Origin of the sequence: Teichococcus wenyumeiae (assembly GCF_003696345.1) — a bacterium.
GTDB lineage: Bacteria > Pseudomonadota > Alphaproteobacteria > Acetobacterales > Acetobacteraceae > Pseudoroseomonas > Pseudoroseomonas wenyumeiae.
Map to the genome: position 1 here is coordinate 1 of NZ_RFLX01000002.1, position 56,445 is coordinate 56,445.

The following is a 56,445-nucleotide window of genomic DNA, read 5'->3' on the forward strand; positions in this document are numbered from 1 at the left end:
CTGCGCCCACACCTTCATGTCCGCCATCTGCCTCGCCGCCACCGTCCTCTTCTGGATCAAGGAGTCCTGAGCCTAGGTCCGCTCTCCACCCGGAGCAGCGACGGCCCCGGCCTAGCGGCTATCGCCGCACCCGACCCAAAGCGGACCTTGCCGACGACAATCTGGATAGCGTGGTATGGCCGACAGCGGACAGGCCGCTTCAGGGCCCGTAACGGAGAGGCAGACTCTATGGCCGCCCGAAGCGATGAAGGTAGTTACAGAAACCTTCCTGGGCTTGGAGTGCCTGCGGTAGCACTTGATCTGGCTTCTCGTGAAGATGACGATGCACGCCAGAGCGTCACCCGGTTTCATGAAGCAAGCGCCAGCGAGTGCTGGCGCTCCTTCGTGTGGAAGGTCTGCTAACTCAGTCAGCGCGCGGTCATCATCGTGGATACCGGAGCTTCCGGCAGGTAGACCAGCGGGCTTTCGCCGCCCATGTCCCTGGCGATGCCCGCCCGCCGCTGCGCGAAGGACGGATCCTGGTACAGGATCAGCCCATCCTGGGCCCCGCCGGTCAGCGTGACGGGACCGCCGCCAACGATGTTGCCGACATGACCCGGCCCGTAATGCATGGCGAAGCTCTCGCCGTTGCCGGTGGTGGTCAGCATCTGCGCCTGCGCCATCCCTGCCGAGATGGTCAGGGCCAGGGCGCCGAAAAGGCTCCGGATCTTGGTCATGGTCGTTTCCTCTTGGTTCGGTGTCACAGGGTCACTTTGGTTGTTTCGCGAAGCGGACTTTGGTTGGGCGGCATGTGAGCCGCCGTGCAGGGGCGCCGAGAAGCAGTTTTGCAGGGTGGTTACAGGCTCGGCGTGGCCAAGAGGTACCCGGCTGGGGTTGTCATGTACTGAGATCGGAACGAAATGCGGGCGAAACTTGTCTCCAGTTTCGGCTATAGTCCCGCGAGTGCCTGTGCCATGGCTGGCACCGCAGGCGAGGAGCTTGAGCGATGCGAGGCGAACGGCCTTCCCTGCTCTCGTTCGCGGATTTTCAAATGGACCTGGACCGCGGCTGCCTCCGACAGCAGAGCGGTAGTATCCTGGTGCTGCGCCCGAAGTCCTTCGATGTGCTGCGCTACCTGCTGGAGAACGCCGGGCGCCTGGTTTCCCGCGACGAGCTGATGCAGGCGGTCTGGTCCGACGTGATCGTGACGGAAGACAACATCACCCAGTGCATCATGGAGGTCCGTCGCGCCCTTGGGGAACAGGGTGCGAAGATCCTGCAGACCATGCCGAGGCGCGGCTACCTGCTGGAAGCGGAGGTCACCCGCGGGCCCGCGCCACCTGCGGCGCCGTGGGCAGACCATCCCGGTGTCCCGGCCGCCGCTGCGGCGTTCTTCGAGGGAAGGTCCGCTCCGGCGTTGCCGAACTGGCCATCCCTTGTGGTGCTGCCTTTTGCCAACCTGAGCGGGGAGGCGGAGCAGGACTACTTCGCCGATGGCATGACCGAGGAGCTGACCACGGCGCTGACCCAGATCCGCTGGTTCTTCGTGATCGCCCGCAATTCGGCCTTCACCTACAAGGGGAGAACGGTGGACCTGCGGCAGGTCGGGCGTGAGCTCGGCGTACGCTATGTGCTACAGGGTAGCGTTCGCAAGGCTGGTAGCCGCGTGCGCATCAGTGCCCAACTCGCGGAGGCACGGACGGCGCATAACCTCTGGGTCGAGCGATTCGATGGCGCCCTGGAGAATATCTTCGAACTGCAGGACCGGGTGGCGGAGGCGGTCGCCGGGGCAATCGAGCCGAACCTGAAGGCAGCGGAGATCGGGCACTCGGCCACGAAGCCGACCGACAGCCTTGATGCTTACGACCTCTACCTGCGGGCTTTGCCGCACTTCTACAGCAACGAGCGTGCCGGGAGCGATGCCGCACTTGCCCTGCTTCACCAAGCCATCGCGCTGGACCCGAATTTCGCTCTGGCAAAAGGTCAACTCGGGCTGGCCCATATCCACCGGAAGGTCCAAGGCTGGTCCGGCCCCGATGAGTGGGCGGAAGGAATACGCATGGCGCGCGAGGCGCTTGCCGAGGCTAGGGACGACCCGAGCACCCTACGGCTGTCCGGCAATGCGATTGGCTATCTCGCGCATGATTTCGAGGCTGGGCTGGCCGCGGTCCGACGCGCCCTGGTACTGAATCCGAACTCCGCCCAGGTCCTCAACAGCGCGGCTTGGGCTCACAATCATGCCTGCCTGCCGGAGAGCGCAATCCCGCTCTTCGAGCGGGCTATGCGCCTCAGCCCGCTCGATCCCGAAATGCCCTACATGATGTCCGGCATCGGCATGGCGCACCTGATTGCAGACAATCTGGCAGCGGCTATCCCGTGGGGTGAACGTTCTGTGCAACGGGGACCCACCTGGGGGGCAGGGCATCGTGTGCTGATCGCCAGTCTGATGCTGGCCGGACGGGTGGCAGACGCACAGGCGGCAGTCTCGGCTTTCCAAAGCATCATACCGCAGACCCGCAAGCTCGACACCATTCTGACGACTTGGCGCAGTCGTGAGTTCGCAGAGCGCTATGTTGCGGCCCTGCGTGCGGCGGGTCTTCCTGGCTGAGCTGTCTTCACAGCAGCCGCCTTCCGGATGAAAGGAATTGGTCGAAGGCAGGAACTTGAGCGTCACCTTTACAACGCTTGTACGAAGGTCAGCAGTGCGCTGTATAGTTTTGGCCGTCTGCGAAAATCCGCCGTGTGAGAATCTGCCGATCTGGGCGGAATGGCTGATCAATGGCGGCCAGCTCGGCTTAGCCCACCCACCCTACATCAGAGATGTAGCCCACGTCTGGTCGTCCTCAGCCATTAACGCACATCTTCATAGGACCTACACCTCTCCCAAACTACCGTGAGATCTAGGCGCATGTTCGCTTTGTGGGCAGATGCAGCGCCAACCGGGTAGCCGCTATGGGCGCACAGCGGCAGTTGCTGTGCTGCGCGTCTATGTCTGCTGTCCACCCTATCCAGCGGTTGCCCCAACAGGTCTACCGCCGGAGGCGACCGAGGTTGTGGGAAAGCGTGTTAGCGATCGAAGGTCTGCGGAACCATGTCCGAAGCAGCGTTGTGGGGGGACACCTTGGCTTGAAGTTGGGATGTGGGAGGCAGTGGAAAACCTCACTCTCCGATATACTTTATACAAATCAAAGGTTTATAGATCTAAATAGAGCAATGTTATTGCGGTACCGGAATTATGCTTCAGCCTTCCCGGAAGCGGGCGGGGTCCTCGATGCCGAGTTCGGCGGCCTTGGCATCGAAGGCAGCCTCATAGATCTGCGCCAGCCGGCTCTTCCCCGCCTCGCTGGCTTCTTGTTCATCCACCAGCTCCGACAGCGCGGGCACACCGGCCTCCATGGCAACCGCCATCATGTGGGAGGCCTGCGCCGCCAGGCCGGCGGCATGCATCATCTCCACCGCCAGCCTCGCTTCCGTGACGGCGAGTTGCAGCTCAAGATCCGCCGCCTGCTGCTGCATGGCGTCAGCCCGCTGGGTCTGCTCGGCGATCGCGGCCTGCAGCGCCTTCATCTTTGCTGCCACGTCAAGCACGGCCCGGTCCAGACGGTCCCCAAGACCATCGAGGGCATCGTGCGGAAGCTGGGACGCGGCGGCTTGATCTGCAGACATCGGAACTCGCGGGGCCAGAGAAGGCGTCATCCATAGTTCCGTTGGGCCAGGGATGGAATGCCGCATGGTCCGCACCTTTTGGTGCGGAGCCTGCTGCACGCCCGAGTTGAAGCTGGCGCCGGATCGGCTTTGCGGCGGCGAATCAATGTGGCACTTTGCAACCCATGGCTCCACGCAACATCAAGGCACTGGGCAAGGCGGCACGGCACGCCGCCATCCTAGAGGCCCTTTCCACCGACCCCACCGTCCGCATCAGCACCCTGGCCGAGGATTTCGGCGTCTCCACCGAGACGGTGCGGCGCGACATCGAGGATCTGTCCGCCCGCGGCATGGTGCGGCGGACCTATGGCGGCGCCTCGGTCTCGCACCCCGCCAGCCAGCCCCGGCTGTCGGAACGCGAGCAGGTGCTGGTGGCCGAGCGCGCCCGCATCGGTCAGGCCGGCGCCGCGCTGGTGGAGGAAGGCATGGTGATCATGCTGGATGCCGGCAGCACCACCACCCATTTCGCACGGGCCCTGGCGGCACGCGGCGTGCGCGCCACGCTGCTGACCAACAGCCTTGATGCGGCCTTGATCGCCGGCTCCAGCGAGGCGCTGCGGGTGCTGGTGGCGCCGGGCGAGCTGAGCGCGGTGGAACGCGGCCTCTACGGGCCGGAGACGGCGGCCTTCCTGCGCCGCTTCCATGTTGACATGACTGTGATCGGCGCCTCCGGCCTCACCGAGGAAGGCCCCTGCGAGGCGGAAAGCCGCGCCGCCTGGGTCAAGCGCGCCATGCTGGAGCGGGCGCCGCGCCGGCTCCTGCTGGTGGATTCTTCCAAATTCGGCCGGGTCTTCCTGGAACAGATCTGCCCGCCCGAGCAGATCACCGACCTTGTGACGGAGGCCCATCCGCCCGTTCCGTTGGCCGCCGCGCTGGGCCGGCATGGGCTGCGGCTGATTGTGTCAGATTTGTAAAAACATGTTTGACCTGCCACACAGCTAAGTGGCAAGTGCAACATGTATATGACACAAGATTCGCTACGGCCTCGTCCGCTCGCCACCGCCCCCGCATCCCAGCTCGCCGCGCTGCGCTGGGTGCTGACCGATATCGACGACACCCTGACGCTGGATGGCCGCCTGCCCGCCGCCGCCTATGCCGCGCTGGAAGCGCTGCACGATGCCGGCATCGCGGTGGTGCCCGTCACCGGCCGCCCGGCCGGCTGGTGCGACGCCATCGCGCGCCACTGGCCGGTGGCCGCCGTGGTGGGCGAGAACGGGGCGCTCTGGTACGCGCTGGACCATGGCGCCCGCCGCATGCTGCGCTGGCAGGCGCAGCCGGAGGCCGAGCGGCTGGCCAACCAGGCCCGGCTGCATGCCCTGGCCGCCGAGGCGCTGCGCGTTGTTCCCGGCAGTGCCATCGCCGCCGACCAGCCCTTCCGCCTCTTCGACGTGGCGGTGGATTTCTGCGAGGACGCCGGCCCGCTCGGCCTCGACGCGGCGGAACGGATTGCCGAGGTGTTCCGCGCCGGCGGGGCGGAGGCCAAGGTCTCCTCCATCCACGTCAATGCCTGGATCGGCGGCTGGGACAAGCGCGCTGGCATTGAGGCGCTGTTCGCCGCCCGCTTCCAGCCCTTCGCCGATGTGCGGGACACGGTCGCCTTCGCCGGCGACAGCGCCAATGACGCGCCGCTCTTCGCCGCCGTCGCCTGCTCGGTCGGCGTGGCCAATGTCGCGCCCTTCCTGGCCGACATGGCGACGCCGCCCGCCTACATCACCCGCGCCGAGGGCGGCGCGGGCTTCGCCGAATTCGCCCAAGCGCTGCTGAAGGCGCGGGGCGCCACTGCAGAGGAAAACGCCGCATGAAGACCCTGTTTCTCGCTGGCACCGCGCTGGCCCTGAGCCTGGGCGCCATGGCCACCCAGCCCGCCGCCGCCCAGGCGGCGGCCTGCGCCTTCCGTGGCGCGCTGGACGAAGCCTATTGCGACGCCAACCGCGACATGGTGGCCGATGCGCCGACCGACCCGTCCAAGCTGCGCGACCCCTCCACCATCGTCTTCACCTATACCCCGGTGGAAGACCCGGCGCTCTATGCCAGCCAGTTCAAGCCCTTCCTGGATTACCTGTCGCAATGCACCGGCAAGCGCGCCGTGTATTTCCAGGTGACCTCCAACGCGGCGCAGGTCGAGGCGATGCGCTCCGGCCGCCTGCATGTGGCGGGCTTCTCCACCGGCCCGACGGCCTTCGCCGTCAACCTCGCCGGCGCCGTGCCCTTCGCCGTGAAGGGCGATGCGCAGGGCTACGAGAGCTACAAGGTCGTCATGCTCGTGCGGGCCGACAGCCCCTACAAGACGCTGGCGGACCTGCGCGGCAAGCAGGTGGCGCATACCTCGGCCACCTCCAATTCCGGCAACCTGGCGCCGCGCGCCTTCTTCCCCGCCCTGGGCCTGAAGCCTGACGAGGACTACAAGGTTGTCTATTCCGGTGGCCATGACCGCAGCGTGATGGGCGTCAATGCCGGCGACTACGATGCCGCGCCGGTGGCCTCCGACGTCTGGACCCGCATGGTCGCGCGCGGCCAGGTGAAGCGCGAGAACTTCCGCGTCATCTGGGAAAGCGAGCCCTTCCCCACCAGCGGCTTCGCCGTCGCCAGCGACCTGAAGCCGGAACTGTCCCAGAAGATCCGCCAGTGCTTCCTGGACTATCGCTTCCCGGAGCAGATGGCCAAGGACCTGGGCGGCAACGACCGCTTCTGGCCCGCGACCTATGCTGAGCAGTGGGCCCCCGTGCGCGCCGTCGCCGATGCGGTGAACGCCCCCTACAACCGCGCCGCCTTCGACGCCGAAAGCCGCAAGGAGCTGGAAGCCGAGGCCCGCAAGCGGGCGCAGGCGCAGCAGCCCGCCGCCCCCACCCATGTCGCACCCACCGGCGCCACGCCGGCCCCGGCGCGCTAAACGGAAAAAGCCAGGATGTCTGCCACCATGACCGCTGCGCCCCGCGCCGCTGCGCCGGCCTCCGGCACCGTGCTCCAGATCAAGGGGCTGGTGAAGGAATATGCCGCTGGCAAGCCGGTGCTGAAGGGCATCGACGTCGCCGTGCCGGCCGAGGGGATCACCGCCATCATCGGTCCCTCCGGCACCGGCAAGTCGACGCTGATCCGCTGCATCAACCGCCTGGTGGAGCCGACAAGCGGCTCCATCACCCTGCATGGCGCGGAGCTGACCGGCCTGCGCGGGCGGGAACTGCGGCTGGCGCGCCGGCGCATCGGCATGGTGTTCCAGGAATACAACCTGGTGGAGCGCCTGACGGTGATGGAGAACGTGCTGAGCGGAAGGCTCGGCTACGTTCCCCTGTGGCGCGCCTGGCTGCGCAAGTACCCCGAGGAGGACATTCAGCGCGCCTTCATGCTGCTGGATGCCGTCGGCCTGCCGGAGCACGCGACGCGGCGCGCCGATGCGCTCTCCGGCGGCCAGCGCCAGCGCGTGGGCATCGCCCGCGCGCTGATGCAGCGCCCCGAGATCCTGCTGGCCGACGAGCCCACCTCCTCCCTCGACCCCCGCACGGCGGTCGAGGTGCTGGAGCTGCTCACCCGCCTGACGGCGGCGGAGGGCGTGCCGGTCATCATCAACATCCACAACGTGGATCTCGCCAAGCGCTATGCGCGCCGCATCATCGGCATGTCCGGCGGCAGCGTGATCTTCGACGGCCCGCCGGAGGAGCTGGAGCAGCACCACCTGCGCGCCATCTATGGCGGCGAGGACTGGCTGTGAGCGCCACCACCTCCCAGACCCGCCGCCTCGCCTTCGCCCCCAACTGGGCGATGCGCGCGGCGCTGCTGGTGCTGGCGGCCTATACCATCTGGGCCAGCAGCCGCCTGGGCCTGACCTGGGACCGCGTGGCCCATGGCATGGGCGAAGGCGGCCGCCTGCTCGCCCGCATGGTGCCGCCGAATTTCGAGCGCTGGCAGCTGCTGCTGGAAGGCATGCTGGAGAGCCTGCAGATCGCGGTGCTGGCCTCGGCCATCGGCATCCTGATCTCGCTGCCGCTCGGCGTGCTGGCGGCGCGCAACCTCTCCCCGATCTGGGTCGCCGGGCCGGTTCGCGCGGTGATCGCGGTCTGCCGTTCGCTGCACTACGTCATCGTCGCCATCCTCTTCGTGAAGGCCATCGGCTTCGGCGCGCTGGCGGGCACGGCGGCGCTGGTGGTGGCCTCGGTCGGCTTCATCGCCAAGCTTTTCGCCGAAGCCATCGAGGAAATCTCGATGAAGCAGGTGGAAGCCATCCGCGCCACCGGCGCCAATGTGATGAAGGTGCTGGCCTATGCGGTGGTGCCGCAGGTCTCCTCCCGCTTCATCGGCTTCTGCCTCTACCAGCTCGACAGCAACCTGCGGAATTCCACGCTGGTCGGCATCGTCGGCGCCGGCGGCATCGGCGGCACGCTTTTCGCGGCCTTCAAGCGCTTCGACTATGACTTCGTGGCGGCCATCCTGCTCGCCATCATCGCCCTCATCTTCCTGGCCGAGATCATCTCCGGCCGTGTCCGGGCCGCCCTGCGATGAACAGCATCACTCATGACCCCGTGGCGCCGCTGCGGCGCGAATGGCAGCGCCACACGCCGGCCCAGCGCATCTCGCGCTGGCTGGTCTGGCTGGTCTGCGTCGCGGCCGTGGTCTGGGCCATCCGCAGCATCGACATCATCCCGGAATTCCTGGCCGATGCGCCGGAACAGATGGGCGACATGCTGCTGCGGATGTGGCCGCCCGACCTGTCGCACTACTACCCCGAAGTGCACAATGCGCTGATCGAGACGCTGCATATCGCGACGCTGGGCACCGTCTTCTGCTTCGTGCTGGCCGTGCCGCTGGCGCTGCTGGCGGCGCGCAACATCTGCACCATCCGGCCGCTCAACGCGCTGGCGCAGCTCGGGCTGGTGGCCTCGCGCTCGGTCAACTCGCTGGTCTGGGCGCTGCTCTTCGTGGCCATCTTCGGCCCTGGCGCGGCGGCGGGCGTCTTCGCCATCGCCTTCCGCTCCGTGGGCTTCGTCGGCAAGCTGCTGGCCGAGGCGCTGGAGGAAACCAACCCCGGCCCGCGGGAGGCGCTGCGCGCCGCCGGCGCCCCCTGGGGCGCGGAGATGCTGAAGGGCGTCTGGCCGCAGGTGCAGCCGGCCTTCTGGGGCATCGCCCTGTTCCGCTGGGACATCAACGTGCGTGAAAGCGCCGTGCTGGGGCTGGTCGGCGCCGGCGGCATCGGCCTCGTGCTCGACGACGCCATCAACTTCTTCCAGTGGGAGCGCGTTTCCACCGTGCTGCTGGCCATCCTGGCGGTGGTGCTGTTGGCGGAGATCGTGGTGACCCGCATCCGGGCGAGGCTGATCTGATGCGCGACAGCGTGGATCTGCTGGTCATCGGTGGCGGCGCCAACGGCGCCGGCATCGCGCGCGACGCGGCGGGGCGCGGCCTCTCCGTGCTGCTGGTGGAGCGGGGCGACCTCGGCGGCGCCACCTCCTCCGCCTCCTCCAAGCTGGTGCATGGCGGGCTGCGCTACCTGGAGCATTACGAGTTCCGGCTGGTGCGGGAAGCCCTGGCGGAGCGCGAGGTGCTGCTGCGCCTGGCGCCGCATATCGTCTGGCCCATGCGCTTCGTGCTGCCGCATGTGCCGGACATGCGGCCGCGCTGGATGCTGCGCGCCGGCCTCTTCCTCTACGACCATCTGGCCAAGCGCGTGACCCTGCCGGGCAGCGAGTCGCTGGACTTCCGCCGCCACCCCTGGGGCGCGCCGCTGAACGGCGCCGCCACCCATGGCTTCGCCTATTCCGATGCCTGGGTGGAGGATGCGCGGCTGGTGGTGCTGAACGCGCGGGATGCCGCCGCGCGCGGTGCCGAGATCCGCGTCCGCACCGCCTTCACCAGTGCCAAGCGCGCCGCCGATGGCTGGACCGTGACGCTGACGGGTGAGGACGGCCGGGTGGAGACGGTGCGCGCCCGCGCCATCGCCAATGCCGCCGGCCCCTGGGTGATGCAGGCGCTGGAAGACACCGGCGTGCAGGCGCCGGACCGCATCCGGCTGGTGCGCGGCAGCCATATCGTGGTGCCGGCGCTCTACGAGGGCAGCCAGGCCTATATCCTGCAGAACGACGACCGCCGTGTGGTCTTCGTGATTCCCTATGAGGGCCGCTTCACGCTGATCGGCACCACCGACGTGCCGCACGACCCCGCCAGCGGCCCGCCGCGCTGCACGCCGGAGGAAGCGGCCTATCTCTGCCGCGCCGTCTCCCGCCAGTTCCGCAAGCCGGTGACGCCGGAGGACATTGTCTGGACCTATTCCGGCGTCCGCCCGCTGCATGACGACGGCGCCGAGAACCCCTCGGCCGTGACGCGCGACTATGTGCTGAAGATGGACCGCTCGGCGGCGCCGCTGCTCTCGGTCTTCGGCGGCAAGATCACCACCTTCCGCCGGCTGGCGGAGGATGCGGCGACGCAGCTCTGCGAGGCGCTGGGCCAGCCGCGCCCGGCCTGGACCGCCGGCGCCGCGCTGCCCGGCGGCGACCTGGGTGGCCGGACGGTGGAAGCCTTCCTGGCCGATGCCACGAGCCGCTATCCCTTCCTGGAGCCGGCGCGGCTGCGCCGCCTGTTCCATTGCTATGGCGGGGAGCTGGATGCCGTGCTGGGCCATGCCCGGAGCGCCGCCGACCTCGGCGCGGAACTAGGCGGCGGCATCACCGAGCGCGAGCTGGAATGGATGGTGCGGCAGGAATGGGTGCGCACGCCGGACGACGCGCTGTGGCGCCGCACCAAGCGCGGTCTGCACATGACGCAGGCCGAGCGGGACCACTTCGCCCAGGCCTTCCAACAGGTGCGGCAGGCCGCCTGAACCGGAACGCGCCGCCGGAACACGGGTTCCGGCGGCGCCCCCTCGACCTCAGGCCACTGCTTCCGCCCCATAGGCCACCGGCGGCGTCCACCCCTGCCCCGGCACCGCCGCGAAGAGCGCGCGGGTATATTCGTGCCGCGGGTCAGCAAAAATCTCGGCGGTGGCGCCATGTTCCACCACCTCGCCCTGCCGCATCACCGCGATCCGGTCGCAAAGCTGCGCCGCCACGCGCAGGTCATGGGTGATGAAGATCATCGACAGGCCCAGCCGCGCCCGCAGTTCCGCCAGCAGCTTCAGCACCTGCGCCTGCACCGAGACATCCAGCGCTGAGACCGGCTCATCCGCCACCAGCACTTCCGGCCGCATCGCCAGCGCCCGCGCCAACCCTATGCGCTGCCGCTGCCCGCCGGAGAATTCATGCGGGAAGCGGTCCAGCGCCGCCGGGTCCAGCCCCACCAGCTCGAACAACTCCCGCGCCCGCGCGAAGGCTTCGGCGCGCGGCGTGCCATGCACCATCGGCCCCTGCGCCACCAGCTCCCCCACCTTGCGGCGCGGGTTGAGGCTGGCATAGGGGTCCTGGAAGACCATCTGGATGCGCCGCGCATCCCGCCGCAATTCGGCGCGGGAGAGCGCCAGGCGGTCCTGGCCATCGATGTGGATGCTGCCTTCCTCCGGGTCCAGCAGCCGCACGATGCAACGCGCCAGCGTGGACTTGCCGGAGCCGCTTTCCCCCACGATGCCCAGCGTGCCGCCGCGCGGCAGGTCCAGCGTCACGTCCCGCACCGCGTGGGTCACGCGCCGGTTGCGGCCGAAGAAGCCGGCTTTGCGGTAGGTCTTGGAGAGATGCTCCACCCGCAGCACCGGCTCATCGGCCAGCGGCTGGGCGGCGGGCGGCGTCAGGGGTGGCACGGCGGCCACCAGGGCACGGGTATAGGGGTGGCGCGGGTGGTTCAGCACCTCGGCGGCACTGCCCTGCTCCACCACCTCGCCATAACGCATCACCGCCACGCGGTCGGCGATATCGGCCACCACGCCGAAGTCATGCGTGATGAACAGCACCGCCGTGCCGGTGCGCCGCTGCAAATCGCGGATCAGTTCCAGGATCTGCGCCTGGGTGGTCACGTCCAGCGCCGTGGTCGGCTCGTCGCAGATCAGCAGCACCGGGTCCAGCGCCAGGGCCATGGCGATCATCGCCCGCTGCCGCTGGCCGCCGGAAAGCTCGTGCGGATAGGCCTTGGCGGCAGAGGCGGGTTCCGGAATCCGCACCTGTTCCAGCAGCGCCAGCACGCGCGCATCCCGCTCGGCCGAGGAGAGCGAGGTGTGGATGCGGAACATCTCGGCGATCTGGCTGCCGATGGTGCGCAGCGGGTTCAGCGCCGTCATCGGCTCCTGGAACACCATGCCGATGCGGGCGCCGCGCAGCTTGCGCATCTCGGGCTCCGACATGGTCAGCAGGTCGCGGCCCTCGAAGAGGATGCGCCCCGCCTCGGCCTGCACACCCTCCGGGAGCAGGCCCATCACGGCGCTGGCGGTCATGGATTTGCCGGAGCCGCTTTCACCCACGACACAGAGGATCTCGTTCGGGTCCAGATGCAGGGACACGTCGCATAGCGCGTGCGGCCGGTCGCCGCCCTTGGGCAGCGCGACGGTCAGCCCCTCGATGGAGAGCAGGCTCATCGGGATTTCAGCCTCGGGTTCAATGCGTCGTTCAGCCCCTGCCCGACCAGCGAGACCGCCAGCACCGTCAGCAGGATGGCGACGCCCGGGATGGCGGAGACATACCATTGCACGCGCAGCACGCCCTTGCCCGCGCCGATCAGGTTGCCCCAGGAGGGCACATTGGGGTCGGAGAGGTTCAGGAAGGCCAGCGCGCTTTCCAGCAGGATCGCCACCGCCATGATGACGCTGGCATAGACGATGATGGGCGGCAGGGCATTGGGCAGGATCTCGCGGAAGATGATGCGGAGATCCCCCATGCCCAGCACGCGGCAGGCCTGCACGAATTCGCGGGAGCGCAGCGACAGGAATTCCGCCCGCGTCAGCCGCGCGGAAGGCGGCCAGGAAACGATGCCGATGGCCACCGTGACGGTGGTGATGTCGGAACCGAAGACCGCCACCAGCACCAGCAGGAGAATGAAGTTCGGCAGGGTCTGGAAGGCTTCGGTGACGCGCATCAGCGCATCATCCACCCAGCCGCCATAGAAGCCGGCGATGGCCCCCACCACGATGCCGATGGCGATGGAAATGGCGGTGGCTACCAGCCCGATCAGCAGCGAGACGCGGGCGCCATGGAAGATCTGCGCCGCGATGTCGCGCCCGGTATTGTCGGTGCCCAGCCAGAAGCGCGGCGAGGCGCCCGGCCATTGCAGCGGCCGCCCTGCGAGCGAGAGCGGGTCGCGCGGGAAGACCCAGGGTGCGCTGATGGCCATGGCGATGACCAGTAGCAGCAGCACCAGCCCGACCACGGCCGCCGGGCTGCGCAGGTAGCGACGAAGAAAGCCCATCAGCGCCCCGACACGATGCGCGGGTCGAGCTTGGCGTAAAGCAGATCGACCACGAAATTCACGAAGATCACCAGAAGCGCGGAAACGAAGACGATGCCCAGCAGCGTGTTCAAATCCCGCTGCACCACCGATTCATAGGCCAGCCGCCCCAGCCCCGGCAGGTTGAAGACGCTTTCCACCACCACCGAGCCACCCAGCATGGTGCCGGCCTGCAGGCCGATCAGCGTCAGCCCCGGTAGCAGCGCGTTGCGCAGCACATGGCGCATCAGCACACCGGTCTGGCTCAGGCCCTTGGCGCGGGCGGTGCGCACGAAATCCAGGCTCAGCACCTCCAGCATCGAGGCGCGCATGATGCGCAGGTAGGTGGCGAGGAAGATCAGCGCCAGCGTCGTCACCGGCAGCACCAGATGCCAGGCGATATCCGCCACCCGCGCCAGGCCGGTATTGCCGGAGCCGATCTCCTCGAAGCCGCCGGAGGGCAGCCAGGAAAGTTTGATGGCGAAGACCACCACGCCCATCATGCCGAACCAGAAGGAGGGCGTGGCGTAGAAGATCAGCCCCAGTGTCGAGATCAGCGCATCCGGCCACTGGTTCGCCCGCCGCGCCGCCACCACGCCCAGCGCCATGCCGGCCGCGAAGGCGAAGCTGAGGGAAGTGCCCATCAGCAGCAGGGTCACCGGCAGCCGCTCCAGGATCACGTCCGAAACCGGCTTGCCGTAGATGGCGGAGAAGCCGAGGTCCAGTTGCACCAGCCGCAGCAGGTAGCGGGTGAGCTGCACCAGCACCGGCGCGTCCAGCCCATAGAAGGAGCGGAGCTGCTCCATCATGGCCGGGTCGCCGCCGCCCATCTGCGCCATCAGCGCATCCACGGTATCGCCCGGCGCCAGCTGCAACAGCAGGAACAGCCCGACCAGGATCAGCAGCAGCGTCGGCAGGCTGGCCGCCAGCCGGCGCAGGGCAAGGCCCAGGATGCGCATCGTCCGATCAGCCCGGCAGCAGCCAGGTGTCGTGCCAGTCGCCGGAATCCCAGCGCGGCGAGGTATGGTGGTTCTGCACGCGCTTGCTGGTGGCGGCGTAGAAGGGCCGCTCCGTCAGCATGGCCACCGGGATCTCCTCGTTCACCGCCTTCACCCAATCGGCGTAGAGAGCCTTCCGCTTCGCCGGGTCCAGCTCGGTGGCGGCCTGGTCGATCAGCGCATCCACCTTCTCGGACTGCCAGCCATACTGGTTGGTCCAGGGCGCGCCCTTCGGGCTGCCGGAACGGTACCACACGGTGGTCGAGACCGCCGGGTCGCCGCGATACTGGTGCCAGCCGGTGGCGAGGTCGAAGTTCCAGTCGCGATAGACGGCCGTCAGCGCCCCGGCGATGTCGAGCTGCACGATATCGACCCGGATGCCCACCTGCTGCAGCGACTGCTGAATAAAGGTGGCCAGCAGCGGCACGTCCTCGCCATTCTGGATCGGCACGATCTTCAGCGTGAAGCGGATGCCGCCGGCGCCGCGCTTGTAGCCGGCCTCGTCCAGCAGCGCCTCGGCCTTCTTCTTGTCGAAGGGATAGGGCACGGCGGAGTCCGCCGGGTAGAATTCCTTGGACAGGGAGGGGATCGGCCCCGTCGCCGGCTTACCCAGGCCGTAGAGGAAATTCTCCAGGAAGAAGGGCACGTCGATGGCATGCACGATGGCGCGGCGCACGCGCACATCGGACAGCTCCTTGCGCCGCGTGTTGAATTCCAGCGTGTTGTTGAAGACGTTGGCTTCCACGCCGCGGGTCGAGACCTCGAAGCGCTCGTCTTCCTTCAGCCGGTCGATATCCGCCAGCGGCAGGCTGTTATAGGCGGAAAGCTGCACCGCCCCCGTCTCCAGCGCCGCCGTGGCGGCGGAGCGGTCGGTGATGAAGCGCCAGACGATGCGGTCGAGATAAGGGAAGCCCTGGCGCCAGTAGTCCGGGTTGCGCTCCGCGATCACATACTGGCCGCGCTGGTATTCCACGAACTTGTAGGGGCCGGTGCCGATGGGCGCGGTATTGGCCGGGTTCTCCAGCACATTGCTGCCGGCGAAGACATGCTTCGGCACGACATAGCCGAGGTCGCAGAGCGCGCGCAGCAGCAGGTCCAGCGGCATGGGGCGGGAATAACGGAAGACGGCCGTATGCTCGTCCGGCGTCTCCACGGCATCGAGGTAGAGCTGCAGCGTGGTGCCGTAGTTCAGGTGCACCTTCCACTGTTCCATGGCGGAATAAGCCACGTCAGCCGAGGTGAAGGGCTTGCCGTCATGCCACTTCACGCCTTCCCGCAGCTTGAAGGTGATGGTCTTGCCATCTGGCGCGGCCTCCCAGGAGGTCGCCAGCACGCCTTCCGGCTTGCCGGAGGCGCCGAGGTCCACCAGCGGCTCGATGATCTTGCTGGTGATGATGTAGACGCCGGTGGAAGCCCGCAGCGCCGGGTTCAGGATGCGCTGCTCCGAGCCCAGGTGCACGGTGAACACGCCGCCCTTGCGCGGCGTGGCGGCACCCTGGGCAAGGGCGGGCAGCGCGGGCATGGCGCCCGCCAGCAGGAGCCCGGCGCCAGACAGCAGAGCCTCGCGGCGTGTAATCCTCATTGGCCTGATCCCTATCTCGGTTGCGGACGACAAACCGGCAAAGTGGAATTTTGTCAATGACGGTTATGAAGCGTGAAATATGGCGCTTACCCTTGCGGGGATGGTGGCGCGTTTCTGTCAGGTCGTCCATCATTGCGGCAGAGTGTCTCTCCCGCCGCTCCAGACCTCCTCCTCCCCGCTGTTGCGAAGGCATCGCCGATGCTGCGAACCGAAGGCCCCTGCTCCGCCCTGGCACTGGCCGACAGCCTGGCCCAGCGCTTCGCCGCCCGCGCGCGGCAGCAGGGCGACCATGGCTTCCCGCACGAGAACCACCGCGACCTGCATGAGCAAGGCTACCTGCGCCTGCTGCTGCCGCGCGACCACGGCGGCACCGAGGCCGGGCTGGTGGAGATGGTGCAGGCGCAGGAGCGGCTGGCGCGCGGCGATGCCGCCACGGCGCTGATCACCGCCATGGCCGCCGTGGTGATGGGCCGGCTGCGGGAGGAGCGCCCGTGGCCGGAAGCGGTCTTCGCCGAGGTCTGCAAGGCCATGCTGCGCCAGGGCGGCGGCATCAACAGCTGCGTCACGGAACCGGAGCTGGGCAGCATCTCGCGCGGTGGCGTGCCGCGCTCCCGCGCCACGCCGGCACCGGGCGGCTGGGTGGTGGAGGGGCACAAGATCTTCGTCACCGGCGCGCCGGCATTGGGCTGGTTCCTCACCGCAGTGGTGCTGCCGCCCAGCAGCGCCGCGCCGGATGGCGAGGTGGCGACGGCCATCGTCGGCGCCGGCTCCCCCGGCCTGCGGATCGTCGAGACCTGGAACGACGCGCTGAGCCTGCGCGGCTGCGGCAATGCCGATGTCTTCTACGACAAGGTCTTCGTGCCGGAGCATCTGATGGTGGAGCGCCGGCCGATCGGCACCCCCTCCGGCTCCGCCAGCGGCAAGGCCAGCGCACCGGGGCTGGGGCCATGGTCGCTGACGGTGGCGGCGGTCTATCTCGGTGTCGGGCAGGCGGCGCTGGAGGCGGCCTGCGACTATGCCAACAACCGCGTGCCCACCGCGCTGGGCCGTCCCATCGCGGAGCAGGTGCATATCCAGCAGCGCATCGGTGAGATGCAGGCGGCATTGCTGGCCGCCCGCGCCCTGCTGCTGGAGACCGCCCATGCCTGGGTGGAGCAGCCGGAGCTTCGCCCCAGCCTGCCCGCCCGCATCGCCGCGGCGAAATACCTCTGCACCAATGCCGCCTGCGCCGCGACCGAGAGCGGGCTGCGCGTGGCCGGCGGCTTCAGCCTGACCAGTGCCCTGTCGCTGGAACGGCATTTCCGCGACGCCCGTGCCGGGCTGTTCCAGCCGCCGCAGGACGACCTGGCGCTGGGCGTGATCGGCCGCGACGCCCTGACGCAGTTCCGCCGCAGGCCGGCCTGACGCAGGGCATGAAAAAGGGCGGCCGGAGCCGCCCTTTCCCGGTTTCACCCGCTTAGCGGGGCGCGACCGTGGTGCCGCCGGAGGCCTCCGGGGTGCTGCCGCCCTGGTTCTGCGGCGAGGTACTGGGCGGCGTGGAGGGCCGGTTGCCCGGCGGCGTGCCGGTCTGGCCCTCGGTCGCCCGGCCCATGGCGGAGCCCGTGGGGGCGGAAGGCGTCATGTTCGGGCGGGTGGTGTCGCCCGGCGCGCTGGCGGTGCCCGGCGGGCGGTTGGTGCCGGAGCTGCCGTTGCGGGCGCCGGTATCGGTGCCGCCATTCTGCGCCGCCCGGTCCGCCGCGCGGCCGGCCGCGGTGCCCGGCGGGTTGTTGGCCGTGCCATCCGAGTTCTGCGGATAGGCGCCCGAGGTATTGGTACCCGCCGCGCGGTCCAGCGAGCGGGTCGCCGCCGTGCCGGGCGGGTTGCTGCCCGGCTGCGCGTTGGAATTGCTGTCCGAGGTGGCGCGGTCCGCGGCCCGGCCGACGGCGGTGCCCGGCGGGTTGTTGGGCGTGCCGTCCGAATTCTGCGGATAGGCGCCGGAGGTATTGGTGCCCAGCGTGCGGTCCAGCAGGCGGGTGGCGGCGGTGCCGGGCGGGTTATTGGCATCGGCACCCGCCGCCGCGCCGGCGTTGCCGGTGCCGTTGTTCATGCTGGGCGCGGGATTGGCCGGCGTGGTCGAGCCGCTTGGGCTATTGGCGGGCTGCGCCTGGGCGATGCCGCCCAGGCCGATCAGCGCCGCCGAGGCCAGGGCGATCATGGAATTCCGCATGCGTGGTGCTCCCGTATCCTTATCAGGCCGCCGGAGCGGCTCTGGCAGGAAACGCCGCGTGCCATAGGCGGTTGCCGCGCCGCGCCGTTTGCGGCACCATGCCCAATTCCCGTGGCAGGAAGCCGGACGATCGTCGCCCGACCCCCATGGGATGCGGAGCCTGAGACACCGTGATCCCCGCCCTGATGCCGACCTACAACCGCGCCGACCTCGCTTTTGAGCGGGGCGAAGGCGCCTGGCTGTGGACCACGGACGGGCGACGATTCCTGGATTTCGGCTCCGGCATCGCCACCACCTCCATCGGCCATGCGCATCCGCATCTCGTGCGGACCATCGCCGAGCAGGCGGCCAAGGTGATGCATACCTCGAACCTTTACCGCGTGCCGCAGGCCGAGCGCCTGGCGCAGCGGCTGGTCGATACCAGCTTCGCCGACAGCGTCTTCTTCGCCAATTCGGGCGCCGAGGCGAACGAGGGCATGATCAAGGCGGTGCGGAAGTACCATGCCGAGAACGGCCACCCGGAGAAGTTCCATACCATCTGCTTCGAGGGCGCCTTCCACGGCCGTACGCTGGCCACGCTCTCGGCCACCGGCAACGAGAAGTACCTCGCCGGCTTCGGCCCGCCGGTGCAGGGCTTCGACCACGTGCCCTTCGGCAACATGAACGCGGTGCGGGACGCCATCGGCCCGCAGACCGCCGCGATCATGATCGAGCCGATCCAGGGCGAGGGCGGCGTGCGCCCGGCCGACCTGCGCTTCCTCAAGGAACTGCGGGCCGTCTGCGACGAGTTTGGCCTGCTGCTGGCGCTGGACGAGGTGCAGACCGGCATGGGCCGCTCCGGCAAGCTCTGGGCCCATCAATGGGCCGGGATCGAGCCGGATGTCATGTCCTCGGCCAAGGGCATCGGCGGCGGCTTCCCGCTGGGCGCCATCCTGGCCAAGGAACACGTGGCCAAGCACCTGAAGCCCGGCACCCATGGCACCACCTATGGCGGCAACCCGCTGGCCTGCGCCGCCGGCAATGCCGTGCTGGATGTCGTCCTGGCCGATGGCTTCCTGCAGCAGGTGGACAGCACCGCCCGCTATCTGTGGGACAGCCTGAACGCCCTGGTCTCCCGCCACCCGCAGGTGGTGACGGGCGTGCGCGGCGCCGGCCTGCTGCTGGGCCTGCAATGCGTGCCGGAGATCACAAATGGCGACATGCAGGCCGCCGCCGTGGCGGAAGGGCTGCTGACCGTCGCCGCCGGGCAGAACGTGCTGCGCGTGGCCCCGCCGCTGATCATCACGCGCGAGCATGTGGACGAGGCCGTGGCGGCGCTGGACCGGGCCTTCACCAAGGCGGCGGCCGCGCTGCGGGAAAAGGCGCCGGCCAAGTGAGCGCGGCCCTCAGGCCAGTGAAGCAGGGGGGGGCGGCAACGTCCTCCCCTCGTCACTTTCTGGAACTGTCGGATTTCGACACGCCCACGCTGCGCCGCATGCTGGACCTCGCCGCCAGCACCAAGCGCGGCGATCTGGCCGACAAGCCCCTGGCGGGCAAGACGGTGGCGCTGATCTTCGAGAAGCCCTCCACCCGCACCCGCGTCTCCTTCGAGGTCGGCATCCATCAGCTTGGCGGCCATGCCGTCGTGCTCTCCTCCAAGGACATGCAGCTCGGGCGTGGCGAGACGGCGGCGGATACCGCCAAGGTGCTGTCCCGCTATGTCGATGCCATCATGCTGCGCACCGACAGCGTGGCGAAGCTGCGGGAACTGGCGGAACACGCCACCGTGCCGGTCATCAACGGCCTGACGGACGTGTCCCACCCCTGCCAGCTCATGGCCGACATCCTGACCTTCGAGGAGCATCGCGGCCCCATCGCCGGGCAGGTTGTGGCTTGGCTGGGCGATGGCAACAACGTCGCCCGCTCCTTCATCCAGGCCGCGGCGCGCTTCGGCTTCACGCTGCGCCTCGCCACCCCGCCGGAGCTGGCACCGCCGGCCCAGCTGGTGGACTGGGCGCGGCAGGAGGGCGCCAGCATCGAGTTGACGGCGGACCCCGTGGCCGCCGTGCGCGGCGCCCGCTGCGTGGTGACGGATACCTGGGTCAGCATGTCGGACGAGAAGGATGGCGGCCCGACGGCCCGTCACAACCAGCTCGCCCCCTACCAGCTCAACGCGGCGCTGATGCAGCACGCGGCGCCGGATGCGGTGGTGATGCACTGCCTGCCGGCGCATCGTGGCGAGGAAATCACCGCCGAGGTGATCGATGGGCCGCAGAGCGTGGTGTTCGACGAGGCCGAGAACCGGCTGCACGCGCAGAAGGGCGTGCTGCTCTGGGCGCTCGGCGCCAACTGACAATCGGCGGGGCACCGCGCGGCCCCGCCGCCTTCTTCTCCCTTCCTGTTCTGGCCCCGTCCAGAGACGCGAAGTTACCCGCACATACGGGTGACAGGACCTGCCGCCGCGCCTATGTGAGAGGCAGTCCAGTCCGGGGGCCGTGCCATGCAATTCGATGTCGTGATCGTTGGGGGTGGCCCGGTGGGGCTCGCCTTCGCCGGCTCGCTTTCCGGCACCGGGTTGCGCGTGGCGGTGGTGGAGCCGCAGCCGCGCGAGGCCCTGGCCGCGCCTGCCTTCGACGGGCGGGAGATCGCCCTCACCCACCGCTCGCAGGACATCCTGCGCCAGCTTGGTGCCTGGGACCGCATTCCGGAAGAGATCCCCTCCGCCCTGCGGGAAGCGCGGGTGCTGAACGGCGGCTCCCCCTACGCGCTGCGCTTCGACACCACGGGGCGGCAGGCGGCGGAGCTGGGCAGGCTGGTGCCGAACCATGTCATCCGCCGCGCGCTGTTCGAGGCGCTGGCGCCCGAGGCCACCCTGCTGACCGGCCAGCGTGTCACGGCCATGGAAGCGGATGTGGAGGGCGCCCGGCTGGCGCTGGCGGATGGGCAGCGCATCGCCGCCAAGCTGGTGGTGGCGGCGGACAGCCGCTTCTCCACCCTGCGCCGCCTGGCCGGCATCGATGCGGAGACACTGGATTTCGGCAAGGCCATGCTGGTGGCACGGCTGCGCCACACCCTGCCGCATGACCATGTCGCCACGGAATGGTTCGACTACGGCCAGACCATGGCCATGCTGCCGCTGAACGGCGACGTTTCTTCCGTGGTGCTGACCCTGCCGCCGGACGAGATCGCCCGGCTGAAGGAGGTGGACGGCGCCGAGTTCAGTGCCGAGATCACCCGCCGCTACCGCGAGCGCCTGGGCGCGATGGAACTGATCAGCACCCGCCACACCTATCCGCTGGTGGCGGTCTATGCCCGCCGCTTCACCGGGCGGCGGCTGGCGCTGCTGGGAGATGCGGCGGTGGGCATGCATCCCGTCACCGCCCATGGCTTCAACTTCGGCCTGCATGGGCAGGATATCCTGGCCCGCCGCATCAAGGCCGCGCTCTCCGAGGGCCGCGACTTCGCCGCCGGCCCGGTGCTGCGGGGCTATGAGGCGGAGCACCGGCAGGCGACGCGGGGCCTCTACCTCGCCACCAATGCCACGGCGCTGCTCTATACCAGCGACCGGCTGCCGGCGCGGGTGCTGCGCGGCGCGGCGCTGCGGCTGGGCAACCACCTGCGGCCGGTGCGGGGGGCCATTGTCTCCCGCCTCATGGAAGAAGACGGGGCTGGGGCGCGCGCCTGATATTGCTCGCCCCATCGCATCCGGGAGCGATCCTTCCTATCTAGCGCGGGACACCGTGCGGGCTCGGCCCCGCACCTCCCCCGGCATGGCCCAGCGCCACGCCATCCGACAAACCGCCCGGCGCCACCGCGAAGCCCTTGCCGGCCCTCGCGTGGTGCATCCCTGGGCCTCAGCATGAGATAAGGCTTCGCGTGACCGACCCGACCCTGCCCCACGCCCCGCATGACCACGACCGCCCCCCGGTGCCGAATGTGACGGTGCCGCAGGGCGTGCAGCCCTTCCACCTGCGCGACAAGCCCGTGCGCGGCCGCCTGATCCGCCTGGGCGAGCTGGCCGAGGCGCTGCTCTCCCGCCACAACAACCCCGATGTGGTGAAGAAGCTGACCGCCCAGGCCCTGGCCCTGACCGCCGGCCTCGCCACCGCGCTGAAGTTCAACGGCAGCTTCAGCCTGCAGGGCAAGGGCGACGGCGCCGTGCCGATGCTGCTGGCCGATTGCACCGATTCCGGCACCCTGCGCGGCTACGCCCGCGTGGACGAGGACAAGCTGACGCTGCTGAACGGCGCCGATGCCGAGGCCGGCGCCCTGCTGGGCAGCGGCTACCTGGCCTTCACGGTGGACCAGGGCCCGGGCATGGACCGCTACCAGGGCATCGTGGCCCTGGAGGGCGAGACGCTGGCCGAGATGACCGGCCATTATTTCGAGACCTCCGAGCAGCTCGCCAGCCGGGTCTGGCTCGCCGCCGGCCACACTCCGGCCGGCTGGCGCGGCACCGCGCTGATCCTGGAGCGTGTGGCCGGCGAAGGCGGCATCGACCCCCTGATGAACGATGCCGAGCAGGACGATGCCTGGGAAACCGCCCTGATCCTGGCCTCCACGCTGAAGGAGGAGGAGATGCTGGACGACAGCCTGGCGCCGGAGCAGCTGCTCTACCGGCTCTTCCACGCCGAGGGCCTGGTGCTCGGCCGGCCGCGCCCGCTTTCCTATGGCTGCCGCTGCTCCCGCGCCCGGCTGAGCTCGGTGCTGGAGGGCTTCGGCGACGAGGATCTGGACGAGATGACGCAATCAGGCGAAATCTCCATGACCTGCGAGTTCTGCAACACCACCTTCCGCTTCGCGCGGGATGAGGTGAAGGGGGCCTCGCGCCACTGACCGAGCGCAGCGCATGGGGGAGAATACCGGATGACGGCCAGCAGGACGCCGAGGATGACGAGCCGGCGCGCGGCACTCTTGCTGCCATTCCTGGCAGCGGCCTGCGCTTCCGGCGACACCACGCCGCCGCTGCAGGGCCCGCCCCGCTATGACTACCTGACGCCGCTGCGCCTCAATGTGCTGGATATCGAGGTGCTGGAGCCGGGCCCCGGCCCGGCCTGGCGCGTCGATCCGCCGGCACCGCTCTCCCCCGTCGCGCTGGCGGTGCAGATGGGGCGGGAACGGCTGGTGCCGGTCGGCACCACCGGCCGCGCCCGCTTCATGGTCGATTCGGCCACGCTGATCCGCGAGGTCGCCAGCGCCGGCGGCCTTTTCGCGCAGCAGACCGAGCGGCTGACCTGCGTGATCCATGTGCGGGTGGAGATCCTGGGCGGCGATGGCCGCCGCGTCGGCTTCACTGAGGCGGAGGTGCGCCGCAGCGCCACCCTGGCCGATGAAGGCCCCGCCAGCCGCGCCCGCGCCGCCGACCAGATCGTGCGGCAGGCGATGGACGATCTGAACGTCGAATTCGAGTTCCAGATCCGCCGCAACCTGCGGGACTGGGTGATGACCGGCGAGCCCGGTGCCGTCAGCGCCACGCCGATCCAGCAGGAAAGCCTCGGCGGCAGCCCGGCGGCGCCCGAGGCCGTGGCCCCCGCCCCCGCGCCAGCGGAACCGGTTGCCGCGCCCGCCATGCCGGCCGCCCCCGCCGGCACGCCGCGCTTCGCGCCGAACCTGACGCCCAACCTGGCGCCCCCGGTGCGGCCGTGAGCCGCGTCAGCTTCAGCAACCCGCCGGGCGTTCCCGCGCCCGCCGGCTTCTATTCCCAGGCCGCCCTGGTCGAGGGCGCCGGGCGGCGGCTGGTGATCGCGGGACAGATCGGCGTGGCGCCGGATGGCAGCGTGGCGGCGGACGCTCCGGCGCAGATGCAACAGGCGCTGGCCAATCTCGGCACGGTGCTGGCCGCGCATGGCATGGGGCCGCACAACGTGGTGCGCGTGCTGGTGCTGCTGACGGACCGCGCGCATCTCGGCGAATGGCGGCAGGCGCGCAATGCCTTCTTCGGCGGGCATGCGCCGACCAGCACCCTGATGGTGACGGCCGGGCTGGCCGATCCGCGCTTCCTGGTGGAAGTGGAGGCCGAGGCGGTCGACTGAACCGCCCGGCGCCGCCTCAGCCTTCCAGGCCGCCGGCGCGCGGGGCGCCGATGATGGCCATGAATTCCCGCCGCGTGCTCGGGTTCTTGCGGAAGGCGCCCAGCATGCGGCTGGTCACCATGCTCACGCCCGGCTTGTGCACGCCGCGCGTGCTCATGCACTGGTGGGACGCCTCGATCACCACGGCGACGCCGAGGGGCTGCAGCACGTCGTTGATGGTGTTCGCGATCTGCGCCGTCAGCTTTTCCTGGATCTGCAGGCGCTTGGCATAGATCTCCATCACGCGGGCCAGCTTGGAGATGCCGACCACCCGCCCCTTCGGCAGATAGGCGATATGGGCGCGGCCGATGATGGGCACCATGTGGTGCTCGCAATGGCTTTCCAGCCGGATGTCGCGCAGCACCACCATCTCGTCATAGCCGTCCGTTTCCTCGAAGGAGCGGGCCAGCAGCTCGACGGGGTCCTCGTGGTAGCCGGAGAAGAACTCCTCGTAGGAGCGCACCACGCGGGCCGGGGTATCCACCAGCCCCTCGCGGTCCGGGTTGTCGCCGGCCCAGCGCAGCAGGGTGCGGACGGCGGCCTCGGCTTCCTCCCGCGTCGGGCGCGGCTCCGTGGTCAGGGCGGCTTCAGCCGCGGTGGGCGGGACTTGGATATTCACTGCCAGATGATCCGTGCCTGGGTCCGGAAAGTGAGGCCGGACCGGATTTCCAGGAGATGAGGTTCAAGATGGGCGATGGCGGCGGCCGGACAAGCCGGGCCTTGGCTTCAGTGCACCGCCCCGCCGCCCATGGGACTGTCCAGGCTAAAGGCCGGGATGGCGACATCGAAGGCCTCGCCGCTATCCTGCTCCACCATGTGGTAGGTGCCGCGCATGAAGCCGCTGGGCGTCGAGAGCGGGGTGCCGGAAGTGTATTCGAAGCTCTCGCCCGGCTCCAGCACCGGCTGTTCCCCCACCACGCCGGGGCCATGCACCTTCTGGGTGCGGCCCATGGCATCGGTGATCAGCCAGCTGCGCTTCAGCAGCTGCACGGTGACCGGCCCGCCATTCTCGATGGTGACTCGATAGGCCCAGACGAAATGCGCTTCATCGGGCTTCGACTGGTCTTCCAGGTAGAAGGCCCGCACGGAAACGCGCACATCCCGGGTAACGGCGGTGAACAGCGGCGGTTCGGTCATGCCTGGGCCTTCTGAGCGTGGCTGGCGACGAAGCTGATGGGATAGACGCCAGGGCGGCGGCAATCCAGCCCTCTTCACACATGGCGGTGCTGCGTGGCCGGCAGCGACCTCAGCCGGCGATGTGCCAGCCCAGGGCCTCGTCCCCGCTGGCGCGACCCTCGGCGCGCAGCTTCAGCAGATGGGCCAGCAGGCTGTGGGCGGCGGCGCGGGTCAGCCGGGGGTCCAGCTTGCCGTAGACCGCCGGCACCATCGCCTCCGCCGTGGCGCCGGGCTGCAGGCGCAGGGCGGCCAGCACCAGCGCCTCCCGCTCCCACCGATGCGCCAGCAGGGCGTGCAGCAGCGGGCCGGGCCCGGGCAGCGGGGCGCCATGGCCGGGCAGCAGCAGCGCCCATTCCGCCGCCGCCACCCGCGCCAGCGCCGCCATGTAGGAGGCCATGTCGCCATCCGGCGGCATCACCACGCTGGTGGAGCAGCTCATGGCATGGTCGCCGCTGAAGAGAATGCGGGCTCCTTCCAGCGCGAAGCAGAGGTGGTTGGCGCAATGGCCGGGGGTATGCAGCGCGGTCAGGCGCCAGCCTTCGCCTTCCACCACGCCGCCTTCCAGCAGCCGGTGGTCGGGGTGGAAGTCATGGTCGCCACCCTCGCCACCCTCACCCGGCGGGGTCATGTGCGGGCCGAAGCCGAGGGTGGCGGCGCCGGTGGCCGCCACCAGCGCGGGCACGCCGCCCGTATGGTCGCGGTGGGTATGCGTCACCAGGATGCGCTCGATGCGCTCCCCCGCCACGGTGGCCAGCAGGGCGGCGAGATGCGCCTCGTCCCGTGGCCCGGGGTCGATCAGCGTCACCGCCCCTTCCCCCAGCAGGTAGCTGTTGGTGCCCATGACGGTGAAGGGCCCCGGATTGTTGCAGCGGATGCGGCGGATGCGCGGCCCGCCTGGCGGCCCCAGTTCCTCCACCGCGCCGGGCAGCAGGGGGTCTTGCTTCAGGAAGGGAATGCTCATGCGCCGCCGCCCGCAGGATCTCCTGGCAGAGGCCACGATCCAGCGGCGCCTGTCCAGGCGCCAAGGGCGGTAACCGGGGCGGCTAAGCAGCCTTGAGTTACCGCATTATCACGGTGCTTGAATTATTTACATTGTTCGCAATTTCTCGTGAGCGCCGTCACGGATCTCCGCTCATGATACGGAGATGCACCAAGCTCGCCTGGCCGCATGTGCGGCCGCCCCGGTCCTGACAATCCTGTTGCTCTCCGCACATGCCGCGCAGGCCAGCGATTCCTATTCCCTGACCGTCACCGTCGACGGCCAGACCTACAACCGCAGCTTCAGCGACAGCCAGGAAGCACTGCGCCTGCTCAACCGCCAGGGCCTGCTGTCCCTCGCGCCGAACTACACCAACCGCTCCTCGGTCAGCGGCGTGGTGGAGGTGCGCGGCCTGCCCGTGACCTTCAACACCATCCCCGGCACCACGGCGCTGCAGATCTCCTCTCCAGCGGCCGGCTTCAACCGCGTCTTCGACGCCGGCAGCCCCGCCGCGACGCAGAACCTGGTGGAAGCCTTCCTACGCGGCAACGAGGACCCGCAGGGCCTCCAGCAACTGGTGAAGGGCGTCGTCGCCAAGAGCACGACGGACCCGGTGGCCGGCAATCCTTCCTCGCTGCTCGGACAGTCGGTGATCGCGGATTACGAGATCGGCACCATGCTGCCGGGCGATGATGGCGGCATGTCGCCCCGCGCCGCCGGCTGGCATTTCGGCATCGGCTTCTCCGGCCAGTACCAGGACACGCGCCGGTCGGACGTGACCAACTACAGCATCCCCCTTGGCGTCTCCTATGCCTATGGCAAGGACGGGCCGGAGGCCTTCCTGCATGTGCCGCTGGTGCTGAGCGACATCGACGGCTCCAATGCCTACCAGGGCACCGGCGCCCTGGGCGTGCGGGTGCCGGTGATCACCGCCCCCTCCCTGCGCTGGGCGCTGACGCCCGCCCTCCGCTGGGGCGCCGCCGGGTCCTGGGACGAAAGCTCGGTGGGCCAGACTTATGGCGGCTCCGTCACCAGCGACCTGCGCGTGGCGCTGGGTGGCGGCGTGACGCTGGGCATCGGCAACAGCATCAGCCATTACCGCACGGAGCCGCTGGAATACGGCAACTTCCGCGTCAGCTACAAGCTGCGGAACTGGTCCTACCGCAACGGCGTCTCCCTCACCGGCCCGACGGGCGAGGTGGCGGGCCAGCCGGTGACGCTTGGCGCCTCCTTCATCGACACGCGCATGACGGGCGACGACCTGGCGGTGGATGCCTGGCAGGAATACGGCGTCTCCGCCACCTTCGGCACCAGCGTCCCGCTGCGTGTCAGCGCCAGCTACCTGGATGGCAACAACGGCTTCAGCGGCTTCCGCCTCGGCCTTTCGGCCGCCTTCTGACCGGCGCGCGCGGGGTGGCCTGGCGGCCGCCCCGCGCATGCCTTAGTTGGCGGCGGGCCTGGCGCGCCGCCGCATCTCCCGCTGCAGGATATAAAGGCCGGCGGTAACGATCAGCGCCGCGCCCAGCAGCATGGTGACGCCCGGCACGTCGCCCCAGAACACCCAGCCGAACAATGCCGCCCAGAGCAGCGCCGTATAGGTATAGGGCCCCAGCGAGGAAACCTGCGCGCTGGCATAGGCCTCGGTGGAGAGAAGCTGGCCGATGCCGCCCACCAGCCCCACGCCCACCAGCAGCAGCCATTCGGAGCCTGTCGGCGTCACCCAGAAGAAGGGCAGCGCCACGGCGCTGATGCCCGTCATCAGCAGCGACTGCCAGAGCACGATGGTGGCACTGCTCTCGGTGGCCGAAAGCTGGCGCACCAGCAGCGTGGTGCCGGCGGCGAAGATGCCGTGGCAGACGGCGGCGACATAGCCCGCCGCCATCACCCAGGCCGCCACGCCCTGCGGCACGATGCGCGGCTGCCCCAGCAGCTCCGGCCCCAGCGCGATGACCAGGATGCCCAGGAAGCCGATGCCCACCGCCGCCCAGCGATGCGGCCCCGGCCGTTCCCCCAGGAAGGGGATGGCCAGGAGGGTGGCGAAGATCGGCGTGCCATAGGTCAGCGCCTGCTGCTCCCCCAGCGGCAGCACGGTGGCCGAGAAGAACATGCAGCAGGAGGCTGCCTGCCCGGTGCAGGCGCGGCCGAGATGGCCGCGGAAGCGCCGCGTGCGCAGCGTTGCGCGGTTGCGCAGGGCCATCAGCACCACCACCGGCAGCGCGAAGAGGGAGCGGAAGAAGACGATCTCCAGAAAGGGAATGGTGCCGCCCATCAGCTTGGCCAGCACCGCCATCAGGGAGAACATCAGCGTGGAGAGCAGGATCATCGTGGCGCCACGGCGGATGTCGTGCCGCACGCCGGCCTTGGGTTGGGGCGGCGCCTGCGTGGCGGGGGAGACGGCGTTCACCGCCCTTCCCCCCGCCGCGACTGCCGGGCGCGCAGCCTTTCCCGGTGCAGGTTGTAGAGGCCGGCGGCGATGACGATGCCGGCGCCCGCGAAGGTGCTGGGTGCCGGCCAGTCGCCCCAGATCATCAGCCCGATCGGCAGGCTCCAGATCAGCGGGCTGTATTCGAAGGGCGCCAGCACCGAGACGGGCGCGATGGCGAAGGCGCGGGCGAAGAGCATATGCGCCATCGCATTACCGCAGCCCAGCGCCGCCAGCACCAGCATGGTGCCGCCGGAGGGAAAAAGCGAGACAGGCGGTGGAAAGAGCGGCAGCAGCAACAGCCCCACCGGGATATGCGCCACCATCAGCCAGAAGGTGATGGTGGCCGGCGTATCCGTGCGCCCCAGCACGCGGGTCCAGAGCCGGGTCAGCGCCATCAGCGCCACGGCGACCAGCATGACGCCGACTTCCCAGCGCCAGAGCGCGCCGCCGGGCTGCAGCATCACCAGCACGCCGCCGAAGCCCACCAGCGTGCTGGTCCAGCGCCGCCAGCCCACCTGCTCCCCCAGCAGCGGGATGGCCAGCAGCGTCATGACCAACGGCGAGACGGAGGAGACGGCGTAGCTGTCCGCCAGCGGCATGCCGAGGAACCAGGCGGCATAGAAGGCGCCGGAGACGACGCAGTGCAGCAGGCTGCGCGTCGCCACCAGCCGGCCGTTCACCGGCATCAGCCCGCCCAGGCCGGTGCCCTGCATCCGCGCCACCGCCGCCATGGTGACGGCGCCGAAGACCCCGCGCCACAGCATGGCGCCGGCGATGCCGACCTGCGGCAGGGCCCATTTCACGGCGGCATCGGCGCAGGCGATGATGGCATAACCGAAAGCCACCAGGAGGATGCCCCGCGCCGCATTGTCCAGCCGCTTGGGCGCGGCGGTGGTGGCCACGGTGTCAGGCACCGGCCGGCGCCCCCGTGGCACGGCCGTGGAAGTGGGGCAAGCTCAGTCCTCCCGTTCGAACAGCATGTAGCCGGCGATCTCGCCGGTCTGGCGGTAGTGGCGCCATGTCTCGGCGAAGCGCGGATGGCGGCTGAAATAGGCGACCATGTCGAAGGGCTGCCCGGCGCACCAGGCGATATGCGCGTCCCGCGCCACCAGCACGGCCACCGGCGGCGTTTCCGCGAAATCCTGCGCCACGCCGTCGAAGAGGTAGCGCTCCGCCGGCCCCATCTGCTCCGGCGCGCGGAAGCGGGCGCCATCCGCCGGGCAGGTGGCATAGACGGCCTGCAGCAGCCAGGTGCTCATGAAGCGCAGCACCGGCTGGTTCTCGGCATAGTTCAGCGCCGGATAGGCCGGGTAGATGTCGGGCGAGAGCACCAGCAGGCGGCCATCCGGCGCCTCCTTCTCCAGCCACTCGGCCAATTGGCCCACGGCATCCTTGCGGTAGTTGAACTCGCGCCAGGGTGCCTCGCCGCCGCGCATCACCAGCAGGGTCAGGGCGATGCAGGTGCCGGTGGCCAGCAGGGGCGCCACGCGGCTGGCGGCGCCGGCGGGCAGCAGCGCATCGGTGGCGCGCGCCATGGCCAGGCCGCAGAGCAGCCCGCCCCACATCCAGACCGGCACGACGTGGTAGCTCCAGCCCTTGTGCTGCACCAGGGCGGCCAGGAAGCCGCCCAGCACCGCCGCCGCCATGACGCGCGGCAGCCAGCCCAGGCTGCGCGTGCCGGCCCAGAGGGCCATCGCCACCAGGGAGGCCGTGGCCAGCATGGCGGTGAAGAGTTGCTCCGTCAGCAGCACCTGCCACCAGGAGGTGCCGCCGAGATCCACGTAGAAATCCCAGACCAGCGGCATCACCCGGCCGAAGTAGTCCGGGAAGCCCAGGAAGATCACCAGCAGGTAGAAGACCCAGAACCCCGCCAGACCCCAGGGCACCGGGTCCCGGAAGGAGGCCGCCCAGCCGCGCCGCCGGGCGCCGGCCAGCAGCACCACGGCCTCCACCAGCGCCGGCACGGCCAGGAAATGCGGCTTCAGCGCGAAGCCGACCCCGGCCAGCAGGGTCGTGGCGCCCACCACCGCCCAGCCGGGCCGGGTGGCCGAGGCCCGCCAGCGCATGCCCGGCGGCGTCATCACCGGGCCGATGCCGGGCAGGCTGACATGCGGGCTTACCGGCGGGCCGGCCGCCGCCCCCTCGATCCGCCGTTCCGCCAGGAAGAGATAGGGCAGCGCCGCGGCGGCCATGATCTGCTCCCGCTGGCCGAAGTCATAGCCGGCCAGCAGCAGCACCAGCGGCAGCAGCGCCAGCATCATCGCCGCCTCGGCCGCGCCGCGCGGCGGGTTCAGCCGGTGGCAGAGCCAGCCCACCACCCCGCAGAAGATCAGCAGCAGGAGCAACAGCGCCTGCACGGCATCCAGCGGCGTCCAGGCCGCCAGCAGCGCCGCCGGCAGGTTCAGCAGGAAGATCAGCGGCGGATTGACGTCGATCAGGTCGGAATACAGCACCTCCCCCGCCACCATCCGCTCTGCGAAGGACAGCACGGCGGCCACGTCCTGGTTCAGCGGCGGCGAGACCACCAGCACCAGGAACAGCAGGGCGGGCAAGAGCGCCGGCAGCAGCGCCAGCCAGCCACGGGTCTTGCGGGGGGAAGGATCGTTCATGCGCGGCCATCATCCTGGCCCGGCGGCGCGGCGGCATCCAGGGGCAGCCGCCGCAATCGGGCACCGCACCGCCATGAAGCACCATTGCGGCGGAGTTCGGGCGCTGCCACAAGCTAGGCTGTGGAACGCAACGAATATGTCCTGATGGACGCGGCCGAGGATGGGATGTGGTGGTACCGCGCCGCCCACGCCCGGGTGCTGGCCGCGCTGCGGGCACGCCACGCGCCGCCGGGGCTGCCGCTGCTGGATGCCGGCTGCGGCACCGGCGGGCTGCTGCGCCGCCTGGCCGCCGCCCTGCCGGGCCAGCCCCTGGCCGGGCTGGAATACAACCCCGCCGCCGCCGCCCGTGCCGCCGCCAAGTCCGGCGCCCTGGTCACGGCGGGGGATGCCAATACCCTGCCCTTCCCCGATGCCCGCTTCGGTGCCGTGGTCAGCGTGGACGTGCTCTGCCACGCGGGGGTGGAGGAGGCGCGCGCCCTGGCGGAATTCCGCCGCGTGCTGGCCCCCGGTGGCACGCTGGTGCTGAACCTGCCGGCCTTCGAATGGCTGCGCAGCGCCCATGACACGCGCGTCCACAACGCCCGCCGCTATACCGCCGCCCGCGCCGGGGCGCTGCTGCGCGAGGCCGGCTTCGTGCGGGTGGAGACGCGCTACTGGAACAGCCTGCTGCTGCCGCTGATGGTGGCGCAGCGCAAGCTGCGGTCCCGGCAGCCGGACGCGGCCAGCGACGTTGCCCCCTTCCCGCCATGGTTGGACGCCACGCTGCATGCCGCCACGCGGGCGGAAGCGGCGCTGGCCCGGCTCGGCCTGCATTACCCGGCAGGCGGGTCGGTGCTGGTTGTCGCCACCCGTCCCGCCTGACAGGCTTTTTCGTCTTCCACCCTCCCGCGGAACCCTTTCTGCATGCCCGACCATCCGCCGCCCACCATCGGCCTGTCCATCGTCGTACCGGTCTATCGCGGCGCCGCCACGGTGGGCCGGCTTGTTGCAGCCCTGTCCGACCTGCGGCCGGAAGGCGGCATCGAGATCGTGCTGGTCAATGACGGCAGCCCCGACAACAGCGCCGAGGTCTGCCGCGCGCTGGCCGCCAGCGCCACGGTGCCGCTGGTCTATGTCGAGCATGCGCGCAACTTCGGCGAGCACAACGCGGTCATGACCGGGCTGCGGCGCGCCCGCGGCCGCTACGTCATCACCATGGACGACGACCTGCAGAACCCGCCGGAGGAGGTGCTGAAGCTCTACGACCACGCCCGCCTCGGCAACTGGGACGTTGTCTACACGCGCTATGCCGAGAAGAGGCACGAGGGCTGGCGCAACCTCGGCTCCCGCTTCGCCAACTGGGTGGCGGACCAGCTGATGGACAAGCCGAAGGGGCTCTACCTTTCCTCCTTCCGCTGCATGTCGGCGCTGGTGGTGCGGGAGGTGACGAAATACACCGGCCCCTATCCCTATATCGACGGCCTGATCATGCAGGTGACGCAGCGCATCGACAGCATCGTGGTGCTGCACCTGGCGCGGGTGGAAGGCCGCAGCAACTACACGCTGCGCCGGCTGGTGCGGCTGTGGCTGAACCTCGCCACCAACTTCTCGCTGATGCCGTTGCGCCTTGCGATGTTCGCGGGCGCCGCCATGGGCATCCTGGGCGTGATCGGCGCCATCTTCACGATCATCGAGGCCATGACCAAGGAAACGCCCTCCGGCTGGGCCTCGGTGATGACCATCACGCTGCTGGTGGCGGGCGTGCAGTTCCTGATCCTGGGCGTGATGGGCGAATATCTCGGCCGCGCCTTCCTCTCCGCCAACGGCAAGCCGCAGGGCGTGGTGCGGGACGTCGTGGCGTCGGAGCCGCACGCATGATGGGTTCCTGGCTGGTGCTGGCGGCGGCGATCTGCACCTCCATGCTGGGGCAGGTGCTGCTGAAGATGGGCACGCTGGGCTCGGGCGGCTTCATCCACCAGCTCTTCCGCTGGCAGACCATCATCGGGCTTGGCTTCTACGGCGGCGCGGCGATGCTCTACATCGTCGCGCTGCGCAAGCTGCCGATGAGCGTGGCGCTGCCCTGCACGGCGGCGTCCTATGTCATCATCGCGATGATCGGGCATTTCGGCTTCGGCGAGGCATTGGGCCTGCAGAAGATCGCCGCCATCGCGCTGATCTCGGCGGGCGTGGTGCTGCTGGCGACAGCTTAGCCGTGCACGGCACCCCGCTTCAGGCAGCACAAAGAGTTGTCGCACCCTGCCCACGCGGGGCGATTAGAATGGCGCCACGCTTGGGAAGAACGCAGTGACCGCCAAGCTTGATGCCTGTTCGGGCCTGACCCGGAGCTGAGCTTTCGGGTCCAGCGGGACTACTCAGGATCTGCGGCCGCCCCTGTCGCTTGGCGATCCGCCTGCGGGTGCTCAGGCACACCACAGGAGCACTCGGCAATGAACACCAGACTTTATCTGGGCATCGCCCTGGCCAGCCTCGCCATGGCCCCATCCGCGGCCGCTGCCGGCGACGACGCCCTCATGCCGCACCGGCACCTGGTCCAGGCACCCGGCAGTGGCCCGCACGGGCCGGTGCATGTGCATCCGGGCGCCCGGCCGTCGACAGGGCGGACCGAGGTCGGCCCCTATTCGCGCGACCTGCCACGCGGCGCGGCGGCGCCCACCAGCGACGCGCGCCCGCCGCTCTACCCCAATCTTGGCGCCCTGACCTGGCCGGTGGGCGCGGCGAGCCCCGAAGCCCAGGCCTATTTCGACCAGGGATACCGGCTGGCCTGGGGCTTCAACCATGCTGAGGCGGTACGGGCCTTCCGCGCCGCGCAGGAGATCGACCCCGGCTGCGCCATGTGCTTCTGGGGCGAGGCCTGGGCGCTCGGCCCCCATATCAACTACCCGATGGACGCGGATGCGGTCCCGCGCGCCCTGGCGGTGCTGGACCAGGGGCGGCGCGCCGCCGCACAGGGCGCGCCGGAACATGCGGCGCTGATCGACGCGCTCTCCCGCCGCTATTCCGCCGACCCGCGGATGGACCGCAAGGCGCTGGACCAGGCCTATGCCGATGCCATGGAGCAGGTGCAGGCCCGCTTCCCGCGCAGCGCCGACATCGCCCTGCTGAATGCCGATGCGCTGATGAACCTCACGCCCTGGGACTATTGGGCGGATGGCGGGCGCACGGCCAAGGGCGCCACGCCGCGCACCCTGGCGCTGATCGAAGGCGTGCTGGGCGTGCGGAGCGACATGCCCGTCGCGGCCAATCCGGACCACCCGGGCGCGATCCATCTCTACATCCACATGGTCGAGGCTTCGGACCGGCCGGAGCGGGCGGCGCCGCATGCCGCGCGGCTGGCGGCGCTGCTGCCCGGCACCGGCCACATCGTGCATATGCCAAGCCACATCTGGTTCCGGCTCGGCCAGTGGCGGGACAGCCTGGAAGCCAACCGCCAGGCGGCCGCCGTCGATGAAGCCTATGTCGCTGGTGGCGGCGCCAGCCTGCTCTACAGCCAGGCCTATTACGCGCATAACGTCCATTTCGTGCTGGTCTCCGCCCTGATGGGCGGCGATGGCCGCACGGCCATCGAGGCGGCGGACAAGCTGGCCGGCATCGTCACCGACCGCGCCAAGCAGGATGTGCCCTGGACGCAGCCGATCGCGGCGGCGCCCTTTGTGGCGCATGCCCGCTTCTCCGACCCCGAGCGCATCCTGCGCCTGCCCGCGCCAGCCAATGATTTTCCGCTGGTGCGCGCCCATTGGCACTACGCGCGCGGCGAAGCCCTGGCCCGCCTCGGCCGGCACGATGAAGCCTTGGCGGAAGCGGCCACCATCGACGGCATGGCGGCACTGCCCGCGATGCAGGCGATGCCCGCCGCCGGCGTGCCGGCGCCGGACATGCTGCATATCGCCTCCCGCGTGATTGCCGGGCGCATCGCGCAGAACCGCAAGGACTGGGACGGGGCCGTGGCCATGTTCAGGGAGGCGGCCGCCTTGCAGGACGGGCTTCCCTATATGGAGCCGCCCTACTGGTATTATCCGGTGCAGCAGTCGCTCGGGGCCACGCTGCTCGCCCAGGGCAAGGCCGGGGAAGCCTCCGCCGCCTTCCGGGAGGCGCTGCGGCGTTCACCCAACAATGGCTGGGCGGCATCCGGATTGCTGCGGGCCGCCGAGGCCGGGGGCGACACCGCCGGCGCGGAGGAAGCCCGCGCCCTGCTGAAGCAGAGCTGGTTCGGCGGGGAGCAGCCCCCGCTCGAACAACTCTAGCGCCTTCGTGCCGGGCGGGCCTTTACCAGGGCCTGCCCGGCAACCGGCTGGCGGCGCCTAGCGCGCCGCCGCCTTCGCCTCCTTCCGGCGCCGGGTCAGGATGAACTCGGTATAGCCATTGGGCTGCGTCGCGCCCTCGAAGACCAGGTCCCGCGCCGCCTGGAAGGCCGTGCCGTCATAGGCCGGGGCCATGGGCGTATAGGCGGCGTCGCCCGCATTCTGCCTGTCCACCACGGTGGCCATGCGGCGCAGGGTTTCCTCCACCTGCTCCCGGCTCACCACGCCATGGCGCAGCCAGTTGGCGATGTGCTGGGCGGAGATGCGCAACGTCGCGCGGTCCTCCATCAGCCCGACATTGTTGATGTCCGGCACCTTGGAGCAGCCGACGCCCTGGTCCACCCAGCGCACCACATAGCCCAGGATGCCCTGGGCATTGTTGTCCAGCTCCGCCTGCACGTCGGCCGGCGACCAGTTGCTGTCGGAGAGCGGGATGGTCAGCAGGTCGTCCAGCTTGGCGCGGCGGCCGCCGGCGGCGATCTTGGCCTGCCGGGCGGCGACATCCACCTCGTGGTAATGCAGCGCGTGCAGCGTGGCGGCGGTGGGCGAAGGCACCCAGGCGGTATTGGCGCCGGCCTTCGGGTGGCCCGACTTCTGCGCCAGCATATCGGCCATCTTGTCCGGCGCCGCCCACATGCCCTTGCCGATCTGCGCGCGGCCGCGCAGCCCGCAGGCCAGGCCGGAATCGACGTTCCAGTCCTCGTAGGCCTTGATCCAGGCGGCGCCCTTCATGTCGTTCTTGCGCAGCACCGGGCCGGCTTCCATGTCGGTATGGATCTCGTCGCCCGTGCGGTCGAGGAAGCCGGTGTTGATGAAGGCGACACGGTCTTTGGCTTCCGCGATGCAGGCGCGCAGGTTCAGCGTGGTGCGCCGCTCCTCGTCCATGATGCCGAGCTTCACGGTGTTGCGCGGCAGGCCCAGCACATCCTCGACGCGGCCGAAGAGTTCATTGGCCCAGGCCACTTCCTTCGGCCCGTGCATCTTCGGCTTCACGATATAGACGCTGCCCTTGCGGGAATTCATCCGCTTGCCGCGGATGTCGTGCATGGCGATGGCCACCGTCACCAGCGCGTCCATGATGGTCTCGGGCGTTTCCTGCCCGCCCAGCGTCACGGCATCGGTCATCATGTGGTGGCCGACATTGCGCACCAGCATCAGGCTGCGGCCATGCAGCACCAGCTTGCTGTCATCCGGCGCGGTGTATTCGCGGTCCGGGTTCAGGCGGCGCGTCATCTCGCGCCCTTCCTTGCCGAAGGTGGCGGCGAGGTCCCCCTTCATCAGCCCCAGCCAGTTGCGGTAGACGAGGACCTTGTCCTCCGCATCCACCGCCGTGACGGAGTCCTCGCAATCCATGATGGTGGAAACAGCGGCTTCCATCACCAGGTCGGCGATGCCGGCGGGGTCATCGCAGCCGATCGGGTGATCCTTGTTGATCACGATCTCCAGGTGCAGCCCGTTGTGGCGCAGCAGGACGGCGCTGGGGCTCATCGGCTCCCCGGCATAGCCGGCGAATTGCGTGGGGTCGGCCAGCCGGGTCTCGCCATCGGCGGTTTCCAGCTCCAGCACGCCGTGGCGCACGGCCAGGGAGGTCACCGCCGCCCAGGTGCCGTCCTTCAGCGGCACGGCGGCGTCCAGCACCTCGCGCGCCTTGGCGATCACGGCGGCGCCGCGCATCTTGTTGAAGCCCTTGCCGCGCGCCAGGTCGCCTTCCTCGGCGATGGCATCGGTGCCGTAGAGCGCGTCGTAGAGGCTGCCCCAGCGGGCATTGCCGGCATTCAGCGCGTAGCGGGCATTGTTGACCGGCACCACGAGCTGCGGGCCGGCGATGCGGGCGATCTCGTCATCCACATCCGCCGTGGCGGCGGCCACGCCTTCCGGCTCCGGCAGCAGGTAGCCGATCTCGCGCAGGAAGGCGGCATAGGCCTCGCGGTCCACCGGGCGGGCCGGGTGCTCGCGGTGCCAGGCGTCGATCTTCGCCTGCAGCGCATCGCGCTCGGCCAGCAGGGCGGCGTTGCGGGGGCCGAGATCGCGCAGGATCGCCTCGTAGCCGCTCCAGAAAGCCTCGGGGCTGACACCGGTGCCGGGCAGCGCCTCGCTTTCCAGGAAAGCCGCCAGGGCCGGCGCCACCGCCAACCCGCCGATCCGCTTCATCTCCGCCATGGCCCTGCCTCCGGGATTTCTTCTGAGAGGCCAGGATTAGCCTTGTTCCGCCGCCGGGGCAAAGCGGGGTGCATGCAGGATCCGGCAGGAACCCAGCGGCGGCGCCGGGGCCAGCAGGTCCACCGCGCGCCGCTCGATCAGCGCCGCCAGCACCTTCAGCGGCCCGCCATGCGAGACCACGATGGCACCCGGCGGCAAAGCCGCGTGGAAATCCCGCACCCGCGCCACCAGCGCGGCGCCGCTCTCGCCGCCAGGGGGCGCGAAGCCCCAGGGGTCGACGGCCCAGTCATCCAGCGCCGCGCGGGGCACGTCATCCCAGGGCATGCCTTCCCAGGCACCGAAATCCAGTTCCAGCAGGCGGGCATCCGGCCGCAGCGGCAGGCCGGTCCGCGCGGCCACCTGTTCCGCCAGGGCCAGGCAGCGCCGCGCCGGGCTGCTGAACAGGGCCGTCGCGGCAAAGCCTTCCAGCACCGCCAGCGCCCCGCCGGCATCGCCGCCCGCGCCTGGCGGCAGGTCCAGCCGCCCGTAGCAGAGACCGGGGGCGATATCGGTCGGCAGATGGCGCAGCAGGGCATAAGGCATGGCCGATCCTCGCCGCCGGGCGCCGGGGCGTCCAGCACGCCGCCGATTGGCGCCGCCGCCGCCGCGATGTTAGAAGCCCCACGATGGCCGCACCGCCTGATGAAACCCGCGATGAACCGCATGGCACGGCGATGGCCAGCCCCAGGGCGCGGCCCGATGCCGTGACAGGCGGGGAAACGCATTACCTGATCTTCGCGCTGGCCGGCCTGCGCTGCGCCCTGCCGCGCGGGGCGGTGCGGGAACTGCTGCCGCTGCCGCGCCTGTCCCGCCCGCCATCCATGCCCGCCACCCTGGCCGGCTTCGTCAACCTGGGCGGGGAGGCCTTGCCGGTGCTGGCGCTGCGCCACCTGCTGGGCCTGACGCGCACCGTGCCGGTGGAGCCGCTCTACCGCCATATCATCGTGGCGGAGGACACCCTGCCCGGCAGCCGCGTCGGCCTGCTGGTGGACCGTGTGCTGGACCTGCGCCCGGTGGCGGCCGCGCAATGCCAGCCCGTGCCGCCCGAGGACAGCCTGAACGGCTGCGTCATCGCCCAGCTGTCCCTGCCGGAAGGCCCGGCGCATCTGCTGGACCCCGCCCGCATCCTGCTGGCGCAGGAACAGGCACGGCTGGAGGAACTGACCCGCAAGGCCGCCGCCCGGCTGGACGAATGGACGGCCTGATGGCGCTGCCCCAGGCGCGCCCCAGCTTCCTGCCGGATGCCGACTTCCTGCGGCTGAAGGCGCTGCTGATCCGCCGCACCGGCCATTTCTACTACGAGGACAAGGACGACCTGCTGTGGGACCGGGTGCGCCGCCGGCTGCACGCCCTGGGCCTGCGCGGCACCGGCGCCTATCTGGACCTGTTGCAGGACCCGGCGCGGGGCGAGGCCGAATGGGCCGCCCTGGAAGCCGAGATCACCATCGGCGAGACCTTCTTCTTCCGCTACGCTGAGCAGTTCGCCGCGCTGCGCAACACCATCCTGCCCGAGATCCTGGCCCGCAACGCCGCCACCCGGCGCCTGCGCATCTGGAGCGCCGGCTGCGCCAATGGGTCGGAGCCTTATTCCGTCGCCATCCTGCTGCGGCAGATGCTGGGCGAGGCGATCGCGGACTGGCGCATCACCCTGCTGGGCACCGACCTGAACGAGACCTCGCTGGGCAGCGCCCGGCTCGGCACCTTCTCCCCCTGGGCGCTGCGCTCCATGCCGCCGGAGGACCGGGCGCGGGACTTCGTGCCCATCCCCGACGGTCGCGGCTGGCAGTTGCGGCCGCAGCACCGCGCCATGGTGCGCTTCCAGCGCCAGAACCTGCTGGACCTGCTGAAGCCCGATGCGGCGCTGGAGATGACCGAGTTCGACCTCGTGCTCTGCCGCAACGTGCTGATCTATTTCCACCCGGAGGTGGTGCTGCAACTGGTGCACGCCATGGCGGAGCGGCTGGTGCCCGGCGGCTGGCTGCTGCTGGGCCATGCCGAGCCCTCTCCGGCCTATGGGCAGTTCCTGGAGCCGGTATCGCTGCCCGGCACCGCCGCCTGGCGCCGGGGCGGCGAGGACCTGCCGCCCCTGCCGGAGATGCCGGTGCCGGAGACTCCGGTGCCGGAAGCCCCGCCACCGCTGCCGCTCTCCGCCATGCCCTGGGCGCCCCTGGCGGTGCCGGAAGCGCCGCTGCCCCGCGCCACGCCCGGCCAGCCGGCCCCGGCCACGCCCGCCATCGCCCTTCCCGCCACCTCAGCCGAGGAAGCACTGCACCGCGCCCGCGCCCGCGCCGACCTGGGCGACCTCGATGGTGCCAGCCTGGCCTGCCGCCAGGGCCTGGAGGCCGAGCCGACCCATGCCGCCCTGCATTACTACGAGGCGCTGATCGCCCGTGCCCGCGGCGAAGGCCCACCGGCCGAGCGCGCCTTCCGCCGCGCCATCGCGCTGCGGGACGATTTCGCCATGGCGCATTACCAGCTCGGCCTGCTGCTGCTGGCGGAAGGCCGCACCGCCCCCGGCCGCAAGGCCATCGCCGTGGCCGCCCGCGTCGCCCAGGCCCTGCCGGATGACGCGCCCCTGCCGGAAGGCGATGGCATGACCGCCGGCGAGCTGCGCGCCGCCGCGCGGATGCACCTCCACCCGCCGGCCACGGCCGCAGTCAGGGCGCGCTGAACCATGCCCCTCCGCATTCTGCCACTCCCCCAGGGCAGCGAGACCCGCGCCGCGCGCATCCTGGACGCGCGCACCCACCACCTCGCCTCGCGTGGCGCGGTGCGGGAAAGCGGGCCGGTCAGCCCGCCGCTGCTGCTCTGCACCCTGGGCAACGAGGCCTATGGCCTGCCGCTGGCTTCCGTGGCGCAGGTGGTGCCCTTCGCGCCCTGCACCCCGGCGCCGGGGCAGCCCGCCGCCATGCTGGGCTTCCATGGCCGCGCCGGGCAGGTCTTCGTGGTGCTGGACCTCGGGCTGGCGCTGGGCATGGGCGCGGCGCGGCAGGGCGGCCACCTGCTGCTGCTGCGCCACGCCCCCCGCCGCTTCGCCCTGCGGGTGGACCGCGCCCTCAGCGCCGCCGATTCCCTGCCGCTGGTGGAGGCCGAGGCGGCGCAGGATGCTCCCGGCCAGCCCGCCGCGCCCCGCCATGGCGCCATTGCCGGCCATGCCATGGCCCCCGCCGGCATGGCCGGCAATGGCGATGCCCTGGTGGGCCTCATCGACCTCGACCGCCTGCTGCGCCCCTTCATGGCCGGCGCCCGCAACACCGACCCCGCTGCCACCGGAGCATGACGCCTTGAGCATCGCCAACCGCATCCTTCTCGGCTTCGCCGCCCTCGTGCTCATGCTCGTGATGCTCGGCGCCTATGGGTTGAACCAGATCAGCACCGTGACGCAGGTCACGGACACCATCGTCTCCCGCGACCTGGCGCTGCTGCGGCAGCTCTCCCTGCTGCGGAATTCCGAGAGCGCGATGCAGGAGATCCGCTCCCGCGCCGTCACGCGCTACCTGCTGCAGCAGCTCGGCCGCGGCGCGCCGGAGGCTGACCTGGCGCAGGAATGGCAGCAGGCAGCCGCCCGCACCGACACCATGCTGGCCGAGATGCTTTCCACCGCCAATCGCAACGCCGCCACCGGCGCCTCCGCCCAGCGGGTGGGCGGCTGGCAGCAGGTGGCGCAGCTGCTGAACCAGGCGGCCCTGCCGCTGCGGCAGCTGCGGGAACAGACGCAGGAACAGTTCCGTGCCATCCGCGCCAATGACCAGGTGGCGCTGGTCAATGCCGATAACGCCATCGCCAGCCATCGCGGCGAGCTGGGCCAGATCATCAGCCGGACGCAGGAGGCGCTGAACACCGTCATCGCCGCCGGCCAGCTGCGCACGGGAGAGGTCTATGAGGAAAGCCGCATCTCCACCGTCCTGGCGCTGATCGGCATGGTGGTGCTGGGGCTGACCATCGCGGTGCTGATCCGCCGCTCCATCGTCAACCCGCTCTCGGCCTTCATGGAATTCGTGGAACGCGTGGGGCGCGGCGACCTGTCCGGCCCGCCGGCCGCCACGGGGCGGGACGAGCTGGGGCAGCTCGGCATCACGCTGAATGGCATGGTCGATGGCCTGCGCCAGCTGGCGCGCCAGAGCCGCGACGCCACCGAGAACCTGAACGCCGCCGCCGCCGAGATCCGCGCCAGCACCCAGGAACAGGCCGCGAGCGTCGAGGAACAACTGGCCGCCGTGCAGGAAACCGCCGCCACGGTGGACGAGATCACCCATTCCGGCAGCCAGATCGGCAAGCGGGCGCAGGAGGTGATCGCTTCCGCCCAGGCCACCGCGCAGACCTCCGGCGCCGGCCTCAAGGCAGTGGACGAGACGGTGCGGGCGATGGATTCCATCCGCGAGCAGGCCGAGGCCGTGGCCAGCAACATCGTGGCGCTGAGCGAGAAGACGCAGGCGATCGGCGAGATCATCACCACCGTCAACGACATCTCCGAACGCTCCCACCTGCTGGCGCTGAACGCGGCCATCGAGGCCGCCGCGGCCGGCGAGCAGGGCCGTTCCTTCGCCGTGGTCGCCGCCGAGATGAAGACGCTGGCGGACCAGGCCAAGGAGGCGACCAGCCAGGTGCGCTCGATCCTGGGCGACATCCAGCGCGGCATCAATTCCTCCGTCATGCTGACGGAGGAAGCGGTGAAGCGCGTGGTGGCGGGGCGCGAGCGCACCGACACCACCCACACCACCATCAGCGAGATCTCCGCACGCATCCAGGAAAGCGTGCAGACCTTCCAGCAGATCGTGGCCTCCACCAACCAGCAGCAACTGGGCATCGAGCAGGTGATGGGCGCGCTGCAGAACATCCGCCAGGCCAGCCAGCAGACGGCGGCGGGCACGCGGCAGCTCGACACGGCGGCGGCCAATCTCTCGACCCTGTCGGCGCAGCTGGTCACGCTCGCAGACCGCTACCGCGTCTGAGGCGGGGAGCGCGCGGCCTTGCCCATGTCGGACCTGCGCCGGGAGCTGCTGGCGGCCTTCGATGCCGAGCATAAGGAGCATCTCGGCGCCATCCGCGCCGCGCTGGATGCCGCCGAGCGCGGCGAGCAGGCCGACCTGCGCGACATCTTCCGCCGTGCCCATAGCCTGAAGGGCGCCGCCCGCGCGGTGGACCTGCCCGTGGTGGAGGAAGTGGCGCACCGGCTGGAAGCCGTGCTGGCCCGCGTGGCGGAAGGCGTCATGGCGCTGGACGCGCGCGTGGCGGCCGGCGTGCAGGTCGGGCTGGATGGGATCGAGGGCTATGTGGCCGCCCTGGCTTCCGACCCCGCCGCCCCCGCCCCGGTCGCCGCCATGGCGGCACTGGACGCGCTGCTGGGGGATGAGGCGCCGCCAGCCGCACCGGAAGCCGCCGCCCCTGCCCTGCCCGCAGCGCTACCGCCACCGCCCCCGGCGCCCGCCCCCGTGCCGCCCCCTGCCCCCGAGGCCCCGCCCATGGCCGAGGCGCCGGCCGCCGCCGCCTCCGGCTCGGTGGAATACCTGCGGGTGAATGCCGAGCAGATCGAGGCCCTGGCCGTCGCGGTGCATACGCTGTCCGAGGAAGTCACCCAGCAGGCGGGTGTCGAGGCGGAACTGCGGGCCCTGGAAGAAACGCTCTCCGGCCTGCGCCGGGCGCTGGAGACGGCGCTGCGCGCCAGCCCCACCCCGGCGCTGCGCGAGGTGGCGCAGGGCCTGGATGGCCTTTCCCGCCGCATCGGCCGCATGGCGCGCGAACAGCATGCCGGCACCTTCGCCGCCGAGGCCGCCGCCCAGCGGGTGCGGGAGCAGGTGGAGGCCATCGCCCTGGTGCCGGCCGAGACGGTGCTGGGACCCTTGGGCCGCATGGCGCGCGACCTGGCGCGCGAAGCCGGGCAGGACGTGGCGGTGCGGCTGGAGGGCATGGATGTCCAGGCCGACCGCCGCGTGCTGCAAACGCTGAAGGACCCGGTGCTGCACCTGCTGCGCAACGCCATCAGCCATGGCATCGAGCAGCCAGAGCAGCGCCGCGCCCAGGGCAAGCCGGAACGCGCCGAGGTGTCGCTGCGCCTGTCGGGCCGTGGCGGGCTGCTGCTGCTGACGGTGGCCGATGACGGGCGCGGCCCGGACCTCGCGCGCATTGAGGCCACGGCCATCCGCCAGGGCCTGCTGCCGGAACGCTCCCCCTGGTCCGCGCCGCCGCCGCCGGACCGCCTGCTGTCGCTTGTCTTCGAGCCCGGCTTCTCCACCGCCCCGGCGGTGGACCGGCTCTCCGGCCGCGGCATGGGGCTTTCGGTGGTGGCGGAGGCGGCGCGGCGGCTGCGCGGCACCACGCTGATGCGCCCGCGCCGGGGCGGCGGCACGGAAGTGGAGATCGCGGTGCCCTTCTCCGCCGCGCGGCAGAAGCTGCTGCTGGTGGAAGCGGAGGGCCAGACCTACGGCCTGCCCAGCCATGGCATCGAGCGGCTGCTGCGCCTGCCCGTTGCGGCTGTGGAAAGTGTGGAAGGTCGGCCCGTGACGCGCATCGCGGCGGGGGGGCAGGACGTTATCGCCCCCGTGATCGCCCTTGCCGCCCTGCTTGGCTCGCCCCAGGCCACCATTCCGGTTGAAGCCGGCCATGTGAACGCGGTGCTGCTGCGCCGCGGTGGCCGCCGCTGCGCGCTGGCCGTCAATGCCACGCGCGATGTCAGAACCCTGCTGGTGGACAGCCTCGATGTCCCCGGCCTCGATACCGAGTTGCTCAGCGGCATCGCGCCGCGTGAGGGCGAGGCCCCGGCCCTGGTGCTGAGCCCGGAAGGGCTGGTGGGCCGCTGGCTGCGGGACGAAGGCCACCTGGGCGCCGGCACGCTGGGCCTGGAAGGCGCCGCCGCCGAGGACCGTGTCGCCGCCGCCACCATCCTGGTGGTGGATGATTCCATCACCACCCGGACGCTGGAGAAGAGCATCCTGGAAGCGCAGGGCTACCGCGTGCTGCTCAGCGTCGATGGGCTGGACGCGCTGAACCTGCTGCGCTCCGGCGACGCGGTGGTGGACCTGGTGGTGGCGGATGTCGAGATGCCGCGCATGGACGGCTACGCGCTGCTGCAGGCCATCAAGACCGACCCGCGCCTGGCACCCCTGCCGGTGATCCTGATGACCTCCCGCGCCGCGCCGGAGGATGTCCGGCGGGGGCTGGACCTGGGTGCCGGCGCCTATCTGGCGAAACAGAAATTCGATCAGCGGGAGTTGCTGGCCACCATCGGCCAGATGCTGTGACCATGTCCGATCCTGTTTTCCCTTCGGGCAGCCTGACCCGTCCGCCTGTCCGCGTCATGATCGTCGAGGATTCGACGGTGGTGCGGCGGCTGCTGGCCCATATCGTGTCCGGCGACCCGCGCCTGGTGCTAGCCGCCGCCGTCGCCTCGGCTGAGGAAGCGCTGCGGGAACTGCCGCGCGTGCGGCCGGACGTGATCTCGATGGATATCCGCCTGCCCGGCATGGACGGGCTGGAGGCGACGCGGCGCATCATGGCGGAACAGCCGACGCCCATCGTCGTCATCGCCGACAGCGTGCGGGATTCCACCTTCGGCATCTCCATGAACGCGCTGAAGGCCGGCGCGCTCTCGGTGGTGGAGAAGCCGGTGGGCATCGAGACGGGCGGGCACGAGCAGATCGCCGAGACCATCCGCACCCAGCTCTACATCATGAGCCAGGTGCCGGTGATCCGACAGCGCGGCACCTTGGCCGTCCGCCCGCGCCTGCTGGCCGAGCCGGCGCAGCGGCCGCCGCCGCAGCAGCCGGCGGTGCTGGCCATCGCGGCCTCCACCGGCGGCCCGCCGGCCCTGGCGCAGGTGCTGGGGGCGCTGCCGGCCGATTACCCGCTGCCGGTGCTGCTGGTGCAGCACATGGGCGCCGCCTTCATGGAAGGCTTCGCAAGCTGGCTGAACGGGCTGGTACCACTGAAAGTGGCGCTGGCGCAGGAGGGCGAGGTACCGCAGCCTGGCCGTGTCTATGTCGCACCGGGGGACCGGCACCTGCTGCTCTCCCCCCAGGGCGTGCTGCGCCTGTCCAGCGAGAAGCCGCTGGCCAGCCAGCGCCCTTCCGCCACGATCCTGTTCCGCAGCGTCGCCGCCGCCGCCGGGGAGCGGGCGCTGGGCGTGCTGCTGACCGGCATGGGCGAGGATGGCGCGGTGGGCCTGACCGAGATGCGCCGCGCCGGCGGCTATACCATCACCGAGCATGAAAGCACCGCCGTGGTCTATGGCATGCCGGCGGCGGCGGTGCGGCTGGGCGGTTCCTCCCTCAGCCTGCCGCTGCCGGCCATCGGCCCCCGCCTGGCGCAACTGGGCCGGCGGGAGGCGCAGGCATGAGCACCGGCGCCATCCTGCTGGTCGAGGATTCCGAGACCCAGGCCCTGCAGATGCGCCGGCTGCTGGAGGGCGAGGGCTTCACCGTCCAGCGCGCCGCCACGGCCGAGGCGGCGCTGGAAGCGCTGAACGGCACCCTGCCGGACCTGGTGATCGCCGATTACCACCTGCCCGCCATGAATGGCGACGAGCTGGTGCGCCGCGTGCGGCTGAACCACCGCACCCGCGCCATCGCCGTGCTGATGCTGACCGAGGCGCGGGAGCGGGAGCTGGAGCGCCAGGGGCTGGAAAGCGGCGCCGATGCCTATGTGGCGAAATCGGCCGGGCAGGACCTGCTGCTGCTGCGCATCCGCGCCCTGCTGCGCGGCCGTGGCGGCGAGGCCCCCGCCCCCGCCAGCACCCAGGACAGCGCCTTCCGCCGCACCCGCCTGCTGCTGGCCGAGGACAGCCTGACCCAGCGCCTGGCGCTGATGGCGCAGCTGACGCGGGAAGGCCATGAGGTGGAGGTCGTCTCCGACCCGGAGGCCGCCCTGGCCACCCTGCGGCAGGACCCCGCCGGCTGGGATGGCGTGCTGCTGAACGCCGCCACCGCCGGCTTCGATGGCGTGGCGCTGGTGGCGGCGCTGCATGGCTTCCGGGGCGAGACCGGCGCGTCCTTCCAGATCGTGGCACTGGTGCAGGAGGGTGCCCAGGCCCTGCCCGGCCAGCTTTTCGCCGCCGGCGCCGACGAGCTGATCCCGAGCCCGGCGCCGCCGGAGACGCTGAGCGTCCGGCTGCGCGCCGCGCTGCGCCGCAAGCTGCTGCTGGACGAGGAGCGCCGCGCCGCCGCCGAATCGCGCGAGCGGGCGCTCACCATCGAGCGCGCCCAGGCCAAGGCCGCCATGGCCGAGGCGCTTTCCCGCGCCAACGAGGAGCTGGAGGAAGCCAACCGCCAGCTGCGCGAGACCCAGACCCGGCTGGTGCAGGCCGCCAAGATGGCCTCGCTGGGCGAGCTGGTGGCCGGCATCGCGCATGAGATCAACAACCCGCTCGCCTTCATCCTGGCGCATCAGGGCACGGTGGAGCGGCTGCTGCGGCGGCTGGAGGAACAGACGCCGCCGGAGGCCGAGACGGCATCGCTGGTCGCCCGCTGCCGCGACCGCGTCGGCTCCATGACGCTGGGGCTGACGCGCATCCAGGACCTTGTCGCCAACCTGCGGAAATTCTCCCGCAGCGACGATGGCGCCTTCCAGCGGGTGAATGTGCCGGAGGCGCTGGAGACGGTGCTGACCCTGCTCAGCCCCAAGCTGGGCGAGCGCGTGGTGGTGCAGCGCGAGTTCCAGGGCGCCGAGGAACTGGTCTGCCTGCCCGCGCTGTTGAATCAGGTCGTGATGAACCTCGTCTCCAATGCCGCCGATGCCATTCCCGGCGAGGGCCGCATCACCATCGCGACCCGCAGCGACTGGCGCAGCTATTCCATCGAGATCCGCGACAGCGGCCCCGGCGTGCCGGAGGAATTGCGCGAAAAGGTCTTTGAGCCTTTCTTCACCACCAAGCCTGTGGGGCTGGGGACTGGCCTTGGCCTCGCCATCGCCTACAATGTGGTGGCCGCTCACGAGGGCAGCATCACCGTTGGTGCCGCGCCGGAGGGCGGCGCCTGTTTCACGGTCAGCGTGCCTGTGCGAACTGAACCCTAGTATGCCGGATACAATGACGCAGCCCATGGGGAGCGACCGGCGCCGGGGAACCCTTCTCGTCGTCGATGACGAGCCGGAGATCCTGACGGCGCTGGAGGACCTGTTTGAAGAGGACTTCCGTGTCCACGCCGCCCGGTCGGGCGCCGAGGGACTGGAGATCCTTCGGCGTGCGCCGGATGTGGATGTCATCATCTCCGACCAGCGCATGCCAGGCATGACCGGCGATGCCTTCCTGGCCCAGGCGCGCGAGATCAGCCAGGCCGAGGCGCTGCTGCTGACTGGCTATGCCGAGCTGGACGCGGTGATCAGCGCCGTGAACAAGGGCCGCATCGCCTTCTACGCGCCCAAGCCCTGGGACCCGGAAGGGTTGCGGAGCATGGTGCTGAGCGCCATGGAGCGCCACCGCCTGGCGCGTGCGCTGGAAACCGAGCGCGCGCTGCTGCGGGGCCTGCTCGACGCTTCCTCGGACCCCTTGTCCTTCAAGGACCGCAACGGCCGCTTCATCCGCCTGAACGCCGCCAAGGCGGAGGCGCTGGGCGGCACGGTCGAGAGCCTGCTGGGCCAGCGGGAAAGCACGCTGCTGCCGCCCGAGGCCGCCGCCGCCCTGGTGATGGCGGAACAGGAGGTGATGCAGAGCGGCCAGGGCACCGACCAGACCGGCCTGGCGGCGGGTGAGGCAGGGTCCCGCTGGGTGCGGGTGCAGCGCCTGCCGATTCCGGGCCGCGACGGCCATGCCACGCATCTGGCCACCATCGAGCATGACCTGACCGAGCAGCGCATGCTGGAAGAGCGGCTGCGGCAGGCGGAGAAGATGCAGGCCCTGGGCACCATGGCCGGCGGCGTGGCGCATGACTTCAACAACCTGCTGACGGCCATCCTGGGCAGCCTGGACCTGCTGCTGCAATCCGGCACGCATGACGCGCGTGGCGAGATGCTGCTCAAGACCGCCATCACCGCCGCCGAGCGCGGCTCGGCCCTGACGCGCCGGCTGCTGAGCTTCAGCCGCAAGCGGGAATTGCAGCTGCGCCCCGCCGACCTGAACCGCATGGTGCAGGAAATGGACGGGCTGCTCAGCCGCAGCCTGGGCGAGCAGGTGACGGTGCGCCATGCGCTGGGAGAGCACCTCTGGCCCGCGCTGGCGGACCAGGAGCAATTCGCCCTCGGCCTGCTGAACCTCTGCATCAACAGCCGCGATGCCATGCCCGATGGCGGCGTCATCACCCTCTCCACCCGCAATGTCTCGGTGGCGGAGGAAGAGGTGCCGGACCTGCATCCCGGCGACTACGTCGTGCTCGGCGTGGCCGATACCGGCACCGGCATGCCGCCGGAGGTCATGGCCAAGGCCTTCGAGCCCTTCTTCACCACCAAGGAAGTGGGCAAGGGCACCGGGCTGGGCCTGTCCATGGTCTATGGGCTGGCGCGGCAATCGGGCGGCACGGTGACGCTGGACAGCCGGCCGGGCGAGGGCACGCTGGTCGAGGTTTATCTGCCCCGCTCCGACTGGTCCGGTGCGTCCAGCCAGGTGCCGGAAGGCCAGGCGCCGGCCTGCCATTCCTGCCGCGTGCTGGTGGTGGACGACGATGCCGCCGTGCGCGGCATCACCACCACCTTCCTGAACGAGCTGGGGCACAGCACGCTGGAAGCCGCCGATGGCGCCGCCGCCCTGGCGCTGCTGGAAGCCGGGGAGCAGGTAGACCTGCTGGTGACGGATGTCGCCATGCCCGGCATCTCCGGCGCCGAGCTGGCAACCCGGGTGCGGGCCCGCTGGCCGGAGATGCCGGTGCTGCTGCTGACCGGCTATGCCGACCCGGCGATGCAGTCCGATGGCTTCCCCGTGCTGCGCAAGCCCTTCCGGCAGACCGAGCTGGCGCGGCAGGTGGCGGCGGTGCTGCGCCGGGGCTGAGCACGCTCAGCCCGGCGGCGCCTCGCTCAGCACCGCCTGCAGCATCACCATGTCCAGCCAGCGGCCGAACTTGCAGCCCACCTGCGGCATCAGCGCCACGCGGTTGAAGCCCAGCTTTTCGTGCATGCGGATGGAAGGCAGGTTGGCGGCGTCGATCGAGGCCACCATCACGTGCTTGCCCAGGCCGCGCGCCTCTTCCATCAGCGTCGCCACCAGGGTCTGGCCGATGCCGCGGCCCCGCGCGTCCTCACGGATATGGACGGAATGTTCCACCGTGTGGCGGAAGCCGTCCCAGCCGTTGCGGAAGTCGCTGAAGGCGGCGAAGCCCAGGATGCCGCCGCCCTGGATGCAATCGGCCACCAGCACCGGATAGCCCCAGTCCCAGCGCTTGCGCATCCAGGCCAGCCGCTCCTCCAGCGTTTCGGTGCGGTCGGTATAGATGGCGGTGGTGTGCAGGATCACGTCGTTGAGGATGCTCAGGATGCCGGGCGCATCGGCTTCCTCCGCCATGCGCAGCACCCAGCCGGCGGGATTGGCGACCAGGGGGCTCATGTCCTGCCTCCCCTGCCGAGGCTCAACGGCCTTCGCCGGATGCCTCCGGGCCTTGCGAATTTCCTGCCCCGGTGAGGGATGTCAGCGGCATTCCGCTGGTCGGAAAAGGCTTGGAAGATCGACAGGGTATCGCCCATTGGCCGCCCGCACTGCTGAGATACTGAACATGCCAGCTATCGCGGACACGACAGTTCCTGAGAACTAGCACACAAGGCTGCGAGAAAGAGAGATATTCTTTACCAGTGCCGCATCCGTGAGCACGGATTCTCGTCATCCATCTCACTCATTTCTTGCGCGTTTTGATCGAACAGCGGCGCCGCACAGTGGAATGAAAAGACCCCGCCGGAGAACCGGCGGGGCCTGAAAATACCTGCGAGAAAGGGTGTGCTTACTCAGCAGCCATCATCAGCTCGGCGGCGCGGCTATGCGCCAGTTCCTGGTACAGCGCGACATAGTCCTCGGCCATGCGGCGGGCGGTGAAGCGCTTCTCGAACTGGGCGCGCACGGCGGCACGGGGCAGCGCCTTGACACGCTCCACGGCGGCGACGGCTTCCTCCATGCTGGTGACGGAGAAGCCGGTGATGCCGTCATCCACCACCTCGGGTACCGAGCCATGGCGGAAGGCGATCACGGGCGTGCCGCAGGCCATCGCCTCGATCATCACCAAGCCGAAGGGCTCGGGCCAGTCGATCGGCGTCAGCAGCGCGCTGGCGCCGGACAGGAACTCGGGCTTCTGCTGCTCGTTGATCTCGCCGATGAACTCGACCAGCGGATGCGCCATCAGCGGGCGGATCTTCTGCTCGTAGTAATCGACATCCACCCGGTCCACCTTGGCCGCGATCTTGATCGGCGTGTTGGTGGCGATGGCGATCTCGATGGCACGGTCGCAGCGCTTCTCGGGCGCGATGCGGCCCAGGAAGGCCAGGTAGCCCGGCGTCATGTCGGTGCGCGGGGTCAGCAGCTTCTCCGGCAGGCCATGATAGATGGTGCCGACGAAATTGGCCTGCGGCAGCGGCTTGCGCTGGTCGTTGGAGATCGAGACCACCGGCACGTCGCGGAAGGCGTCGAAGACCGGCTGCAGTTCCGGCAGGTCCAGCCGCCCGTGCAGCGTCGTCACCATCGGCGTGCTGGCGCGGGAAAACAGCGAGAACGGCAGGTAGTCCAGGTGGAAGTGCAGCAGGTCGAATTCGTGCCGGCGGCGGTAGACCGTCTCCAGCATCATGGCCAGTGGCGCATTGGTGTCGCGCACCGAGGGGTCGAGCCGCAGCGCCTTGGCGCTCATCGGCGCCAGGGTGGCCGAGGTGATGGAATCGCCACTGGCGAAGAGCGTGACCTCGTGGCCGAGCTCCACCAGACCCTCGGTGAGGTAGGAGACGATCCGCTCGGTGCCACCGTACAGCTTCGGCGGCACGGCTTCCGTCAGGGGAGCGATCTGGGCGATACGCATCGGGTTCCGTTCTCCGTCGTGTTTGGCCTGGAACGCAACCTGGGGGACGAATGCGGTTTGGATTCGGCAAGCATCGCCACGATTCTGACGTGATGCCGTTGTTTCCTCCGTAATCACCACGAAGGCGGGCCACCTCACGTCTTTGTGCACCGCGATACGAGCCAGGAGGCGCTGACTCCCCATGCAGCCTACCGAGACACAGCCCGCCCCGGCGCAGGACGCCACCCACGGCATGCGCCCGCAGGACGCGCCGGAAGTGCTGCGCTACGCGCACCGGCCCGTGGCCTTCCTGCTCCGCCACCTGAAGCCTTATGCGGGCTCGCATATCGCCACCATGCTGGCGGTGCTGGGCGCGGTCGGCTGTTCCGTCGGCGCGAATTACGCGGTGAAGCACCTGATCGACACGCTGTCCGGCAATCCGTCGCAGATCGGCGCCACCGCCGTCTGGACGGCCTTCGCCATCCTGGCGGGCGTCATCACGGCCGATAACATGCTCTGGCGCGTCGGCGGCTGGATCGCGGCGGACCGCTTCCCGCGCGCCACCGCCTCCATGCGGGCCGAGCTGTTCCGCCACCTTGCTGGCCATGCCCCTGGCTATTTCGCCAACCGCTCCGCCGGCACCCTGGCCAGCCGCATCAGCGCCACCGGCACGGCGGCCTTCACCCTGCTGCAGAACTTCACCTGGCATACCGTGCCGCCCGCCGTGGCCGTGGTGCTGGCCATCGGCTTCCTGGCCAGCGTGGACCCGATCATGGCCGGCTGCCTCGTGGTCGCCGCCGGCACCCTGGCCGCCGGCGTCGCCACCCTGGGCCGCCGGGGCGAGAAGCTGCACGACACCTTCGCCGGCCGCGCCGCCGCCGTGGATGGCCAGCTGGTGGACGTGGTGCAGAACTTCGCCCTGGTGCGCGCCTTCGGCGCCTTCGGGCGGGAGGGCGCGCGGCTGGACCAGGCGCTCGGCGCCGAAACCTCTGCCCGCCGCGCCAGCCTGCGCTACCTGGAGAAGCTGCGGCTGGTGCATGGCGCCGCCACCGCCGTGCTGACCGCCTGCCTGCTGGGCTGGGCCGTGCACCTGTGGCAGATCGGCCGCGCCACCACCGGCGACATCGTGCTGGTCTGCACCCTCGGCTTCACCATCCTGCATGCCTCCCGCGACCTCGCGATGGCGCTGGTGGACCTGACGCAATACGTGGCCCGGATGCGGGAGGCGCTGTCCGCCCTGCTGGTGGCGCATGACATGCCGGACGTGCAGAACGCCAAGACCCTGGCGCCCCATGGCGGCGAGGTGGTGTTCCAGGACATCACCTTCCGCTACCCCGCCGCCCCCGCTGGCAGCGCGCCGATCCTGCGCCACATGCAGCTGGAGATCCCGGCCGGGCAGAAGGTGGGCGTGGTCGGCCGCTCCGGCGCCGGCAAGTCCACCCTGCTGACCCTGCTGCAGCGCCATGCCGCGCCGCAGGAAGGCAAGGTGACCATCGATGGCCAGGACATCGCCCTGGCGACGCGGGAAAGCCTGGCGGAGATGATCGCGGTCGTGCCGCAGGATGTCTCGCTCTTCCACCGCACGGTGCTGGAGAACATCCGCTACGCCCGCCCGGATGCCTCGGATGCCGAGGTGCTGGCCGCCGCCGAGGCCGCCCGCTGCCGCGAGTTCATCGAGGCGCTGCCCGAGGGCTTCGACACCATCGTCGGCGACCGTGGCGCCAAGCTCTCCGGCGGCCAGCGGCAGCGGCTGGCGATTGCCCGCGCCCTGCTGAAGAACGCCCCCATCCTGCTGCTGGACGAGGCGACCTCCGCCCTCGACTCCGAAAGCGAGGCCGAGGTGCAGGTGGCACTGGACCGGCTGATGGAAGGCCGCACCGTGATCGCGGTGGCGCACCGGCTGGCCACCCTGTCCAACTTCGACCGTATCGTGGTGATGGATGCCGGCCAAGTGGTGCAGGACGGCTCGCCCGAGATGCTGATGCGCCGCCCGGGTCCTTACCAGGACATGGTGCGCCGCCAGTCCGAGGCGCTGATGGCGGCCTGAGCCGCCCGGCACCCACTGAACAGGGGAAGGCCCGCGCCTTCCCCTTTTTCATGCCCTGCCGCCGGCTACCAAGGCGCTGGCGCCGCGGCGGCTTTCCTGCCATGCCCCGCCGCCTGGCAGGAGAGCAGGATGCAGGAGTCAGCCGGCGGCAAGGTGATCTTCGCGGACCAGTTGCGCGGCATCGCGGCGCTGCTGGTCGTGCTGAGCCATCTGGTCGGTGTCTATTGGCTGGAGCCGGAAGTGGTCGGCATAGTGACCGGCGCCCCCTGGGATATCCTGCCCCGCCCCCCGGCCGCGACCATGCTGGAGCTGCTGCCCTTCAACCCGGGCCCATTGGGGGTGGCGCTGTTCTTTCTGATCAGCGGCTTCGTCATCCCCTTTTCCTTCCGCCACCATGACCGCCGCTCCTTCCTGCTGGCGCGGGCGCTGCGGATCTACCCGACCTATCTGGCGGCGCTGTTCCTCGGGCTGGCGGTGCGGGCGGCCTCCTGCGCCTATTGGGGCCAGCCAACTGGGGTGCATCCGCTGGCGGTGCTGGCCAATGCGCTGCTGCTGCACGACCTTGTCGGCATCGGCAACCTCGACCTCGTCAACTGGACGCTGGTGATCGAGCTGAAGTTCTACCTGCTCTTCGCCTTCGCGCAGCCGCTGCTGCTGCGCTGGCGCCACGGCTTCGTGCTGGGGCTGGCGGTGGTGGCGCTGGGCATCAACCTGCTGGCGGCGCTGGCCATGCCGCTGCTGCCGGGCCGGGCAGGCTTCGCCGTGGCGGGCCTGGCGCAGGAGGCAATGTTCCTGCCCTTCATGCTGCTGGGCACGCTGTTCTTTCTGCGTATGCAGGGGCGCCTGGGGTGGATGGCGCTGCTGGGCAGCTCAGCCCTCGGCATGGCGTTGTTTCTGTTGAGCTGGAAGTACGGGCCGCGCGGCGGCACCTATGATTCGGCGGCCCTCAGCTATGCCTGGGGCCTCGCCATCTTCACGCTCTGCTTCCTGGCCAGGGGCTGGGTGGCGCCGGTGGCGGTGCTGCACCACCTGGCCAGCATCAGCTACCCGCTCTACCTCGTCCATTCCATCCTGGGCTTCGTGCTGCTGCGGCTGCTGATGCTGCGCTTTGGCCTGGGCTATGGCCCTGCCCTGGTGCTGGCCCTGCTGGCCGCCCTGGTCCTGGCCTGGGCGCTGCACCACCTGGTGGAGCGGCGCAGCATCGCCTGGGGCAAGGCGCTGGGCCGTGCCCCCGGCGCGGCGCGGGCGCCTCAGCCGGTCAGCCCGGCCTGACGCGCCAGCCGCTTGGCCTGCCAATAGCCCAGCAGGCCGGACACCGGCGCTGCGGGCAGCACCAAAATCCAGCCGGCATGCACGCTGTTGACCACCAGCCCAAGGCCGATCCCCAGCATCAGCCCACCCACCAGGCTGCCCGTCACCCCGGCCGTCAGGCCCAGGATCAATAATTGTGCGCGTGTCACCATGAATCGGCAGTAGGCGGCGGCAACAGGTTTGACAAGCCACAGGACCGGCGGCTAAACGCCGGCTCCCTTCCGGGAAAGCGGGTGCAGGCTTGTTCTGTGCCCCGCCCTTGGCATGCCCGCCTCGGGACTACCGGGACAATCAGCGACATCCAGCCACAAGGCCGGGGCGCATCAGAACAAGGAGCCCGCCGCATGACGAAGCGCGCGGAAAGCAAGTACAAGATCAATCGCCGCCTCGGCGTGAACCTGTGGGGCCGTGCGAAGTCCCCCATCAGCAAGCGCGAGTATGGCCCCGGCCAGCACGGCCAGCGCCGCAAGCAGAAGCCGACCGACTTCGGCATCCAGCTGATGGCCAAGCAGAAGCTGAAGGGCTACTACGGCAATATCGGCGAGAAGCAGTTCCGCAAGTACTACGAAGAGGCCGTGCGCCGTAAGGGCGACACCTCCGAGAACCTGATCGAGCTGCTGGAGCGTCGCCTGGATGCGGTGATCTACCGCATGAAGCTGGCGATGACGCCCTTCGCCGCCCGCCAGTTCGTGAACCATGGCCACATCACGGTCAATGGCAAGCGCGTCAACATCCCCTCCTACCTGGTCCGCGACAACGACGTGATCGAGGTGAAGGAGAAGTCGAAGCAGCTGGTGGCCGTGCTCGACGCCGCCCAGTCCGGCGAGCGCGACGTGCCGGAGTACATGGAAGTGGACCACCGCCAGATGAAGGGCCGCTACCTGCGCGCGCCGAAGCTGGCCGACGTTCCCTACCCGGTGCAGATGGAACCGAACCTGGTGGTCGAGTTCTACTCCCGCTGATGATGGCGGAGGGGGTTCGCCCCCTCCCCTCCACGGGTGGCATCAAAAGGCGCTTCGGCGCCTTTTCGTGTTTTCAGGGCCCTGTCTTTGGCAGTGGGGCGCGCAGGGCGCGGAACTCCTCCTCCAGCCCTTCCGGCGCCGGCAGCCAGCGCGCCGGCTGTTCCAGCGCCTTGGCCAGCCGCTGGCGGTAGAGGGCGCGCGGGATTTCCACCGCGCCGAACTGGCTGAGATGCCCGGTGATGAACTGGGTATCGAGCAGCGTGAAGCCACCCAGCCGCAGCCGCGCCACCAGATGCACCAGCGCGACCTTGGAAGCATCCCGCGCCCGGCTGAACATGCTTTCCCCGAAGAAGGCGCCGCCCAGCGCCACGCCGTAAAGGCCGCCCACCATGCGGCCTTCCTGCCAGACCTCGACCGAATGGCCGACACCCATGGCATGCAGCGCGTTGAAGAGCTGCTCGATCTCCGGGTTGATCCAACTGTCCTCCCGCCCCGGCGCCGGGGCGGCGCAGAGCGCGATGGTCTGGGCGAAATCGGCATCCGCCGTGACGGTGAAGGCGCCGGAGAGCAGCGTGCGGGCCAGCCGGCGCGGCAGGTGGAAGCCCTGCAGCGGCAGGATGCCGCGCATCTCCGGGTCCAGCCAGTAGAGCTGGCCGGCCGTGCGGGATTCGGCCATCGGGAAGAGGCCGGCGCGATAGGCGCGCAA

General features: G+C 70.1%; 50 protein-coding genes (1 of these 50 only partly in view). 31 read left to right on the plus strand and 19 right to left on the minus strand.

What is annotated here, in order from left to right; genetic code table 11:
- Positions 1–407 precede the first annotated feature (407 nt).
- On the minus strand, positions 408–716 hold the full coding sequence (locus tag EBE87_RS02965; RefSeq protein ID WP_120638724.1) for a hypothetical protein: 309 nt from the start codon (positions 714–716) through the stop codon (positions 408–410).
- Positions 717–1,030: 314 nt separating this feature from the next.
- Here EBE87_RS02965 and EBE87_RS02970 point away from each other — a divergent pair, with 314 nt between their 5' ends.
- Positions 1,031–2,587, plus strand: coding sequence for a winged helix-turn-helix domain-containing protein (locus tag EBE87_RS02970; RefSeq protein WP_158600899.1), 1,557 nt, complete (start codon positions 1,031–1,033; stop codon positions 2,585–2,587).
- Positions 2,588–3,219: 632 nt separating this feature from the next.
- Here the strand turns inward: EBE87_RS02970 and EBE87_RS02975 are convergent.
- Positions 3,220–3,546: a hypothetical protein gene (locus tag EBE87_RS02975; protein WP_120638726.1), complete on the minus strand. Its 327-nt coding sequence runs from the start codon at positions 3,544–3,546 to the stop codon at positions 3,220–3,222.
- A 263-nt stretch (positions 3,547–3,809) separates the two neighbouring features.
- Here EBE87_RS02975 and EBE87_RS02980 point away from each other — a divergent pair, with 263 nt between their 5' ends.
- Genes EBE87_RS02980 through glpD form a run of 7 tightly spaced genes read left to right on the plus strand, consistent with a single transcriptional unit; the run spans position 3,810 to position 10,489 of the window.
- Positions 3,810–4,598, plus strand: a complete 789-nt coding sequence (locus EBE87_RS02980; protein WP_120638727.1) for a DeoR/GlpR family DNA-binding transcription regulator — start codon at positions 3,810–3,812, stop codon at positions 4,596–4,598.
- Positions 4,599–4,640: 42 nt separating this feature from the next.
- Positions 4,641–5,486, plus strand: a complete 846-nt coding sequence (locus tag EBE87_RS02985) for an HAD family hydrolase (protein WP_120638728.1) — start codon at positions 4,641–4,643, stop codon at positions 5,484–5,486.
- The gene (gene phnD, locus EBE87_RS02990) at positions 5,483–6,574 is read left to right on the plus strand and encodes a phosphate/phosphite/phosphonate ABC transporter substrate-binding protein (protein ID WP_120638729.1); all 1,092 of its coding nucleotides are present in this window, start codon (positions 5,483–5,485) and stop codon (positions 6,572–6,574) included. The genes EBE87_RS02985 and phnD overlap by 4 nt, the downstream gene beginning before the upstream one ends.
- A 27-nt stretch (positions 6,575–6,601) precedes the next feature.
- On the plus strand, positions 6,602–7,390 hold the full coding sequence (gene phnC / locus EBE87_RS02995) for a phosphonate ABC transporter ATP-binding protein (protein ID WP_456316279.1): 789 nt from the start codon (positions 6,602–6,604) through the stop codon (positions 7,388–7,390).
- Entirely contained in the window at positions 7,387–8,178 is a 792-nt protein-coding gene (phnE, locus tag EBE87_RS03000; RefSeq protein WP_120638731.1) for a phosphonate ABC transporter, permease protein PhnE, read from the plus strand. Before phnC ends, phnE (EBE87_RS03000) begins: the two co-directional genes overlap by 4 nt.
- Positions 8,175–8,996, plus strand: a complete 822-nt coding sequence (phnE, locus tag EBE87_RS03005) for a phosphonate ABC transporter, permease protein PhnE (RefSeq protein ID WP_120638732.1) — start codon at positions 8,175–8,177, stop codon at positions 8,994–8,996. Before phnE (EBE87_RS03000) ends, phnE (EBE87_RS03005) begins: the two co-directional genes overlap by 4 nt.
- Positions 8,996–10,489: a glycerol-3-phosphate dehydrogenase gene (gene glpD / locus EBE87_RS03010; RefSeq protein WP_120638733.1), complete on the plus strand. Its 1,494-nt coding sequence runs from the start codon at positions 8,996–8,998 to the stop codon at positions 10,487–10,489. The genes phnE (EBE87_RS03005) and glpD overlap by 1 nt, the downstream gene beginning before the upstream one ends.
- A 48-nt stretch (positions 10,490–10,537) precedes the next feature.
- On the opposite strand, the gene EBE87_RS03015 is transcribed toward glpD, so the two are convergent.
- The 4 genes from EBE87_RS03015 to EBE87_RS03030 are packed head-to-tail and all read right to left on the minus strand — an operon-like array spanning position 10,538 to position 15,591.
- Positions 10,538–12,166 (minus strand): ABC transporter ATP-binding protein, encoded by a 1,629-nt coding sequence (locus tag EBE87_RS03015; RefSeq protein WP_120638734.1) that lies wholly within the window; start codon positions 12,164–12,166, stop codon positions 10,538–10,540.
- Positions 12,163–12,993, minus strand: coding sequence for an ABC transporter permease (locus EBE87_RS03020; RefSeq protein ID WP_120638735.1), 831 nt, complete (start codon positions 12,991–12,993; stop codon positions 12,163–12,165). Before EBE87_RS03020 ends, EBE87_RS03015 begins: the two co-directional genes overlap by 4 nt.
- Complete coding sequence (locus EBE87_RS03025) at positions 12,993–13,970, minus strand: ABC transporter permease (protein WP_120638736.1); 978 nt, start codon at positions 13,968–13,970, stop codon at positions 12,993–12,995. The genes EBE87_RS03020 and EBE87_RS03025 overlap by 1 nt, the downstream gene beginning before the upstream one ends.
- 7 nt (positions 13,971–13,977) lie before the next feature.
- Complete coding sequence (locus EBE87_RS03030) at positions 13,978–15,591, minus strand: ABC transporter substrate-binding protein (protein ID WP_120638737.1); 1,614 nt, start codon at positions 15,589–15,591, stop codon at positions 13,978–13,980.
- Positions 15,592–15,789: 198 nt separating this feature from the next.
- On the opposite strand from EBE87_RS03030, the gene EBE87_RS03035 reads away from it, so the two are divergent.
- Positions 15,790–16,995 (plus strand): acyl-CoA dehydrogenase family protein, encoded by a 1,206-nt coding sequence (locus EBE87_RS03035; protein WP_120638738.1) that lies wholly within the window; start codon positions 15,790–15,792, stop codon positions 16,993–16,995.
- Positions 16,996–17,047: 52 nt separating this feature from the next.
- Here EBE87_RS03035 and EBE87_RS03040 read toward each other — a convergent pair whose 3' ends face one another.
- Positions 17,048–17,797: a hypothetical protein gene (locus tag EBE87_RS03040; RefSeq protein ID WP_120638739.1), complete on the minus strand. Its 750-nt coding sequence runs from the start codon at positions 17,795–17,797 to the stop codon at positions 17,048–17,050.
- A gap of 170 nt (positions 17,798–17,967) precedes the next feature.
- Here EBE87_RS03040 and EBE87_RS03045 point away from each other — a divergent pair, with 170 nt between their 5' ends.
- From EBE87_RS03045 to EBE87_RS03070, 6 genes are all read left to right on the plus strand, one after another.
- Entirely contained in the window at positions 17,968–19,173 is a 1,206-nt protein-coding gene (locus EBE87_RS03045) for an aspartate aminotransferase family protein (protein WP_199707433.1), read from the plus strand.
- Positions 19,170–20,129, plus strand: coding sequence for an ornithine carbamoyltransferase (argF, locus tag EBE87_RS03050; RefSeq protein WP_120638740.1), 960 nt, complete (start codon positions 19,170–19,172; stop codon positions 20,127–20,129). The genes EBE87_RS03045 and argF overlap by 4 nt, the downstream gene beginning before the upstream one ends.
- A 147-nt stretch (positions 20,130–20,276) precedes the next feature.
- Complete coding sequence (gene ubiM / locus EBE87_RS03055) at positions 20,277–21,461, plus strand: 5-demethoxyubiquinol-8 5-hydroxylase UbiM (protein ID WP_120638741.1); 1,185 nt, start codon at positions 20,277–20,279, stop codon at positions 21,459–21,461.
- A 191-nt stretch (positions 21,462–21,652) separates the two neighbouring features.
- Complete coding sequence (gene hslO / locus EBE87_RS03060) at positions 21,653–22,612, plus strand: Hsp33 family molecular chaperone HslO (protein WP_120638742.1); 960 nt, start codon at positions 21,653–21,655, stop codon at positions 22,610–22,612.
- A gap of 54 nt (positions 22,613–22,666) precedes the next feature.
- A complete protein-coding gene (locus EBE87_RS03065; RefSeq protein ID WP_147465019.1) occupies positions 22,667–23,422 on the plus strand; it encodes a hypothetical protein in 756 nt (251 codons plus the stop codon).
- Positions 23,419–23,808, plus strand: coding sequence for a RidA family protein (locus EBE87_RS03070; protein WP_120640573.1), 390 nt, complete (start codon positions 23,419–23,421; stop codon positions 23,806–23,808). The genes EBE87_RS03065 and EBE87_RS03070 overlap by 4 nt, the downstream gene beginning before the upstream one ends.
- Positions 23,809–23,824: 16 nt before the next feature.
- Here EBE87_RS03070 and folE read toward each other — a convergent pair whose 3' ends face one another.
- The 3 genes from folE to EBE87_RS03085 all read right to left on the minus strand — a co-directional run bounded on the left by folE (position 23,825) and on the right by EBE87_RS03085 (position 25,984).
- Positions 23,825–24,466 (minus strand): GTP cyclohydrolase I FolE, encoded by a 642-nt coding sequence (gene folE, locus EBE87_RS03075; RefSeq protein ID WP_120640572.1) that lies wholly within the window; start codon positions 24,464–24,466, stop codon positions 23,825–23,827.
- 107 nt (positions 24,467–24,573) lie between these two features.
- Positions 24,574–24,984, minus strand: a complete 411-nt coding sequence (gene apaG / locus EBE87_RS03080; RefSeq protein ID WP_199707879.1) for a Co2+/Mg2+ efflux protein ApaG — start codon at positions 24,982–24,984, stop codon at positions 24,574–24,576.
- Positions 24,985–25,093: 109 nt separating this feature from the next.
- Positions 25,094–25,984 carry an MBL fold metallo-hydrolase gene (locus EBE87_RS03085; RefSeq protein ID WP_120640571.1) on the minus strand — a complete coding sequence of 297 codons (891 nt, stop codon included), beginning with the start codon at positions 25,982–25,984 and terminating at the stop codon, positions 25,094–25,096.
- Between the two features lie 184 nt (positions 25,985–26,168).
- Between EBE87_RS03085 and EBE87_RS03090 the strand changes: the two genes are divergently transcribed.
- Positions 26,169–27,401 carry a hypothetical protein gene (locus tag EBE87_RS03090; protein ID WP_120640570.1) on the plus strand — a complete coding sequence of 411 codons (1,233 nt, stop codon included), beginning with the start codon at positions 26,169–26,171 and terminating at the stop codon, positions 27,399–27,401.
- Positions 27,402–27,443: 42 nt separating this feature from the next.
- Here EBE87_RS03090 and EBE87_RS03095 read toward each other — a convergent pair whose 3' ends face one another.
- From EBE87_RS03095 to EBE87_RS03105, 3 genes are read right to left on the minus strand one after another with little or no spacing between them, the layout of a single operon-like run.
- A complete protein-coding gene (locus EBE87_RS03095; protein ID WP_233553429.1) occupies positions 27,444–28,406 on the minus strand; it encodes a DMT family transporter in 963 nt (320 codons plus the stop codon).
- Positions 28,403–29,341 (minus strand): DMT family transporter, encoded by a 939-nt coding sequence (locus EBE87_RS03100; protein WP_233553428.1) that lies wholly within the window; start codon positions 29,339–29,341, stop codon positions 28,403–28,405. The genes EBE87_RS03095 and EBE87_RS03100 overlap by 4 nt, the downstream gene beginning before the upstream one ends.
- Before the next feature lie 42 nt (positions 29,342–29,383).
- Positions 29,384–31,036: a hypothetical protein gene (locus EBE87_RS03105; RefSeq protein WP_120640569.1), complete on the minus strand. Its 1,653-nt coding sequence runs from the start codon at positions 31,034–31,036 to the stop codon at positions 29,384–29,386.
- Positions 31,037–31,156: 120 nt separating this feature from the next.
- Between EBE87_RS03105 and EBE87_RS03110 the strand changes: the two genes are divergently transcribed.
- The 4 genes from EBE87_RS03110 to EBE87_RS03125 all read left to right on the plus strand — a co-directional run bounded on the left by EBE87_RS03110 (position 31,157) and on the right by EBE87_RS03125 (position 35,277).
- Entirely contained in the window at positions 31,157–31,897 is a 741-nt protein-coding gene (locus tag EBE87_RS03110; RefSeq protein ID WP_122139873.1) for a class I SAM-dependent methyltransferase, read from the plus strand.
- A gap of 42 nt (positions 31,898–31,939) precedes the next feature.
- Positions 31,940–32,893 carry a glycosyltransferase family 2 protein gene (locus EBE87_RS03115; RefSeq protein ID WP_120640503.1) on the plus strand — a complete coding sequence of 318 codons (954 nt, stop codon included), beginning with the start codon at positions 31,940–31,942 and terminating at the stop codon, positions 32,891–32,893.
- Positions 32,890–33,225 carry a DMT family transporter gene (locus EBE87_RS03120; protein WP_120640502.1) on the plus strand — a complete coding sequence of 112 codons (336 nt, stop codon included), beginning with the start codon at positions 32,890–32,892 and terminating at the stop codon, positions 33,223–33,225. The genes EBE87_RS03115 and EBE87_RS03120 overlap by 4 nt, the downstream gene beginning before the upstream one ends.
- 237 nt (positions 33,226–33,462) lie before the next feature.
- Entirely contained in the window at positions 33,463–35,277 is a 1,815-nt protein-coding gene (locus tag EBE87_RS03125) for a tetratricopeptide repeat protein (RefSeq protein WP_120640501.1), read from the plus strand.
- 57 nt (positions 35,278–35,334) lie between these two features.
- Here the strand turns inward: EBE87_RS03125 and EBE87_RS03130 are convergent, their stop codons facing one another.
- Positions 35,335–37,494: a malate synthase G gene (locus EBE87_RS03130; protein WP_120640500.1), complete on the minus strand. Its 2,160-nt coding sequence runs from the start codon at positions 37,492–37,494 to the stop codon at positions 35,335–35,337.
- A 36-nt stretch (positions 37,495–37,530) separates the two neighbouring features.
- A complete protein-coding gene (locus EBE87_RS03135) occupies positions 37,531–38,076 on the minus strand; it encodes a histidine phosphatase family protein (protein WP_120640499.1) in 546 nt (181 codons plus the stop codon).
- Between the two features lie 83 nt (positions 38,077–38,159).
- Between EBE87_RS03135 and EBE87_RS03140 the strand changes: the two genes are divergently transcribed.
- From EBE87_RS03140 to EBE87_RS03175, 8 genes are read left to right on the plus strand one after another with little or no spacing between them, the layout of a single operon-like run.
- Positions 38,160–38,738, plus strand: coding sequence for a chemotaxis protein CheW (locus EBE87_RS03140; RefSeq protein ID WP_233553423.1), 579 nt, complete (start codon positions 38,160–38,162; stop codon positions 38,736–38,738).
- Positions 38,738–40,204 carry a CheR family methyltransferase gene (locus EBE87_RS03145; protein ID WP_233560026.1) on the plus strand — a complete coding sequence of 489 codons (1,467 nt, stop codon included), beginning with the start codon at positions 38,738–38,740 and terminating at the stop codon, positions 40,202–40,204. The genes EBE87_RS03140 and EBE87_RS03145 overlap by 1 nt, the downstream gene beginning before the upstream one ends.
- Positions 40,205–40,207: 3 nt before the next feature.
- Positions 40,208–40,813 (plus strand): chemotaxis protein CheW, encoded by a 606-nt coding sequence (locus EBE87_RS03150; protein ID WP_120641137.1) that lies wholly within the window; start codon positions 40,208–40,210, stop codon positions 40,811–40,813.
- Between the two features lie 4 nt (positions 40,814–40,817).
- Positions 40,818–42,485 (plus strand): methyl-accepting chemotaxis protein, encoded by a 1,668-nt coding sequence (locus EBE87_RS03155; RefSeq protein ID WP_199708148.1) that lies wholly within the window; start codon positions 40,818–40,820, stop codon positions 42,483–42,485.
- A gap of 24 nt (positions 42,486–42,509) precedes the next feature.
- Positions 42,510–44,771 (plus strand): hybrid sensor histidine kinase/response regulator, encoded by a 2,262-nt coding sequence (locus EBE87_RS03160; RefSeq protein WP_122139875.1) that lies wholly within the window; start codon positions 42,510–42,512, stop codon positions 44,769–44,771.
- Between the two features lie 2 nt (positions 44,772–44,773).
- The gene (cheB, locus tag EBE87_RS03165) at positions 44,774–45,865 is read left to right on the plus strand and encodes a chemotaxis-specific protein-glutamate methyltransferase CheB (protein ID WP_199726488.1); all 1,092 of its coding nucleotides are present in this window, start codon (positions 44,774–44,776) and stop codon (positions 45,863–45,865) included.
- Entirely contained in the window at positions 45,862–47,538 is a 1,677-nt protein-coding gene (locus tag EBE87_RS03170) for a response regulator (protein ID WP_120639429.1), read from the plus strand. The genes cheB and EBE87_RS03170 overlap by 4 nt, the downstream gene beginning before the upstream one ends.
- Position 47,539: 1 nt before the next feature.
- Positions 47,540–49,441 (plus strand): response regulator, encoded by a 1,902-nt coding sequence (locus EBE87_RS03175; protein WP_120639428.1) that lies wholly within the window; start codon positions 47,540–47,542, stop codon positions 49,439–49,441.
- Between the two features lie 6 nt (positions 49,442–49,447).
- Here the strand turns inward: EBE87_RS03175 and EBE87_RS03180 are convergent, their stop codons facing one another.
- Both EBE87_RS03180 and EBE87_RS03185 read right to left on the minus strand, forming a co-directional pair.
- Positions 49,448–49,993 (minus strand): GNAT family N-acetyltransferase, encoded by a 546-nt coding sequence (locus tag EBE87_RS03180; RefSeq protein ID WP_120639427.1) that lies wholly within the window; start codon positions 49,991–49,993, stop codon positions 49,448–49,450.
- Between the two features lie 388 nt (positions 49,994–50,381).
- Positions 50,382–51,440, minus strand: a complete 1,059-nt coding sequence (locus EBE87_RS03185; protein WP_120639426.1) for a glycosyltransferase family 4 protein — start codon at positions 51,438–51,440, stop codon at positions 50,382–50,384.
- A 181-nt stretch (positions 51,441–51,621) separates the two neighbouring features.
- Here EBE87_RS03185 and EBE87_RS03190 point away from each other — a divergent pair, with 181 nt between their 5' ends.
- Positions 51,622–53,466, plus strand: a complete 1,845-nt coding sequence (locus EBE87_RS03190; protein WP_120639425.1) for an ABC transporter ATP-binding protein — start codon at positions 51,622–51,624, stop codon at positions 53,464–53,466.
- Between the two features lie 129 nt (positions 53,467–53,595).
- Positions 53,596–54,738: an acyltransferase family protein gene (locus EBE87_RS03195; protein WP_120639424.1), complete on the plus strand. Its 1,143-nt coding sequence runs from the start codon at positions 53,596–53,598 to the stop codon at positions 54,736–54,738.
- On the opposite strand, the gene EBE87_RS03200 is transcribed toward EBE87_RS03195, so the two are convergent.
- On the minus strand, positions 54,717–54,929 hold the full coding sequence (locus EBE87_RS03200) for a hypothetical protein (protein ID WP_120639423.1): 213 nt from the start codon (positions 54,927–54,929) through the stop codon (positions 54,717–54,719). The two genes, EBE87_RS03195 and EBE87_RS03200, sit on opposite strands and share 22 nt — an antisense overlap.
- 192 nt (positions 54,930–55,121) lie before the next feature.
- On the opposite strand from EBE87_RS03200, the gene rpsD reads away from it, so the two are divergent.
- On the plus strand, positions 55,122–55,739 hold the full coding sequence (rpsD, locus tag EBE87_RS03205; protein ID WP_120639422.1) for a 30S ribosomal protein S4: 618 nt from the start codon (positions 55,122–55,124) through the stop codon (positions 55,737–55,739).
- A 73-nt stretch (positions 55,740–55,812) separates the two neighbouring features.
- Here rpsD and aat read toward each other — a convergent pair whose 3' ends face one another.
- On the minus strand, positions 55,813–56,445 hold the 3' portion of the coding sequence (gene aat, locus EBE87_RS03210) for a leucyl/phenylalanyl-tRNA--protein transferase (protein ID WP_120639421.1). It continues 51 nt past the right edge of the window; 633 of the gene's 684 nt are visible here — the last part of the coding sequence; its start codon lies beyond the right edge, outside the window; the stop codon is at positions 55,813–55,815.

Coding starts and splice junctions, on each gene's coding strand:
- EBE87_RS02965 (WP_120638724.1), bottom strand. CDS start 716: ATGACCAAGATCCGGAGCCTTTTCGGCGCCCTGGCCCTGACCATCTCG.
- EBE87_RS02970 (WP_158600899.1), top strand. CDS start 1,031: ATGGACCTGGACCGCGGCTGCCTCCGACAGCAGAGCGGTAGTATCCTG.
- EBE87_RS02975 (WP_120638726.1), bottom strand. CDS start 3,546: ATGAAGGCGCTGCAGGCCGCGATCGCCGAGCAGACCCAGCGGGCTGAC.
- EBE87_RS02980 (WP_120638727.1), top strand. CDS start 3,810: ATGGCTCCACGCAACATCAAGGCACTGGGCAAGGCGGCACGGCACGCC.
- EBE87_RS02985 (WP_120638728.1), top strand. CDS start 4,641: ATGTATATGACACAAGATTCGCTACGGCCTCGTCCGCTCGCCACCGCC.
- phnD (WP_120638729.1), top strand. CDS start 5,483: ATGAAGACCCTGTTTCTCGCTGGCACCGCGCTGGCCCTGAGCCTGGGC.
- phnC (WP_456316279.1), top strand. CDS start 6,602: ATGACCGCTGCGCCCCGCGCCGCTGCGCCGGCCTCCGGCACCGTGCTC.
- phnE (WP_120638732.1), top strand. CDS start 8,175: ATGAACAGCATCACTCATGACCCCGTGGCGCCGCTGCGGCGCGAATGG.
- glpD (WP_120638733.1), top strand. CDS start 8,996: ATGCGCGACAGCGTGGATCTGCTGGTCATCGGTGGCGGCGCCAACGGC.
- EBE87_RS03015 (WP_120638734.1), bottom strand. CDS start 12,166: ATGAGCCTGCTCTCCATCGAGGGGCTGACCGTCGCGCTGCCCAAGGGC.
- EBE87_RS03020 (WP_120638735.1), bottom strand. CDS start 12,993: ATGGGCTTTCTTCGTCGCTACCTGCGCAGCCCGGCGGCCGTGGTCGGG.
- EBE87_RS03025 (WP_120638736.1), bottom strand. CDS start 13,970: ATGCGCATCCTGGGCCTTGCCCTGCGCCGGCTGGCGGCCAGCCTGCCG.
- EBE87_RS03030 (WP_120638737.1), bottom strand. CDS start 15,591: ATGAGGATTACACGCCGCGAGGCTCTGCTGTCTGGCGCCGGGCTCCTG.
- EBE87_RS03035 (WP_120638738.1), top strand. CDS start 15,790: ATGCTGCGAACCGAAGGCCCCTGCTCCGCCCTGGCACTGGCCGACAGC.
- EBE87_RS03040 (WP_120638739.1), bottom strand. CDS start 17,797: ATGCGGAATTCCATGATCGCCCTGGCCTCGGCGGCGCTGATCGGCCTG.
- ubiM (WP_120638741.1), top strand. CDS start 20,277: ATGCAATTCGATGTCGTGATCGTTGGGGGTGGCCCGGTGGGGCTCGCC.
- EBE87_RS03065 (WP_147465019.1), top strand. CDS start 22,667: ATGACGAGCCGGCGCGCGGCACTCTTGCTGCCATTCCTGGCAGCGGCC.
- apaG (WP_199707879.1), bottom strand. CDS start 24,984: ATGACCGAACCGCCGCTGTTCACCGCCGTTACCCGGGATGTGCGCGTT.
- EBE87_RS03085 (WP_120640571.1), bottom strand. CDS start 25,984: ATGAGCATTCCCTTCCTGAAGCAAGACCCCCTGCTGCCCGGCGCGGTG.
- EBE87_RS03090 (WP_120640570.1), top strand. CDS start 26,169: ATGCACCAAGCTCGCCTGGCCGCATGTGCGGCCGCCCCGGTCCTGACA.
- EBE87_RS03105 (WP_120640569.1), bottom strand. CDS start 31,036: ATGAACGATCCTTCCCCCCGCAAGACCCGTGGCTGGCTGGCGCTGCTG.
- EBE87_RS03115 (WP_120640503.1), top strand. CDS start 31,940: ATGCCCGACCATCCGCCGCCCACCATCGGCCTGTCCATCGTCGTACCG.
- EBE87_RS03120 (WP_120640502.1), top strand. CDS start 32,890: ATGATGGGTTCCTGGCTGGTGCTGGCGGCGGCGATCTGCACCTCCATG.
- EBE87_RS03125 (WP_120640501.1), top strand. CDS start 33,463: ATGAACACCAGACTTTATCTGGGCATCGCCCTGGCCAGCCTCGCCATG.
- EBE87_RS03130 (WP_120640500.1), bottom strand. CDS start 37,494: ATGGCGGAGATGAAGCGGATCGGCGGGTTGGCGGTGGCGCCGGCCCTG.
- EBE87_RS03135 (WP_120640499.1), bottom strand. CDS start 38,076: ATGCCTTATGCCCTGCTGCGCCATCTGCCGACCGATATCGCCCCCGGT.
- EBE87_RS03140 (WP_233553423.1), top strand. CDS start 38,160: ATGGCCGCACCGCCTGATGAAACCCGCGATGAACCGCATGGCACGGCG.
- EBE87_RS03145 (WP_233560026.1), top strand. CDS start 38,738: ATGGCGCTGCCCCAGGCGCGCCCCAGCTTCCTGCCGGATGCCGACTTC.
- EBE87_RS03150 (WP_120641137.1), top strand. CDS start 40,208: ATGCCCCTCCGCATTCTGCCACTCCCCCAGGGCAGCGAGACCCGCGCC.
- EBE87_RS03160 (WP_122139875.1), top strand. CDS start 42,510: ATGTCGGACCTGCGCCGGGAGCTGCTGGCGGCCTTCGATGCCGAGCAT.
- cheB (WP_199726488.1), top strand. CDS start 44,774: ATGTCCGATCCTGTTTTCCCTTCGGGCAGCCTGACCCGTCCGCCTGTC.
- EBE87_RS03170 (WP_120639429.1), top strand. CDS start 45,862: ATGAGCACCGGCGCCATCCTGCTGGTCGAGGATTCCGAGACCCAGGCC.
- EBE87_RS03175 (WP_120639428.1), top strand. CDS start 47,540: ATGCCGGATACAATGACGCAGCCCATGGGGAGCGACCGGCGCCGGGGA.
- EBE87_RS03180 (WP_120639427.1), bottom strand. CDS start 49,993: ATGAGCCCCCTGGTCGCCAATCCCGCCGGCTGGGTGCTGCGCATGGCG.
- EBE87_RS03185 (WP_120639426.1), bottom strand. CDS start 51,440: ATGCGTATCGCCCAGATCGCTCCCCTGACGGAAGCCGTGCCGCCGAAG.
- EBE87_RS03190 (WP_120639425.1), top strand. CDS start 51,622: ATGCAGCCTACCGAGACACAGCCCGCCCCGGCGCAGGACGCCACCCAC.
- EBE87_RS03195 (WP_120639424.1), top strand. CDS start 53,596: ATGCAGGAGTCAGCCGGCGGCAAGGTGATCTTCGCGGACCAGTTGCGC.
- EBE87_RS03200 (WP_120639423.1), bottom strand. CDS start 54,929: ATGGTGACACGCGCACAATTATTGATCCTGGGCCTGACGGCCGGGGTG.
- rpsD (WP_120639422.1), top strand. CDS start 55,122: ATGACGAAGCGCGCGGAAAGCAAGTACAAGATCAATCGCCGCCTCGGC.